The organism is Shewanella sp. GXUN23E (genome assembly GCF_050865035.1).
In the GTDB taxonomy this organism is placed as follows: domain Bacteria; phylum Pseudomonadota; class Gammaproteobacteria; order Enterobacterales; family Shewanellaceae; genus Shewanella.
This window is the reverse complement of record NZ_JBOZWP010000015.1, coordinates 57,672-111,843: the sequence shown is the minus strand read 5'-3', so window position 1 is coordinate 111,843 and position 54,172 is coordinate 57,672. Positions and strand designations below refer to the sequence as shown.

Genomic DNA, 54,172 nt, shown 5'->3' with positions numbered 1-54,172 from the left:
CACTGAAGGAGAGGATAAGTCTTTGTCGACCTCATCAACTACTGTGAATGTCCACACAGATTGTCTAGTAATAAATTGTTAAAGAACAACGCCTTTAAAAGGCAACCCGTTCGTTTTACCGAACCGGCTACGCGGTCATTTCAGCGTCTCAACGGAAGCGAATTATAGGCAAGCGAGATTTTCCTGCAAGTCCTTTTTGTGAAAAAAACCGTAAAACACCACCGATTGACGACTTTTCAAACAAACCAAAAGAGAATCGCCCATTTAGCAGACAATTCCATTAAAAAAACCACCTGCCGGTGGTTTTCATCTATTAAATGCTGCGTAGGTAAGCTGGCACATCGGCAATACTGTTAAGTACCACGTTTGCCTCAGCCTGCGCCTCTTCGGTCAAGGCCTTACCTGTTCTAACCAGAATATTCAGGCTGACACCAGCGGCCTTACCTGCCAGCATATCATCCCGCTTATCACCGACCATCACTGACTGTGCCAAATCGATTTTCAAAAACCGCGCCGCAGATTCAAGCATTCCAGGCTTGGGTTTGCGACAATCACAATCAACTTTGTAATCCCCAACCCCTTGCTCATTGTGATGAGGACAGTAGTAGATGCCATCCAGCTCTACGCCCTTATCGGCAAAGTTCCAATCCATCCACTCTGTCAGCGAGTGAAATTGCTCTTCACTGTACATGCCCCGGGCAATACCTGACTGATTGGTCACAACCACCAGTTTATATCCCATCTGCTTCAGCTCACGGCAGGCATCGAACACACCTTCGATATACTCAAAGTCATCTACCTGATGCACATAACCGTGATCGACATTAATCACCCCATCACGATCCAGAAATACCGCTTTTTTCACCGAAGTCTCCAACCTGTTTAAATCCGTCGTATTATTTCACCTAAGACCTATTGGCGACAATCAGCAATTCCACCAATAGCCGAGAATTTAAGTTATGCCGCAATCCAGCCTTTTGTGTCTCACCAACCTGCTTTATTTATATGCGCTGAGACGTTAACCTAACAGGATAAATATGATTCTTAATATAAAATAAGGCGTTTATGAGCCGGTCGATGCCCATCATTCATAAAACCAGAACCCAGGTCGTTGTCGAGGTGCTTCGGGAAAAAATCCTGTCCGGTGAAATTGCCGCCGGAGAGCCAATGCGTCAAAGCGCATTGGCTGAAGCCTTGAATGTCAGCAGAATTCCGGTGCGAGAAGCCTTACTGCAACTCGAAGCTGAAGGGCTGGTGAAGTTTGAAGCCCACAAAGGCGCTACTGCGACTGAACTGTCTATCGCTCAGGTCACCGAACTGTTTGAGCTCAGAGCAATGATAGAGTGCGAACTGCTTGCCAAAGCGATCCCCAATATGCAAGATGAGGACTTCGCCCGGGCAAAGCAGACGCTGTCCAGCCTGGAGCAGGCCTTTCGCAGGGAAGATGCCATCGCCAGCTGGGCATTGCTCAACACCGAATTTCACACCAGCTTGTATTTGGCAGCCAGACGCCCCCATACACTTGAAGTCGTCCAGGGACTGAATACCAACTGCGATCGCTATATTCGAATGCAATTACTGTTAACCGGCGGCGTTCCCAAGGCAGAACAAGATCACAAGGAACTGCTGAAGCTGTGTCAGGACCGAAATATCGAAGGCGCAGTCGCCTTCCTCAGACAACATATATTGAGCGCCGCTGACGATATCAAAGCATTGGTTGCCGACCAGCTCAATGGGTGACACTTAAGCTGGTAACTTTTTAAGCAGCCTGTATTTGCGGCTTTGCCGCGACAAAAAACGAGAGAAATCCATGCCGTATGCCACTATAACCGGATGGGGAAAATGTGTTCCCCCCGCTGTTTTGACCAATGATGATCTATCTACCTTTATTGAAACGTCAGATGAGTGGATCCGTCCGCGCACCGGGATCAAGCAGCGCCACATCAGCCACGTAGGCACTTCCGAACTGGCTTCTGTTGCCGCCAAGCGTGCGTTGGCTGCAGCCGGTCTGGAAGGTAAAGATATCGATATGATCATTCTGGCGACTGCCAGCCCGGATACCCTGATCCCGAATATCGCCTCCACAGTTCAGGCCAATATCGGCGCACACTGCGCTGCGTTTGACATCAATGCTGCCTGCAGTGGCTTTCTCTACGGCCTTGGCCTTGCCAGTGCCCAGATCCGCAGTGGTCAATGTCAGCGCGTATTGGTGATAGGTGCCGAACGCCTGACCTTCTATCTGGACTGGTCCCGCCGCGAAACTGCTGTGCTGTTTGGTGATGGCGCGGGCGCCGCCATTCTGGAAGCAACAGATAAAGAAGAAGGGGTATTGGCCTATGAGCTGAATAACGACCCTGCCGGGCGCGATATTCTGAAAACCAGTTTTGGTACCAGCATGGACAGATTCAGCGCGGATTCGCTGGACTTCTTCATCCAGTTCGATGGTCAGGAGATCTTCAAGCGTGCCATTGCCGGCATGGGTAAGCTCAGCAAGAAGGTGCTGGAGAAATGCAATCTGGATAAAGATGAAGTGGATCTGGTTATCCCCCACCAGGCGAACGAGCGAATTATCGTTACGCTGGTCAGTCGTATGAAGATCGATAAGGAAAAGGCCTTCGTCAATATTGCCAATTATGGCAACACCAGCGCAGCCACGATTCCGATTGCCATTTGTGATGCCATTGAGCAAGGCCGCATTCAACCCGGTCAAACAATTTTGTCCTGCGCATTTGGTGCTGGATTGACCTCTGCAGCAACTGTGATCAAGTGGGGTGAACGCGTCACACCGCTGGAGACCACAGATGCCGACCTGCCACCATGTGATCAGACCGGCCTGGAGTTGGTGAAGCGGGCCGCAGCTTACTTCTGTGAGCGTGCAGAGCACAGAGAATAACCGCGTCACAGCCTCAATAAAAAGGCCACCTTTCGGTGGCCTTTTTCAATCTTGCAGGTTAACTGCTGCAGACTTTTAGTCATCATTTGTGCCACAGCCAATAGCGTTACAAGTCCCGGCATTGGTCATTCATTCAGACGACTTCATCAGGTCCCAGTAGATCGCCTGACTGAACAGTGCAGCCAGTTTGATACTAAGCCCATCGAAGCTGCTGATCCTCGACTCATCACCGGTCAGACAATACCAGACAAACCTGTGGCAGTTGTTATCCAATAATTGATAGTCACGATAGGTAAACATACTCTCGCTGGCGCGCACAGCAGCCTGCTGACAGGCAAGTGCCCGATGATCATGACTGCAGGCCAGATAAATACAATCACCGCTTCGTCCTGCCAAAAAACGTTTGGCAGACACCGCCCTCACCAGTCCTGAACCATGCAGCTCAGCAATGCTGTTGTCACCCAGCCAGATACCGGTATGCTCAATCACGCCATAGACATGGCAGCATACTATACTGCCCACTTCCGGCGTTACCCGGGTGTTGCTGTTGAACAATATGCTGGGGGTCAACGCCGCGCCTTCTGCTGCTGTGGCGGCCTGCGGCTCTACCCGCCCCAGCCGTCTGTCGAGCGCCAATCTGTCCCTGCGAGCTTTTTCATCTGCCAATGCCAGCACACCGATGGCCGCGCCACCAAGCCAAATCAAGGGCCACACCATAGCTACTCCCGATAATATTGCCTGCCTTCACTCAAACAACTAAAGCACAATCGGGCAGAATGTCAGGAGCAAATTTGTAATAAGCTGTTGCCCGTCAAATCCGGTGGGGGGCGCAACAGTGTTAACAGCAGCGATTTTTAACAACGGCTGCCTTGTACGGACAATCAGCGCAGTAATTCAAGCACATTCGCAGGTTTCATCGCCGCACGCTGGGCCAGCAATAATTCGCCGCAACCGATGGCATCAATCAAGGCATTGTGGGCCGGATAGTTTGGCAGTCCATAACGTTCCCGGCACGCTCCCAGCCTCAGGACGCCATCACTCAGGGGGCGATTGGCCAGCTTCAGTCTGCGGTGTTCCAGCTGCATAGTGTCGATACCCGGTAACCATACCGGATCGCCAAACAGGCATTTGAGGTGATAACACAGAAAACTCAGATCCAAAGGTGCATGATGGGCCACCAGAAACCGACCACAGGCCAGAGTGAAAAATTGCTCCAGAGCGCTGGCCAGCGGCACGCCGGCTTTCAGGTCCCGATCGACAATACCGTGAATACAGGCGCTTTGCCCGACCCCGGTATTATTGGCCAGCAGACAATGCCACGCGCCGCTCAGCCGCAACGTCCGGCCATCAACTGGCACAGCACCAATACTGAGGATCTCGTCAATATGGGGCTGCAACCCGGTCATCTCCAAATCGAAAGCCAGCGCAGGCAGATGCTCTACATCCCCATCCAGCAACGGCAGCAGACTGCGCAGATACCCGGACAACCAGGGCTGACGACACTGCGCCGCCGCTTTATTGATCCTGCGGGTCAGCTGCCAGCGCGCCAGTGGATTCAGACCAAGACTCAGTAGCATCAGAATGCCCGCATAAAGCGCAGCCGCAGACCGGACTGGGCATCGTCCACCACCTTGAACGCTTCCTTGAGCTGGTATCGAACCAGTGATGAGACTTCACCGGGCTTGAGATAGTTGTTGGGTTTCAATCCCTGCTCTACCTGCCGGCCCTGATTGGCAAGTCGCATATGGGCAATAAACTCCTGAGCATCGGCCAGATTCAAGGCATCCTTACGGTTGATCACGCCCATTTCCACCAGCTGGCGAATACGTTTTGGCGTATTGATTTCCCGCACGCCCGCACTCAGGGCATACACCCGGGCAATATCATTGATGATGGCACTGCCTTTGTGTTTGAGATCTATGCCCTTCACCTCGGTGCCATCGCGCTCAAGCACAAATTGCCGGAAAAAGCCCAGCGGCGGACGGGTATCCAGCGCATTTCCGGTCAGCAGCGCCAGAAAGATATCTTTGTTATGACACAGGTTAAGCACACTGGTCTGCAGCTGATCAAACAATGGCTCATCGCCATAAACCGATCGCATATCGAAGAAAATACTGGCGTGCATCAATGCCTTGGGTTCAGGGCTGTCGATCCAGCCGGCAAAGCAGCGCTGCCAGCCTTTGAGGGATTTGCGCCATACCGGATTCATCGCCATGATCCCTCCCGGGCAATAAATATAGCCACAGGCATTGAGGCCATCACACACCAGGGTCGTGAGGGCTTCAAAATATGCAGCTTCCCCGGCGGAGGGTTCACGCGCCAGCAGTAAGCCATTATCCTGATCCGAACAGGCGACCTGATCCTGACGTCCCTGAGAGCCAAACGCCAGCCAGCAAAACGCCATGGGAGCATCTCCCAGCTGTGACTGGGCCAACACGATTAATCGCCGGGTCAGGGTGTCTGTGACCGATGTCAGAATGCGCCCGATCTCCTCGGCTCTGGCATCTGCGCTGATCAGATTCTGCAACAATAAAGGAATCCGTTTGCTGAGGTTGACCAGCCCTTCCACATCCTGCTGCCGGTCTATTTCCCCCATCATCAGCAGCGGCTGGGAGCTTTGACTGCGCAGCAAATCAGTACTGGTCACCATGCCTACCGGACGGCCATCTCTGGTCACCGGCAGATGATGTACATTGTGCTCGCCCATTAATACCATGGCTTCGAACACCAGGGTTTCCGGCTCGACGGTAAGGGGAGAAGCCGTCATCACATCGGCAATAGCCGTAAACGCATCCCGGTCCTTTGCCAGCACCCGGTTACGCAGATCCCTGTCGGTCAGAATGCCCGCCAGTTGTCCCTGATCCAGCACCAATACCGAGGACACCCGATGATGCGACATCAGGCGGGCCGCCGAGCCGACCGTGTCCCCCATATCCACGCAGACCGGATCGCCGGACATCAGGCTGTTTAGGCGACTGGTCGTCAGCATGTTCCGCGCTTTGAATCTGGCCTCATTACGCATGCGACGGGCATAAGCCCGGTTGAAAAAACGGCTGAATTCACGGTTGTGGCTGCAAAACTCGTTAAAGCAGCCTTCAGGCAACTGGTAAACCAGACCATCCTCCAATACCCGCACACTGTTGCTTATCTGTTCACCGGACAGCAGTGAGGGATAGCCGAAGAAGTCGCCGGCTCCCAGGCGGTCAACCAGCTCCCCGTCGGCATCTCGGATTTCAAATGCACCGCTGCGCACGATATACAGTCGCCGATCATCATCGCTCATGGGAACAATCCGCGATACGGCAGGGAAATATACTATCTCCAGCTGACGGGCAGCATAGGCCAGTTGCTCCGGCGACAATTGATTGAAGGGCACCAGAGTGACCAGAAAGTCGGTAATAGGTTGTAATTCGCTGGCATCCATAACGGGGTATCCAATTGAATATGCCCCCCAAAAGTAACCTGCCCTGCAACCGGCATACTATTCGACCAAAGGCTGACGCTGTCCTGAAGCCTTATCCCGCTTGGCAGATGAAATTAAGCTGACAGACTTTGCACAAACAAAAAGAGCGCCGAAGCGCTCTTTGTCAATCAAGGGAGACGATTAGTGGTCCTGGGCTTCACCGGCACCTTTGGGGAAGCGGATACCTTCCACCATAGCAACCACATCATCAGGTACCTTGGAGGTCATCTTGCTGATAATGATGGCCACCGCGAAGTTGATGATCATCCCTACCATCCCGATACCTTCCGGCGAGATGCCGAACAACCAGTTGTCCGGTACGTTAGCCGCAGGATTGATGAACTTGAAGTACACAATGTAGCCAGCAGTAAAGGTGATACCTGTCACCATACCGGCAATGGCACCTTCCTTGTTCATTGAGCGGGAGAAAATCCCCATCACAATGGCCGGGAACAGACTGGAAGCCGCCAGACCGAAGGCGAAGGCCACCACCGCTGCCACAAATCCAGGTGGATGAATACCGAAGTAACCGGCAATCACAATCCCCACACCGGCAGCCAGACGGGCGTAGAACAGTTCCTGTTTATCGGTAATATCCGGTCTTAAGGTTTTCTTCATCAAATCATGCGATACCGAGGTGGAGATCACCAGCAACAAACCGGCTGAGGTCGACAATGCCGCGGCCAGACCGCCCGCTGCCACCAGCGCAATCACCCACGCAGGCAGATTGGCGATTTCAGGGGTAGCCAGTACCATGATGTCACGGTCGATCTTCATTTCATTTTCAGCACCCTTGGCATAGTACATCTTGCCATCGCCGTTCTTGTCATCCCAGGCAATAAGACCGGTCTTTTCCCAGTTCTTAATCCAGCCAGGCGCCGCCTCATAGGCAACCCCCTGAGAATCAGGACCGTTAATGGTCTCAATCATATTCACGCGGGAGAATGCCGCCAGCGCTGGGATAGTGGTGTACATGATCGCGATGAACACCAGGGCCCAACCGGCACTGGAGCGGGCATCTTTTACCTTGGGCACAGTGAAGAAGCGCACGATAACGTGTGGCAGACCGGCCGTACCCACCATCAGGGCAGCGGTAATGGCAAACACGTCAATCATGGATTTCGAGCCTTCAGTGTACTGGGCGAAACCCAGCTCAGTAGACAGGCCATCGAGCTTATCCAGCAGATAGGTGCCAGTAGGATTACCCGCCGCATCCACCAGCTCAGAGCCGAAACCCACCTGTGGCAGGATGTGGCCGGTCATCATCACAGAGATAAAGATGGCCGGCACCATGAAGGCGAAGATCAGCACGCAGTACTGAGCAACCTGAGTGTAGGTAATCCCCTTCATGCCACCGAGCACAGCGTAGAAGAACACCACCGCCATACCGATATAAACGCCGGTATCCACGTCCACCTCCAGGAAGCGGGAGAACACCACGCCCACGCCGCGCATCTGACCGGCGATATAGGTAAAGCAGATGAAGATGGCACACACTACTGCCACGGTACGGGCCGCCTGAGAGTAATAACGGTCGCCGATAAAATCCGGCACAGTAAATTTACCGAACTTACGCAGGTACGGCGCCATACACAGGGCCAGCAATACGTAACCACCGGTCCAGCCCATCAGGTAGACGCTGCCGTCATAACCGACGAAGGAAACAATACCGGCCAGAGAGATAAATGAAGCTGCCGACATCCAGTCCGCTGCGGTTGCCATCCCGTTCATTACCGGGTGAACCCCACCACCGGCAACATAGAACTCTTTGGTTGAACCGGCCTTGGACCAGATGGCGATGCCGATATACAGGGCAAAGGTCAGCCCCACGATTAAATATGTCAGAGTTTGTACATCCATGACGCCGCTCCTCAGTCTTCGTGCACGTTATACTTTTTGTCCAGCGCATTGGCTTTTGCCGCGTAGACAAAAATCAGTGCAACGAACACGTACATGGCGCCCTGTTGTGCAAACCAGAACCCGAGTTTAAATCCGCCGAATTCAACCTGATTCAACACATCCACCAGTACGATGCCGCACATGTAGGACACGAAAAACCAGATTGCCAGCAACCCCAGCACCAAGCGGAGGTTTTCACGCCAATATCCCTTGGCCTTGTCTTCGTTTTCAAAAGCCATAGTCTGACTCCCCTGTATTTTTGTAGTAGTTCAGTCACAGTTCAATCTAACAAGGGGGGATACCCGGACAATCGCGACTTTGGTCTAAGCGCAGGTTGCAGCGCGCAACAAAATCAAAACAAAGCGATAACCAACAATAGGTTAACAACATGAGACAGCAAAAACATGAAACCAGTGCGCGGGGATGCATTAGACCAATGTCGAAACCCGCACAAAAACGGAAGGCGAAAAATCGGGGGAAATTAACCGGCCAGGCACAGATAGGTGCCTGACCTTACAGGAATAAGGGAGAAAGGCTCAGCAATCAGCCAGGGCAGACGCAAGCGTGGGGTAACGATATACGTAACCAAGCTGCCGGCAAATCCGCTGTGCCTGAATTTGCTTGTCAGCCATCTCAACATCATTAAATTGCGGCGCAGTTAATCCCAGTGCGCTGGCAGCCTCAGCGTAAAATGCCTGTTTACTGCGATGCTCCGGGATACACAGATTGTAAATGCCAGCAGCATCGGCGGCGGTCAGTAAACATCTTGTCGCCGCGATGCAGTCGACAAGATGCACCAGATTCACCGACTGCGCAGCACCGGGCACATCCTGTCGCCCAGCCAGAAATCGCCCGGGATGCCTGCCCGGACCAATCAGACCGGCAAATCTCAGCACACAAACCTGCCCCCCCGGCGCCAGCAGCTCAGGCGCTTCGGTAAACAGTGCCTCGGCCTTAAGTAATGTCGCAGCACTGTCGTTATCCGCGCGTGCATCTTCCTCACTCACCAGGCCCATATTGGGATACACGCCGGTAGTGGATATAAAGATAAGCCGGGCTAATCTGTTGGGCAGTAACAGGGATTTAAGCCGCGCCAGACGCTTGAGATAATCATTCTCTGCGCGCCTTAACCCGGGAGGAATGTTGATAATGAGCGCATCCACATCCACCAAAGGCAAACTCGGTGCAAGCAAAGCATCATCCAAATCCAGTTGCACGGCTTCAATACCGGCGTCGTTCAGCGCCCGGCACCCCGCCCCATCACGTTTGGAACCCACTACCTGATAGCCGCAAGCGGCCAATTCGCGGGCCAAAGGCATTCCGTACCAGCCACACCCCGTAATGCCTACCTTCATTCACTGACTCCTGCTGTTCAAAGTCTGCAAGCTCTCTGCAAAGAGCCTGCGCGGTTTGCCTGTATTGGTTGGTCCTGCGCAGTCACGCTGTTGCGCTCAACACCATATGCCGCAACAGGCTTGGCGGCAATAGCATCGACGACAATCCCCCTGTGCATCAGAGCGGACATGTGACGGCTGCGCTCATTGACCATCAGGCGCAGCTTCATCACACCTGTGTCTGAGTCAATGGCCGATTAGTCATATCGATCATGCTGTCCCACGCAAACAGATGCGTCACATGCTGCTCAGGGCGAGACAAAATAAAAGCTGATATTGGCTGAGGCCTGCAGCACGTTGGCTGCCTCGGGGGATAGCTCGTCGGTACCGGCGACATCAGTGACCCGCACCCGTTCCTGTTTCAGAAACCTCAGGCAGGGATTTTCCCCTTCAAGGGTGCAGGACCACACCTGCGGCTGGCGAACCTTGTCCGATGTGAGCATCACTTTACCGACGCAACCATCGGACAGATGTACCAGAGTGCCGGGTGGATAGATCCCCAGCACCCGCACCAACAGCTTAATCAACTCAGGATTATGCTTGCCTGCCCGCTTCTTGAAAATAAACCCCAGTGCCACCTGCGGAGAACGAACATCATCTCTGAGCAGCAGATGATCAAAGTCATTCACCAGCGACACTATCTGGGTAAGCAAAGGCAATTGGGTACCGGGCAACGCGTCCGGATAACCAGTGCCATCAATATACTCATGGTGATGACGCACAATATGCAGCACGGCTTCAGGAAACATACCACTGCGGCTCAACATCTCATGGCCGAAATTGGGGTGTGCTTTGAGGAAATTTCGCTCCGGTGGCGTCATCTCACCATTGATATTGTTGCGGATAGACTCTGGCACTTTGAGCTTGCCGATATCATGAAACAGCGCCCCCAGGCCTATGGTTCGCATCTCATCATCACTGAGCTTAAGCTCCTGCGCCACCATCATCGCCAAGACCATGACGGAGATGGAATGCTGAGTCACTCCCACCATAGACTCCCCACTGCTGACCAGCGCCAGATACACCCGTCTGCTCTCGCTCAAATGGCAGGCTAGTTCGTCCACCAGCTCTGTGGCCGCCTGCAGCGCTCCTTGTGGATCACTGAGCAATTTACCAAACACGGTGCGGCTGGCGTTGACTGAATTGAGAAATCGTTGCTGGCTGAGACGGATCGCGCGGCGGGTTTGCAGCTGCTGATCAACACTGGCAGGAGCGGCATCGGGCGTAATATTATCCTGACTGAGTGGCTGATCATCCACAGACTCGGGCGGCAACTCCCCATCCAGCAGATAGACGAACTCCACCCCCAGCTCTCTAATCATCTCGATTTGAGCAGGCTCTTCAATTTTGATGCGATTAATCCAGAATGGATGATCTTTCCAGGCCAGCGGCAACTTGACTGTATGCCCTACCCTGACACGATAAAGGGGTAACTGTACCTGCTCGGTCTTTGCCAACCGCGTTCCCTATCAGTCGAATATCGTTAACTAATAGCTTGAAATATAGAACATCTTTTTCGCTCTGAGAATCAGCTTTACCAGTCAATTCCGATATTTCAGCAAATTAGTGCCGAATTAATCACTTTGCACTCAGACGCTTTATCGGCAAAGTCCGCAAACAAACAGCGGCCGGTTAACCGGCCGCTGCGCTTGATGTTTTAACCTGTGCAGACGCTAGGCAGAAGGATCTGCCCGCCAGTCCTTGAAATACACCTGCAAATGACGGGACTTCACCAGATAGATTGCGCTCCAGAACAGCGCCAGCGCATCCAGTGCAACACCCCAGTGAAACAGGCCATCAGAATGCATAAAGCGCTGGCCCCAGACGACGGCTTCCGCCAGCAGCACCGCCATCAAAATCAGCCGCCCCTGATTAAACAGCGGCCTCGCCCACTGAGGGCTGCGGCGCCGCTCAGCCAGCACCAGCAAAAACATCAGCACAGCACCGGCGCCCACCAGCAACGCCTGCACAAAATCGGCCTGCATGGGATACAGGGTGCGCACCAGAGCCGCACGATCACTCGCCTGCGTCAGTGACATCACCCACACCACCCAGGCTTTGGCAAGAAACGCCAACAACAGATAAAGATAAGCCGGTGGCTTGATGTGCCCTTTGTCATCCAGCCAGTAAACATGCTCCAACTTCAAGGTATGCATCCAAATTCCAATTGAGTTCATTGAGATATGGCGATGTTATCGGGGAATTCAACCCTTGGGGGAAAGATGGCAATGCTTTAATGAGGATTTCATCATGCCCCGCCGCTTGGCCTTCGATTTTGTTTTTGGGATCACCACCTTTTCGCTCACCTTGAGTGATGTGGTTATCCACCCGGCTCACTGAAATTTTTCACGAAACAGCTCAATCAGCACTTTCACTTTCTCAGGAAGATAAAGTGCTGACGGGTAAATTAAGGTCAGGTGTTGTTTCGCGTGGATAAGGTGGGGCAACACTGCCACTAAGTTGCCCTCTTCCAGGGCGGGTTTGGAATGCACTTGCGGAATAAACGCAATCCCTTGCCCTGCTATCGCCATAGCGCGCAGCAAATGCAGATCGTCCGATTTCAGTGCCAGCGGCAAACTGGGATCCAGCAAGTCAGCATTGTAGCGGTTGGTCAGCAAGCGATGCTGGCGCAAATCTTCCAGACAATGAATCGCCGGATGCTTGGCCAAGTAAGCTTTCGAGGCCACCAAATGCGAGCGATAGGGCAGCAAACTAAACTGCACATAGCTGTCGTCACTGACCTTCGCCCCATCGGGCAAAAGCTGAAGATCGAACGCCTGACGTCGTAGATCAACACTTTGCTGATGATTTTCAATCTCCAGAGAGACCGAAGGAAAACGCTGGCTAAATTGACTGATGATGGCGTTAAACGCCGCCGAGGTCATCAAAGCCGAAGGGATCGCCAAGCGCACTTTACCGCCCGAAGGCTGATTGTACTCAGACATCACAGCCAACCCTTGTTGCAAATGCGTCATCGGCTGCCCCACCAGTTCAAGCAAGCGTTGGCCTTGTTCGGTCAATTCAATTGAGCGCGTGGTGCGGATCAACAACTGGCACCCCAGCGCCTTTTCCAGCTCCTGCAAACGGCGGCTGACTTTAGAGCGCTGCATTTTCTGCACGTTGGCCGCGGCACTGATGCCGCCATGCATCACTGTTTGGGTAAACAGGTAGAGATCATCGAGACTGATGTTCATTGTCCTATTTTTAGCTCATTAATGTCTTTTTTCTCATTCTACTGTACAACCTCACCCTTCTCTATAATCGCACCCTTTCTTTTTAAACTGATAGATTCTATGTCTGCAGAACATAAATTCCGCGTTTGGATGAGAAGCCTGATTGTCCTATTTATCGCTCTATTTTTCTACATCATCTTGGCTGACCAACACGCTCCAATCACCACCGAAGGGCGTGTTCAAGGTTATGTTGTGCAGGTCGCCCCTGAAGTTTCCGGCAAAGTAACCCAAGTGCAGATCCACAATAACCAGCACGTGCAACAGGGGGATGTGCTGTTTAGCATTGATGCGCGTAAATACCGCATTGCCTTGGAGCAGGCTAAGCTCTCGCTGCAATCTGCCCTGGAAAAAGAAGCGACGCTCTATTCTCAACGCGAAGCGGCGTTGGCGAATATTGCGCGAGCACAAGCGACTTATGACAACGCCCATCACGAGTATCTGCGCCTGCAAAAGCTCTCCACCCAACAAGTGATTTCCCGCTCAAGCCTCGATAACGCTTTTGCGCAAAACCAAGTGGCCAACGCCAACTTAAAAGCCGAGCAGCAAAGCCTCAAGGTGATTGAAGCGCAACTGGGCCAGGGAGAAGGACAAAGCACCGCAGTGCGCGTGGCGCAAAATGACATTGAAAAAGCTCAGTTGGATTTGACCAATACTCAGGTGCTCGCCCCCGGCGATGGGGTGGTGACCAACCTGCAACTGGAAGTGGGCAGCATGGCCAACGCCAACCAGCCCCTGCTGACTTTCATTCCAACCGGTTCACTGTGGGTGACGGGGGATTTTCGCGAAAAATCCGTCGCCAACGTGGATGACCACTATCATGCCATGGTGGCGTTTGATGCCTATCCGGGCCAGGTATTTGATTTCTCACTCTCCAGCCGAGATTACGGCGTTGCTGCCGCGCAGCAAAAGCCTAACGGCTCATTAACCAGCGTGGAAATCAACAACCGCTGGGTACGCGATGCGCAGAGAACACGCGTGAATCTCGCCACTGACGATGCCATGCCTGCGGCATTGTTTGTTGGCTCCCGCGCCACCATAGTGCTCTACCCTCCAAAGGAGACCTTCTGGCGTTGGATGGCCATCTGGCAAATCAAGCTCGCCAGCCTGTTCCACTACCTGTACTAGAGGGCGCGATGAAAACTCAGCGAATTTGGTTTGGCTGCGCCAGCGGCCTTGCCCTGAGCATGCTCTTTGGCTGGTCTTACGGTTTTTTCGCCATCATGCTGCCACTGTTTATTCTCAGCAGAACCGATAGCTTTGAGCTCTCACGGCTACTGATGGTGGTGTTTTCCGCCGTCTGGACCACAATACAAGCGACCTTGTTGTTGGAATATCTGCAGTTCCACCCCGTGCTCATGACGGTGGCAGTGGGGCTGTTTTTTCTAATCAAGTGCATTGCGATGATGAACCCCAGCACCTATCTGTTTGGCTATATGGGGCTGTTGGTTGGGTCGATCATACTGAACTTTGCCAGCTATGATTTCATCGATATTGAAGATTTTAACCTCAACTTGTGGGTCATCTCCCTCGCGAACATTGCCATCTGTGCGCTGGCATTTTGGCTCTTTCCCGAGCCCAAACGCGATGAGATTCAGGATGCCATGACGACGCCCGTCAAAAGCGATATGGACTACATCAGCCAAGTGGCGATGGGTTGGCTGGTCGCCATGGCCGCTTTTCTGCTGTTTCAATTTGCGGATCTTTACGACTCGCTCTCGGCGCAAGCGTCAATCATCATCATTCTGACGCCTATGACCTTGGCTGGCTCCATGGCGATGGCAAAAATCCGCGTCATTGGCACCGCGCTGGGTTGCCTGGCCGGCTTGGCGATTCAACTGGTGTTGGGCGGTTGGTATAGCAATGGCTTGCTGTTTTGGCTCGCGCTGACCATCGCCATGGGGCCATTTTGCTATTTATTCACCAAGGGGCCAGTCAAAGGTGCGATCGCATTTTCGGCGATGTCGGCACTGGCCGTGCCGCTGACGGCGATTGTCCCCGAAGGCAAAGACGCATTCTTCTCGATTTTGTACCGCTTTAGCTCAATCTTTGTGACCGTGGCCGCCACCGCCATGTTGATCTGGGTGGTGCACCATGGCATTCGCGCCTTATTATTGAAGCATCCCGAGTTTGTGAATGTATGAGGAAGAGAAAAAGCGGCTGGCAGGGTGCTCAAAAAGCTGCGCTGACAGTTAAGCAAAATAAGAACAACGAGCGGGCCGATTATCAGGGCGTTATCCGCAGTAACTCCCGTCCCCAAACGCAGTACTTATACCAACTTTATTAATAGTCTGATCAATTCAGAGCGTGTCAGGGATTCTGATTCAAGGCGCATTGATTGACTAGGGGTGGTGCCCTTTAAGAGCAATGCAACACAGGAGCAGGATGCCTGACACGCTCACGCAGTGCGGGTTTCAATGCACTTGATACTGTGTTGAGTCGCCTTGACATAGACCACTATGACTTCGCCGATTCGCCTTGTCTCAAGCGCATTGAACTCCCGCTGAAACAGATCAACTATTAAATGAAATTGGTATTATGATAAAAAGAACCCGGCATTGGCCGGGTTCTTGATTTCTGTCAGTCTCACCTCAGAGTCGGCTGCTATTGATTCAGCAGCGCCAGCAATTGATCTTCATCCCAGACTTCAACACCGAGTTCCTGGGCTTTAGCCAGTTTGGAGCCAGCAGCTTCACCGGCGACTACGCAGGTAGTGTTTTTGGAGACACTGCCAGCCACCTTGGCACCCAGTGCCTGCAATTGAGCCTTGGCATCGTTGCGATTCAGTTGGGTCAGAGTGCCGGTCAGTACCCAGGTCTGGCCCTTGAGCGGCTGTTCATCCTCTGCCACAGCCTCAATCGCAGGCCAGTTGATACCTGCGTCCAGCAGTTTATCTATGACCTCATTGTTGTGGGGCTGCTCGAAGAAGGACTTCACATGCTGCGCCACCACAGCGCCGACATCTTCCACTTCAACCAATTGCTCCACAGTCGCCTCACGCAGCGCGTCCAAAGTCTTGAAGTGATTGGCCAGGTTGGCGGCGGTCGCCTCACCCACTTCGCGAATGCCCAGGGCATACAAAAAGCGTGGCAAGGTGGTGGTTTTACTTTCCGCCAGCGCGGCCACCAGATTAGTGGCCGACTTCATGCCCATGCGCTCGAGCATAGTCAGCATGGAGGCGGTGAGCTTGAACAGGTCTGCAGGGCTGGCCACCAACTCCTTGTCGATAAGCTGCTCAACGATTTTGTCGCCCATGCCATCGATGTCCAGCGCCTTGCGCGATGCAAAGTGCTTAATCGCCTCTTTGCGCTGAGCTTCACAGAACAAACCGCCTGAGCAGCGGGCCACCGCCTCGCCTTCCAGCCTCTCCACCAGAGAGCCGCACACAGGGCAATCGTGAGGGAACAGAATATCTTCGGCGTTATCAGGGCGTTTGTCCGCCACCACGGCCACAATTTGCGGGATCACATCACCGGCGCGGCGCACAATGACGGTGTCGCCGACTTTCACCTGCAAACGGGCAATCTCATCGGCGTTATGCAGTGTGGCGTTGGATACTGTCACGCCGCCCACAAACACAGGTTTTAACCGGGCCACCGGCGTCACAGCGCCGGTGCGGCCCACCTGAAAATCCACGCCTTCGAGCACAGTCATTTCTTCCTGTGCCGGGAATTTATAGGCAATGGCCCAGCGCGGTGCCTTGGCCACAAATCCCAGAGTTTGCTGCTGGGCGATGTCGTTGACTTTAATCACCACACCGTCAATTTCGTAGGCAAGCTGACTGCGGCGATTCAGAATATCGGCATAGTAAGCAAAGACGTCGGCTACATCATTGGCGATTTTCACCTCTTGGCTGACAGGGAATCCCCAGGCTTTAAGCTGCATAAGCTGATCATAGTGAGCACTGGCCATAGGCGTTTGCTCACCTTCCACTACGCCCAAGGCATAGGCATAGAAGGCCAACTGGCGGGCGGCGGTGATTTTACTGTCGAGCTGACGCAGACTGCCTGCAGCCGCGTTGCGGGGGTTGACGAAGGTCTTGTCACCGGTTTTGATAGCGCGCTCATTCAAGGCATCAAAGGCCGCCTTGGGCATAAACACTTCGCCGCGTACTTCCAGCAGCTCAGGATATCCTTCTCCGCGCAGACGCAGCGGCACAGAGCGGATGGTACGCACATTTTCAGTGATCTCTTCGCCTGTGCTGCCATCACCGCGGGTCGCAGCACGCTCCAGCACACCGTTACGGTACAGCAGGGATACCGCCAGACCATCCAGCTTGGGCTCACAGCAGAATGCCACTGTGCCGGCACGGTCGGTAATGCGCTTGTAAAAGCCGTTAAAGTCATCTTCGTTGAAGGCGTTATCCAGGCTCAGCATGGGCTTGAGATGAGCGACCTGATTGAACTTATCCAGCGCCATCCCACCTACCCGCTGGGTTGGCGAGTCAGCAAGCGCAAACTGAGGATGCTCAGCTTCCAGTTGCTTGAGCTGCTGCATCAGGCGGTCGTACTGCACATCCGGGATGCTGGGATTGTCATCCACATAGTAGCGGATATTGTGTTGGTTCAGCTCATCGGTCAGAGCCTGCATTTGTGCTTGAATGTCTTGCATATCTTTGTTCCGAAATAAACAAGGCCGCGCTGGCGGCCTTGAGACGGGGCGGATCTGATGATTAAAGTCCGGCTGCCCGGATGCGCTCCAGATAAGCCTGTTTGGTTTCGCTCTGCCAGGGCTGGCGTCTGTCATCCAGCACTTCGGCACCCAGATCGTCGGCCAACTGGCACGCTGAGTTAAGCATGATAGAGAAGTTACGCAGCGCATCACCATGGCAGGGCAAGGTCATAAACAGGGCGACCCCCTGAGTGGTAAACTGCTCCATGCTGTCGGGATCAAATACCCCGGGCTTAACCATATTTGCCAGAGAGAACAACACCTTGCCTGTACCAGCATTGTCTTCGTGACGATGGAAGATATTCATCTCTCCAAATTTGAAGTTCAGTGTCAGCAAACAGGGCAACAACTCGGCACCGGCCAGCTCACCGCCCTCTTTGGCACACACATGCAGCACCAGCACATCCGTTGGATCCCCCAGAGGTTGCTCCTGCGGCTGTGATTGTTGCTGTGCGGCAGGTTCAATAATGTCTGCCTGCGCCATTTGTGGCTCAACATCATCTTCATCTGCCACCAGGCCTTGGGGCTCAAGTTCCTCTTCAGCAAACAAGCTGGTTTGCTCGCCCAGCGGCGTTTTGGGTGGCGTATTGATGACCTGAGGCTCATCCGCCGCATCCAGAATCGGCTCCTGACGGGCACTCATGACGGGTTCACGCTTGTTCACCTGAGTCTCAGGCACGTCGATACGGGGTTCATCTTTTCTGACGACCCGTACCTGACCTATGCCATCGGCATCGAAACCTTCCTTGTCGCGCATACCGCCGGAATCCTTACTGACCCTTGGCATGGCACCATCACGCAGGGGCTTGGGTTGCTGCTTTCTGATAGACCACAAACCATGCACTGCGACCGCCACAATGGCCAGTCCCCCCAACACTGACAATACCAGTTGAAAATTTTCCATTGGTTACCCTGTCGTTAACTCTAATTATCCGGCATCGGCCATGGCCACTGCTTCTTCCAAATCCACGGCAACGATGCGGGACACCCCGGGTTCATGCATCGTTACCCCAATCAGCTGATCCGCCATCTCCATGGTGATCTTGTTATGGCTGATATAAATAAATTGCACGCTTTGAGACATTTCCCTCAGCAAGCGGCAAAAACGCTCAACGTTGGCATCGTCCAGCGGCGCATCCACTTCGTCCAGCATACAGAAAGGTGCCGGATTGAGGCGGAAAATCGCAAACACCAATGATAAAGCGGTCAGCGCTTTTTCACCACCGGAGAGCAGATGAATCGTGCTGTTTTTCTTTCCCGGGGGCCTCGCCATAATAGTGACCCCGGTTTCCAGCAAATCATCATCGGTCAATGCCAGATAGGCACTGCCACCGCCGAACACCTTGGGAAACAGACTGCCAAGGTCATTATTGATCTGCTCAAAGGTCGCCTTGAAGCGACTGCGGGTCTCCCGATCGATTTTACGGATCGCTTCTTCAAGGCTCTCCAGCGCCCGGCTCAAGTCATCATTCTGGTCATCCAGATACTGCTTGCGCTCGCTCTGCTGATCGTATTCCTCAATGGCCGCCAGGTTAATGGGGCCAAGACGGGAAATTTTTGCCCGTAAGCTATCAAGCGTTTCCTGCCAGCACTCGGCATTGGCCCCCTCAGGCAAACTGCCACCGACTTCATCAAGGCGAATTTCGGCCTCAATTAACAGGCGCATCTGGCTGTCGGCCTGACCTTTGATGCCCTCGCGTTTCAGTTTGAGTTCCGCTATCACCTGGCTGACAGCCTCTATCTTGCCAACTTCCTGTTTTTGCATCAATAGTGACGCATCCAGCAGTTCCTGCCAGTGGACCTGTTCGGCGCGTATTTGTTCAACCTGGGCCTGCAGTTCACTGTGTTTGGCCATTTGTGTTTGCAACTCACGGTTGACACCATCCAGCTGCCCGGCGCCCTGCGGATCATGCTGACGACGCTGACTGTGCAGCTCAGCCTCAGCCTGCTCAAGCTCACCAAGACGCATTTGCACCTGCTGAATTTGCAGCCTGGTCAACGCCAGTTGAGTCTGTGATTCATTGCTGCGCCGCTCAAGCTGCTGCAGCACCTGCTGTTTGGCACTTAGCTGCGCTCTGAAATCCCGCACCTGCAGACCGGCCTGCGTCTGACGCTCTGTCAGCGCCTCAATCTCCTCGCTGGCATTGGGCTGATCTTCATCCAGCTGCGCCAGTTGCAACTCCAGCTCTGCGCGCTGCCCGCTCAGCAGCTCAATCTCCTGGCGCAGCTTAAGCGTTTTTTGCTCTGCCGCTTTAGCCTGCTCCCGGGCGCGGATCATCCGTTCCTGTTCGTGTTGCAGTTGCTGGGATGCCCGCGCCTGCGCCACGGTGCAATCTTCCAGTTTCAGCCGCGCCTCATCCAGTCGCAGCGCGAGCAGCTCGGCCTGCTCGGTCAGTTGTCTGACCGACAGTGTCAGCTCGCCGGATGCCTTAAGCAGAGGCTCGATAGCCTGCTGCACACTCTGCAACTCATTTTGCAGGGCAATGGCCGAATCCGCCGATGACCCACCGGCAAGTAAAAAACCCTTACCGACCAGATAACCATCGGCGGTGACAATCCGCTCATGGGATTGCAGTGCAGCCTGCCGAGCTCTGGCCTCGTCCAGCGACGACAACCAGCTAACACCCTGCAGCCAGGGCGCCAGATTGACCGGTGCTGAAAATCCCTCACAGCTTGTCACCTCGCCCTGACGCTGCCAGCCATTTGCAGAAAACGCAGTGGTCACGGGTTGATCCAGCAGGCCCTGCAGCAACAATGACACCGCATCTTCCCAGCCGGGTTTGACTTCCAGCACTTGCCACAGTTGCTGTTCATTCTGACTACTTTTGGCCTTATCCAGCCACTGGGCGATAACATCCCGCCGGGATTCATAGCCGCTGAGACTCTGATGCATACCATGCAGCTCAGCTTCCTGATGCTGACGTTGCTGCTGCAGCTGTGACTGACGGACTTTCAACGCTTCCAGCTCATCAAATGCCTGCTGCCGATTGACTGTCAGTTGCTCAAGCTCAAGTGCGAGTGATGTCAGGTCGCCTTCTTCCCCGGCCGACAACTGACCGGCAGAAATCTCCGCCAGTTGCTCCATCTTCATGGTCAGCAATTGAGTGGTCTGATTACATTGTCCCTGCACGCCCGCCAGTTTAAGCTGCTGCTCGGATTGCTGCTGCCGCGCGGCCTGCAGCCGGATATCCAGCTGCTCTTTATCTTCATCCAGCACCATCAGACGCTCGCTGAGCTCCTCGATGGTTTCCTCCAGCAGCGTCTTTTCATCGCTTACCGGAGCCAGCTGCTCATCCAGCCCGGTCACCTGACCGGTCAGCGTGGCCAGCTGTTCATGCAACATCTGGCGCTGCTGGCGGATTTTTTCCAGCGACTGCTGAAATCCGGCGTCCTGCTGCTCTTCATGCGCCAGTTGTTGCTCCAGCCTCGCAACCTGAGTGCCCACCTGAAAGTAGCTTTGCACCAGCGCCTGCTCCTGCCGCTCCAGCGCTTCAACTTTGAGGCGTTGAGTGGTGGCCTCGGTTTCTACCGCGGCTTTGGCGGCAAGTAATTTTTCCTGCTCCAGCAGCTTGAGGTTAATGTCTGCCGACAGTGATTCGGCCTTGCCCATCAACTCCTGATAACGCATCACCAACAACTGCGCCTGGGTTTCCCGTTCCTGCTGCTTATATTCACGATAGCGCTGGGCAGCCCTGGACTGAGTCGCCAGTTTTTCCAGCTGTTTGCCCAGCTCCTGCCGGATATCCCCCAGACGCTCAAGGTTTTCCCGGGTGTGACGGATACGGTTTTCGGTATCGCGCCGACGCTCCTTGTAGCGTGAGATCCCTGCCGCCTCCTCAATAAATACCCGCAATTCCTGCGGCTTGGATTCGATCAGGCGGGAAATCGTACCCTGCTCAATAATGGCGTAGCTGCGCGGCCCAAGGCCGGTGCCCATAAACAGATCGGTAATGTCTTTACGACGGCATTTCTGGCCATTGAGAAAGTAGGCGGATTCGGCATCGCGGTTAACCTGACGCTTGACCGAAATTTCCTGATAGCTGGCATACTGGCCGCCGAGGCGACCATCGAGGTTTTCAAACACCAGCTCAACCGAAGCGACTGACACGGGTTTGCGGGCGCTGGAGCCGTTGAAAATCACATCTGTCATGGCGTCACCGCGCAGATGTTTGGCACTGCTTTCCCCCAATACCCAGCGCACCGCATCAATGGTGTTGGACTTGCCACAACCATTGGGGCCGATAATGCCGGTCAGGGGTTTGAGAAATGGGATCTTGGTGGGATCGACAAACGACTTGAATCCAGCCAGTTTTATCTGTTTCAGTCTCATGTTTTGCGACGAGTGTCCTGGATAAGCCGTTAAAAAATAATCACTAAAGTCTATGACTCGTTGGGGGCAACTTTATCAAAGGGGGCAGCATTTTGTAACGCTTTTTCTCGCCAGGAAGCGCACCATCGCTTGTATTCACCGCGATGCCCGCTCACAATCGGCGCTAACAACTTGATTTTTTGATTAAGAGATTATGATTACCCAAGTCAAAGCGGCCAAAAGTGGCGTGAATTATTTTATGGATGGCTTTGCACTGATCCGCCGTCCCGGATTGCGCACCTTTGTGATTATCCCCTTGCTTATCAACGTTCTGCTGTTTTCAGCTGGCTTTTATGTCGGTTACGGCAAACTGCAGGAGCTGCTGGTGTGGGTCGAAGGCCAATTGCCGGAATACCTGCAATGGCTGAACTTTGTGCTGTGGCCACTGGCAGTACTCTCCATGATAGTGGTGATGGCTTTCGTGTTTTCGTCTGTGATGAACTGGCTGGCGGCACCATTCAACGGTCTGCTGGCAGAAAAGGCAGAGCAGCTGCTGACCGGCAAACCGGTCAATACCGGCGGCGCAATGGATACCGTCAAAGATATTCCGCGGATGCTGGGACGGGAGTGGATGAAGCTTAAATACTACCTGCCCCGGGCCATTTTATTTCTGCTGCTGTTTTGGGTGCCCTTCGTTGGTCAGACCCTGGCGCCAGTGCTCTGGTTTCTGTTCAGCGCCTGGATGATGGCAGTGCAGTACTGTGATTATCCGTTCGATAATCACAGGGTCGCCTTTGATGACATGAAATTTGCCCTGAAGCAAACCCGTGGCAGTGCCTTCAGTTTCGGGGCAACAGTCACTCTGTTTTCCATGATCCCTATAGTCAACTTTATCGTGATGCCGGTGGCGATTTGTGGTGCCACCGCCATGTGGGTCGATAAATACCGCGAAGCCTATCGCAATCCGGCCATCGCCCCTCAATAGGCGTCATGACTCACAAACGCAGCTCAGGCTGCGTTTTTTATGTCTGGAAGTGCACTCTCTGGCAATCGCCGTCATCGTTCTACGCTGTGATAGCAAACGTCTGATGCATTGCTAATAACAGCAAATAATTTTATAACCAATTGGAATAACGCATAGCAAACAATCACTTCAAAAAAACCAGTGAAGGCTTATGCTCTAGTAACGCAATAACAGGAGTTATCCCATGAGCAAGATTTTTGAAGACAATTCATTGACCATAGGCCATACCCCGCTGGTGCGACTCAAGCGCGTCAGCAACGGCAATGTGCTGGCCAAAGTTGAAGCACGCAACCCAAGCTTCAGCGTGAAGTGTCGTATTGGCGCCAATATGATCTGGGATGCGGAAAACAAAGGCCTGCTGACCGAAGGCAAAGAGCTGATTGAACCGACTTCCGGTAATACCGGTATCGCGCTGGCTTATGTGGCGGCTGCCAGAGGTTACAAACTGACGCTGACCATGCCCAACACCATGAGTCTGGAGCGCCGCAAGTTGCTCAAGGCTCTGGGCGCCAATCTGGTCCTGACTGACGGTGCCAAAGGGATGAAGGGTGCCATCGAGAAGGCCGAGGAAATCCGCGCTTCCGATCCTGACAAGTACGTATTGCTGCAGCAATTCAGTAATCCGGCCAATCCGCAGATCCACGAACAGACCACAGGACCTGAAATCTGGAATGATACCGACGGTGAAGTAGATGTGGTGGTAGCAGGTGTCGGAACCGGTGGCACTATTACCGGGATCAGCCGCTACATCAAGAACACTCAGGGCAAGCCGATTTTGTCGGTTGCCGTGGAGCCAGCCGATTCTCCTGTGATCAGCCAGACTCTGGCAGGTCAGCCGGTGCAGCCTGGACCTCACAAAATTCAGGGGATTGGCGCGGGCTTTATTCCCGGCAACCTGGATCTGGAGTTGCTGGACAGAGTCGAAACCGTCACCAATGACGAAGCCATCGACATGGCCCATCGTCTGATGAAAGAAGAAGGGATTCTGGTCGGTATTTCTTCCGGCGCGGCCGTTGTTGCAGCCAACCGTATCGCCGCCCTGCCCGAATACGCAGACAAAAATATCGTGGTGATTCTGCCCTCGGCAGCAGAGCGTTATCTGTCAACCGCTTTGTTCCTGGGTCACTTCGGGGACGAGGAAAACATACAGTAAATCAGTAAACTGCAGGCATCAGTGCAAGGCAGTTGCACCGCTGAATACGCTGAAAACCCCGATAACCCACAGGTCATCGGGGTTTTGTTTTTGGACGCCCTGTTGCTTGGTAACATGAGTTGACTGAGCCCACCACCTCTTGTGGCAGCCGTGGTTTGCAGCCACTCCCTGCCGAGATGGTTTGCAGCGGCGAGCATTTGGAGTAGCTTAAGTTATACCAACTTCATTAATAGTTTGATCAATTCAGAGCGGGTTTCAATGCACTTGATACTGCGCCCCGCCGTCTTGACATAGCACCACAATGACTTCGTCAGCTCGCCTTGTCTCAAGTGCATTGAACTCCCGCTGAAACAGATCAACTATTAAATGAAATTGGTATTACAGTCATCCATCCTTGTTACGGGGGAGTCATCATGCACAAGAGCAGATTAGCCGCACTGGTTATCGACAGTCTGGTTGAAGACATAGAGCAGGCCAACCACTTCTGGTCCAGGGCGCTGGGGATGCCGGTTATCCCTACCGATGAGGCCTGGGCTGATCGCTATGCCTGCCTGACGACCCCGGATAATCAGCCCAATGTGCTTATCCAGCGGGTTGATCATCCCAGCAGAATCCATCTGGATATAGAAACCGACGATATTGATGCTGAAGTAGCAAGGCTGATCGCCCTTGGCGCAAAAAAGGTGCAGCGATTCGAACGCTGGGTGGTGATGCAGGCTCCCACCGGTCACAATTTCTGTGTTGTTACACCACAGCGTCCTGACTTCGACAGCTCGGATGACGTTAATCACTGGGATTAATCCGGGCAGGTCATCCGGTTTCAGTGGCATGATACTTAATAGCCTTAGAAAAACCGCTCAACATGCCACTGAGTTTTTCATCGTTTGCTGATTGGAAGCCCATGCAGCCACTGCGCAGCCTATTACCTGCCGAGTCATCAAAACACGATTGTTATCGCCGGGGTGGCAAGCCTTCAAAGTCCCCTCAAAGCGCACTCAAAAACCCTGCGCCCTTCCTTGCCTGAGTCGTCCGGGGGATTCGAATTGTCCTGACAGCCTGGGAGAACTGACTGATGCTGCCCGCCTTGCTTTTCCCCAAAGGGATCGGCACATTGTTCAAAAAATAAATAACAAGCATAAGGATCCGACGTGCATAAACCCAAGGCGTTCTCCCCCCACGTATTGCTGACCGTTATCAGCATGTGTTTACCATTGGCCGCCAACGCCACCACTGCGCCCACGCCCGGCGTGGCAGCAGCCGACAGTCAGGCCATTTTCAGCTCCCTTGCCACTGCCCAGCCTGAATGGGCAGCCAATGGTATGGTCTCCAGTCAGGAAGCACTGGCTACGGCCGTCGGTGTCGATATGCTCAGACAGGGCGGCAACGCTGTGGATGCTGCGGTCGCAGTGGGCTTTGCTCTGGCCATCACCCTGCCACGGGCCGGGAATATTGGTGGTGGCGGCTTTATGCTGTATCACTCACCAAAGCAAAACCTCAGCACCGCCATCGACTACCGAGAAATGGCGCCCGCGAGGGCCCATAAAACCCTGTTTCAGGATGAACAGGGCAATGTTGACAGTAACTTATCCAAATATCATGGGCTGGCCGTCGGAGTCCCCGGAACAGTCGCCGGTTTTGAGATGGCACTTAACAAATATGGCACCATGACGTTGGCTCAGGTCATCGCCCCGGCCATCAAGCTGGCAGAAGAAGGCATCTTGGTCACGCCGGATCTGGCCAATTCATTGGCGGGACTCAAAGATCGAATGCAGCAGTGGCCCAGCACCGCGAGAATCTTTTACAAAGCCGATGGCAGCCCTTATCAGGCGGGCGATTTACTGGTGCAACCCGAATTAGCCGCGTCGCTTAAGCGTATCGCCAAACTGGGCAGCAAAGGCTTTTATGAAGGTGAAACCGCCGATAAACTGGTAGCTGCAGTGAATCAGGCTGGCGGTATCATGACGCCGGAGGATATGAAGAACTATCGTGCGGTCGAACGTAAACCGGTTGAAGGCAGCTATCGCGGTCACAGGGTGTTATCCATGCCTCCGCCCTCCTCCGGTGGCGTGCATATTATTGAGATGCTGAACGTGCTGGAGCATTTCCCCCTGCGCGACACCGGCTTCAACAGCGCCCAGACCCTGCATTTGATGGCGGAAACCATGAAGCTGGCATATGCCGATCGCAGTGAATACCTGGGCGACCCGGATTTTTATCCTGTGCCCGTCGCCCAACTGACAGATAAAAACTATGCCGCCAGACTGGCCGCCGCTATAGACCCAAACAAAGCCCGCGCCAGTGCCGAGATTAGACCGGGCGAGCTGCTGCACTATGAAAGCCCGCAAACCACCCACTACTCAGTGATTGACCGTTGGGGCAATGCGGTCTCCAACACCTACACCCTGAATTTCAGTTATGGCTCGGGACTGGTGGCCGAGGGCACGGGTATCCTGCTGAATAACGAAATGGATGATTTTTCTGCCAAGCCCGGCGTACCCAACGGTTTTGGCCTGGTCGGCGGCGATGCCAACTCAGTGGAAGGCGGCAAGCGCCCACTAAGCTCCATGAGCCCAACTATAGTGCTGGATGGCAATCAACCCTGGCTGGTTACTGGCAGTCCGGGAGGCTCGCGCATCATCAACACCACCTTACAGATGATTGTCAGTACCGTGGATTTTGGCCTGAATGTGGCGGAAGCCAGTGCCGCTCCCCGTATTCACCACCAATGGTTGCCGGATGAACTGCGGGTTGAGCGCAGCCTGAGCCCGGATACCATCGAGCTGCTGAAAGCCAAAGGCCACAATGTACAGATAAAAAATGCCATGGGCGCAACCCAAAGCATTATGAAAACAGACAGTGGTCTGTATGGCTCATCAGATCCCCGTCGCTCTGGCTCGTCAACTCAGGGATACTGACAGCGGGTTATTGAGTTCCTCCGGGGCCAGCAATGTCGGCCCCGTATTTTGTTACATTTCAGAAACAGTTATTGCACAATCGGGTTGGCAATTGTGTCGCCTTTCATGATAAACACATCAGGTTATATCAGGGATCGGTAACTTACCGGCCTTAGTCCAATGCGCTTTGGCGATTTGTCACTTTGGCGATTTATCGGCAGCCCCTGAGCATGGACTGCCGATATCAGGGACAAGACTGCCGGAGCATAATGCACAGCGCCGGATGCCACCGATGTCTGCACAGCACACCGGAAACTCAAGCAAGGGAGCAAAACAATGCAGGGAATAACCCTCAAACCTCTGGTTTCAGCCATCGCGCTGGCCCTCACCCTCAGTGCCTGCGGCAACGATGACCCAACCCAGATGGCGGCAGCGTCACAGACCAGCCAGCCTACGCAGGCACAGGCACAGGCACAGGCACAGGCACAGGCACAGCAGACTGAAATTGTGCAGATTAATGCTGCCAATCCATTTTTCAGTGACTATGACACGCCCCACGGTATCCCGGACTTTGCGGCCATCACCCCGGAACATTATTTGCCGGCATTCAAAGAAGGTATCAAACAGCAACAGGCAGAGATCCAGGCCATTGTCGATAATCCTGAGCCTCCGACCTTTGCCAACACCATTGAAGCCATGGAAAATTCAGGCGAGTTGCTGGGTAAAGTCTCCAGCGTATTTTTCAACCTGACCAGCGCCGACACCAATGACCAGTTGCAGGCCATTTCCAAAGAAGTCTCGCCCATGCTGTCATCTGCCAGAGATGACATCATGCTCAACGATCAGCTGTTTGCCCGGGTCAAAGCCGTTTATGACCAAAGGGAAGTGATGGATCTTAACACCGCTCAGGCCAAGCTGCTGGAAGACACTTATAAGCAATTCACTCGCGGCGGCGCCAACCTGAACGAACAGCAAAAGGCCAAGTTGCGTGAGCTTAACGAGCAGATTGGCAAACTCAGCCTGGAGTTTGGTGACAACCTGCTGGCGGAAACCAATGACTTTATGCTGGTTATCGACAAGCAGGAAGATCTGTCCGGTCTGCCGCAGGATGTGATTGACCAGGCCGCCACCACTGCGGCGAAAAATGGTCTGGAAGGCAAGTGGGTGTTCACCACGCATCGCCCCTCCATGACCCCTTTCCTGACCTATGCTGACAACCGTGCGCTGAGAGAACAGCTGTTTAACGGCTACATTGAGCGCGGCAACAATAACAATGCCAATGACAACAAAGTCATTCTCGCCAACATGGCAGCGCTGCGGGCAGAGCGGGCGGCGCTGATGGGCTACCCGACCCATGCTCATTTCGTGCTGGAAGAGCGCACCGCCAAAACTCCGGAAAATGTCTATGCCCTGCTGAACAAGGTGTGGCCGGCAGCGCTGGAGCAGGCCAAAGCGGAAGTCGCCGACATGCAGAAACTGATTGATGCGGAAGGCAAAGACTTCAAATTGCAGGCCTGGGACTGGTGGTACTACGCCGATAAAATCCGGGTCGCCAAGTATGCCTTCAACGAGCAGGATACCCGCCCTTACTTCTCGCTGGACAACACCATCCAGGGCGTGTTTTACACGGCCAACCGTTTGTTTGGCATCACCGCCAAAGAGCGCACCGATCTGCCCAAATACCATGAGGATGTGCGCACCTGGGAAATTTACGACAAAGATGGCAAGCTGATGGCCATTTTTATGGGTGACTACTTTGTACGCGACAGCAAACGTGGCGGCGCCTGGATGAACGACTATCGCTCTCAGGAAAAAGTGAACGGTCAGAATGTCATCCCTGTGGTGGTCAATGTGCTGAACTACACCAAGGCACCGGACGGTGAGCCAACCCTGCTGACCTTTGATGAAGCCAGCACCCTGTTCCATGAATTTGGTCATGCCCTGCACGGCATGCTGTCTGACGTGACCTATGCCTCTCAGTCCGGCACCTCGGTACCGAGAGACTATGTGGAGTTTCCTTCACAGGTGATGGAAAACTGGATGACTGAGCCGGAAGTGCTGGCGCAGTTTGCCCGCCATTACCAGAGCGGCGAGGTGATCCCACAGGCGCTGGTCGATAAAATTCAGGCCGCCAGCAAGTTCAATCAGGGCTTTGCCACAGTCGAATACCTGGCCGCCACCAAGCTGGATCTGGACTGGCACACCCTGACCGACACCCGGCCACAGGATGCAGCAAAGTTTGAGGCAGAGTCGCTGGCCAATATGGGGCTGATCGAAGAGATCGCGCCGCGTTATCGTTCCACCTACTTTGCCCATATCTTCTCGGGTGGCTACTCAGCCGGTTACTACAGCTATATCTGGTCGGAAATTCTCGGCGCCGATGCCTATGAGGCGTTCAAAGAGAAAGGCATCTTTGATCCGGCGACCGCCAATGCCTTCCGCGCCACTGTGTTGTCTCAGGGCGGCAGTCAGGACCCTATGCTGCTTTACAAACAGTTCCGCGGTAAAGAAGCCGGCATCGAGCCGCTGCTGCGTGCCAAGGGTCTGCTGAAAGACTAATTGGACTCAGTTCAATCAAAAAGCCGGCATTCGTTGCCGGCTTTTTCGTGTCATCCATCACAAAACCAACGGATATCAGTTGCACAGACTTTCACCACAATCGCAATATCAGGCTCACTTGAAAGGAAGCCAAGACAATGAAATTATTCAGGATATTGACAATTATACTGTTGGGTTTTAGTCAGTTGCCCAGCATGGCGCTGGCGACGCCACAACGCTGTTTCACCATGCCTGCTGAGCCGGTCAACACTCTCATCTCTTTTGCCAATCAGGATGATAAAGGCGCGTGTATCCTGCTTAAAGACGCCATGAAATACCGCGTTTATGTGGCGTATGTTCCACTACCAAACGATCTGCAGGATGCAGCCAAACTAAAATACACGGCGGGAAAGCACTGGTCAGAAATTGTGCCACTAACACGGGAAAACTCCCTGCTCTCGATTACCGATGAGATCGGCAATGTCGAACAACTGACGTTAATCCTCTATCCAGATGAACAACAGGTCGCCAAACATATTCAAGTGCTCGCTGGTTATGACCCAACTGAGGAGTTGTTTGTATTGTCATTATCCATGTGGACCAGTCGCCCGGAAGATCCCAAAGCGCCCTTTGCCTTGTAGTGTCACAGATACACAAAAAGAGAAGCCCAGCATGCGCCGGGCTTATCATATTGAGTTCTTTCACATCCACGCCCGCAGGACCGCGGGCTTGTGTGGCTGCTTAGTTGGCCTTGGCTTTATCGGCCTTGTCTTTTTCGGCCAGTGCGGTCTTCATTGAAGGCACCACAGAGGTCGGGTCAAGTCGCATCTGATACCAGTTGATGCGCCAGTCCAGATGTGGCCCGGTGGAGCGGCCGGTACTGCCAACCTCTGCCACTTCCTGGCCCTGCTTCACTTCACTGCCAACCGGCACCAGCAATTTGCTCAGGTGCAGAAAGCTGGAACTGACGCCATGGCCATGATCAATAACCATGGTGCCACCGGAATAGAACATGTCCGGCACTGCCAGGGTGATGACACCATCGGCTGGAGCTACCACTTTAGTGCCTGTGGGCGCTGCCACATCCACGCCAAAATGCGGCCGTCCGGGTTCCCCGTTATACACCCGCTGACTGCCGTACACCCCGCTGATGCGGCCGGTCAGCGGCCAGATAAAGTCCTGACTGAAATCCTGACGGGCAGAGTCGGTGGCGCGGGCAGCAGACACCTGAGCAGAATCCTGTTTGGCGCGCTCAACGTCTTTGGGATCCGGCTGCATGATTTTTTTGGCAATGCCTTTGACCTGCTGAATGCGATATTGCTGCGGCGCAATGGCCAGCTCACGGGTGATCACCTTGCCATCGGGATAGGTCACCGTCAGCGTCTGACTTGCCGGTGCATCCCGGTCAAAGCCAAACGCCAGTTTACCGGTTGGGCTGACCTTCACCGGTTTACCCTCCAGGGTTACCCGGCTGCCCACGGGCACACTAGCGCGGATCAGCGCGCCCTGACGCAGCTCACCCTGCAATTGGATCTCATCTGCCATCACCGCAGCACTGGCGGCTGACATCTGGCACAGTGTCAGGCTGCCAAAAGCCAGCAAAACCGGCAGCGACCATTTCATTTTCATCTGACCTTCCTGTCTGTTTATCAATTCAAAAATCTGATCCGGGTGATGAGACTGGGAGGCATCGCCCGGACATACATTAGATTTGGGCGCTGGCAATCGCCCCTTTACCCACCCCTTCATAGGCGATGACCTTGAACTGACAGCCCGGCTGCTGGCTGGCAAGTTCATTGGCTATGTAGGCTGCCAGCAACTCGACCGTGGTGTCGTGAGGGATCATCTCAGTCACGGCTTTGGGGATCGCCAGCTGGAACTGCCCCTGAGGCGCCATATAGTCAAATCCCCAGTGGCTGTCATCGCTCACAGTGTCATTAAAAGGCAAGTCCTCCACCGGCACTTTGTCTTCTTCAGTGCCCAGATAAATGTCCTGCCAGCGCTTGGCCCAACTGGCTTCAAGGTCTGGCGCCGGCACGCCATCGCGGAATATTTTAATGGGACTGCGATGGCCATGGGCGATACGCTGGCAATTGCCATCGTGTTTCTTCAGGCCGTGACTGTAGTGATAATAGGGACTTTCGAGCTGCTCGTTGCGCAGTGTCAGGCTGATATGCTCAACATTGCCCGGCAGCACATCTCTGAGGGCCTGCAGTAGAAACTGATTCACACTATCAAAATCAATTACTTCGGTATCAATCAGGGCAAAGGCCTGCGCCGGACAGCAAAGGTGCATGCTGCCAACCCGGGAGTCAAAATCGATACGCAAGCGCTCGCCACACTGGCTTTGGTTAACTGCCGGATGAGCGGTGGGGATCAACAGGCGGTGGTCACACACGGCATCGATAGTCTGTTTGATGGTGCGTTTCACTTTGGCGAAATCCAGCACCATGTTCTGGTCGTCCAGCCCACCGTCAAGCAGCACATCCACTATCCAGCTTTCTCCGACCATGCCCCGCAGCGGACACAGGTAAGAGAAGTCGATCACAGTTAAATCATTGACAAATAGTTGCATTATTACTCCTGTGCAGAGAAACAGTCTGCAGCATTCAAACGAAGATCCCGGGGCCGGCAGTTTTCCGGTGGGATGGATTTATTGCCCGCCATTCTAAATCAAGTTTCCCGGCCGGGCGACTTTGACAACCCAAAAGCCGCCGGTTTTACTGTCTTTGAGTAAATTTGCAGCGCCAACGGATAAATCCCGCCACCGTCGCAGCAAATTCATGACCCGCGCAAGGATTCAGGCTATGCTGTTGACGCTTATCGAATTACCGGGAAACACACTCGTGACCAAACCTTTTAAAGCTGAACCGAGGCACTGGCTGCTGATCTTCGCGCTGTGCGTCGCCGCCTACGCCTGTTACCTGCTTGTTGCTCCCTATCTGGGTTCCATCGTACTGGGATTTATTGTGTCCTTGCTGTTTATGCCGGTGCACAACCGCATCCAGCAACATATGCCAGACAGCCCCAATACTGCGGCCTTGCTGTCCTGTACGCTGCTGACCTTTATCGTACTCATTCCGCTGATGGTGGTGTTTGTTGCCATAGGTAATCAGGGTCTGACCTTCTTCAATGGTGCCTATCACTGGCTGGTGAGCGGCGAAGCCAAAGAAGTGCTGCATCATCCCTGGGTGCAGAGCCTGCTGACCTTTGTCGACAAATGGCTGCCCTTTGACAGCATCAAACCTCAGGAGCTTATCCAGAAAGCCGCCACCGCCGCCACCAATGTCAGTACGGAACTGGTGGGCCTGAGCACTCAGTTTCTTGGCGACATTACCAGCATTTTTGTGGATTTCTCACTCATGCTGTTCGTGCTATTTTTCTTCCTGCGGGATAACGACAAACTGATCGATGCGTTGCGTCACGTCATTCCGCTGTCCCGCAGTCAGGAAGATCAGATATTCCACGAGATTGAACAGGTCGCCAAATCTGCGGTACTGGGCTCATTCCTGACCGCCATCGCCCAGGGGGTTGCCGGTGGTATCGCCATGGCACTGGCCGGATTCCCCGGCCTGTTCTGGGGCTCGATGATGGCCTTTGCGTCTTTCATTCCGTTTGTGGGTACGGCGCTGATTTGGATGCCAGCAGCAGCTTATCTGGCGCTCACCGGTGATTGGGGCTGGGCAATTTTTCTGGTGGTCTGGGGCATAGTGGTAGTGGGCTCTATCGATAACTTCCTGCGGCCACTGCTTATGCAGGGCGACTCAGGAATGAATACCCTGATGCTGTTCTTCTCACTGCTGGGCGGTCTGCAGCTGTTTGGTCTGATTGGCCTGATTTACGGCCCCATCATCTTTGCCGTGACTCTGGTGCTGTTTCATCTGTATGAAGCTGAGTTTAAAGACTTTCTTGAGCAGCAGGATAAACAGTAGCCAGCCTATTGGACAACACGCAAACAAGCCCGGCATTGCCGGGCTTGTTGGTTATTTGGGGCGCATTGCACCGCCTTGACGTATTGTGGTTAAAGTTCCCGTGCGTATATCACCAGCTCGGCTTCAAACAAGGGATCTGTCACCAGATCTTTGCGTACAAATACCATCCCCAGTTTGGTCATAATCCGGGTGGAAGCCAGATTCTCCTCCTCCGCGATGGCGCACAGTTCGGTGACATCAGGTTGTTTGATAAGCTCTGCCACCACCGCCTGCGCCGCTTCGGTGGCGATACCCAGCCCCCAGCAGCTGCGTTTGAATCGCCAACCCAGCTCCAGCCGGTGAAATTCCGGGGCATCGGAAAAAAATCCCCAGGGCCGGACTAAAATCCAGCCAACAAACTCACCACTGTCAGTCAAACTGACCTGCCAAATGCCCCAACCCCGCTGCGGGTTTCGATAGCAGGCAATCCTTGGCAGCATCACAGTATCAATAAACTCCATGGTAGAAATCTTACCGCCGGTGACATAACGCATCACCTCTGGGTCCTGATCCAGCTCCCAGAGGTGCTGGCGATGAACCGGATTGACCTCCGGCTCCATCAGCTCGAAGCTGAGCCTGGCGGAATCGGGAATTCGGATTTCAGGAACAGAATTATCAGTGCCAAAGCAAGCGCCAGCAGATGGGTTGCCATGCTGGCATGGGCTGATTTTCGCCTCTTTTCGCTCCAGAGGGCTGGAGACATCCTGTGGGTTAAAGCTATCCGGGCTTTTCATACTGGCTCCCTGTGACCAAACGATAAAATTGACTACCTGAAAGAACGGAATGGACTATCCAAAACCACTCCAAATTGATAAAAAACCATATCCGCTTAATACAAAAAAGCCGCTGAGATCAGCGGCTTTAGATTGAATATAACGTTAACTTATTCGCCTTTCAGGCGTCTGTCCAACTGATCTTTCAGGTTGGCAGGCACGCCCTTGATCAGCAGAGTGTCAGACACAGGATCATAAATCACCCGTTCACCCAGGTGACCGCCATCGAAGCTGATGGTCACACCACCGCCCGTGCCGGAGAACTTCTTCAGTTGGCGCAAGGTTGATTTGTCAGCCGGGAACTCTTCATCCAACTCATAATCGCCACCGGTAGCAAAGTCATAAAATGAATCCATGCCGGAATCAGCCAGTTCATCGGCCAGATCTTTAAGCTGAATATCATTGCCTGAATCAAACTGCTCCACGCAGAACTCAAACACTTTGTCGCGACACTGCTGACGCTCTTCTTTGGTCAGCTCGCTGCCGGAAACAAAATCTTCCACCGCGTTCATCAGGCTCTTGTTCTGCGCCTTGGGATTCACCCCTTCCACGCAGCCCATAAAGTCCAGAAAGAAATCCGCCACCTTGCGCCCGGCGCGGCCACGGATAAACGAAATATATTTGCGCGATGCTTTATCCTGCTGCCATTCGGTCAAATCAATGCGGGCGGCCAGCTGCATATTGGACAGATCCAGCGAGTTCACCTGGGTCAGCTCCATATCATCCAATACCGTCATGGAGGATTTTGCGTTCAGCAGGGCCACAAACAGATAGTCTGATGCCAGCGCGGTGTAACTGGCCAGCAGCAAAAATCCGCCCTGACTGAAGTCATATTTACCCAGCTCTTCCTGCAGTAACTTACCGGCCTCGGCAGAAAACTCCACGAATCCCATCTCGTTATTGCGGTAGCGGCTCAGTGCCTCGGAAAATGCCGGATTGGCTTCACCGTCATCACCGTTAATGCCAAAGAATCCAAACCCTTTGCCACTCTTGCTGGTGTAAGTGGTGTGCAGTTCTTCCAGCATGGCTTCCACGGCAGACCCGTTCAGCAGAGGCTGAGGACGCAAACGGCAGGTCAACTGGCCGTCGTTGTTTTGTGCAATTTCGTGAATAATCGCCTGGTCGATCTGAATACTCATAAGCCCTGATAGTGATACGGTAGGAAATCCGCTATTATATGCCGCTAATCCTTTCCTTTGTGAATCATTTTTTATATGGCTATCCAATCAAAATACACCAACACCCAAGTTGAATCCCTGATCGCTGAGTTATTGATGGTACTGGAAAAACACCAGGCGCCGACCGATCTGAGTCTGATGGTTCTGGGCAACTGTGTATCCCATTTGCTGCAGACCAAAGTCAGTGATAAATCCCGTGGTGAAGTGGCCGCTCAGTTTGCCCGCGCACTGGAGCAATCTGTTAAAAACTGAGCCTTCTCTGTATAACAGGGAAGAATAAACGTAAGATACACAGGAACTTCGGGACACAACGCGACAATATGGTAGAGCGACAAAAACAGATGAGCCGGGACAAGGTTTCCCGCCTGGTCAACTGGGGCCACTGGTTTGCCTTCTTCAATGGCATTCTCGCCATGATAGTGGGTACCCGTTATTTGGATACCATAGGCTATCCGGACACCATCATTGGATGGGGCTATCTGGCCATCAGTACCATAGGCCACTTCAGTTTTCTGGCCTTTATGGTTTATCTGGTGCTGCTGTTTCCCATCAGTACCCTGCTGCCCTATTCCAAGATCCTGCGGGGTTATGCCGCGATTATCGCCACGGCCAGCCTGTGTATCTTACTGTATGACACCATAGTGTATGACGACTATGGTATGCACCTGAGTCCCTTCGCCTTTGATCTCGCCTGGGCAGATTTAGGCACTTTGCTGCACGGCACGTCTTATATCGCGACGCCCATTGCCATTCTGGCCATTGAGCTTACTGCCGCCAATTTCCTGTGGAAACGTATCGACCGAATTCAGAAAAAACACTGGGGCCCCAAGGTCGTGGTGTTTGTTGGCCTGTGTTTTGTTTCCAGCCATATCATCCACATCTGGGCTGACGCCAAGGATATTACCCAGATCACCCGTTTTGATGACACCTATCCGCTGTCTTATCCGGCAACCGCGCGCACCTTTATTGCCCGGCATGGTCTGGATGGTGAAAAAGAAACCCATCAGCCGGCTGATCTGGTCACGCTGCACTATCCATCTTCACCACTGCAGTGTCATGCTGAGACCAAGCAAAACGTCCTGCTGATCACCATCGACAGCCTCAGATATGACATGGTGACGCCGGATACCATGCCGTTTCTCAGTGAATACGCCAGACAAAACCAGCTGTTTACCAAACATCTGAGCGGTGGCAATCAATTCGCCTCCGGCATGTTTTCGCTGCTTTATGGTCTGCAGGGCAGCTATCAGGATGCGGTCGACTTCAGCGTAACCTCCCCATTGCTGACTCAGACCTTTAAACAGGCGGGATATCAGATGGGACTGTTTATCAGTCAGTCAGACATGAAAGAAGTCACGCCCGAAGCCATGATGCAGGACTTCTCGCCTACTGTAGCCGATGATACCGACAGCAATGCCCGCGCCGATATTCAGCTGACTGAAGCGTTTGAGCAATGGCGACATGGACAGCAGGGCCCCTGGTTTGCACTGCTCGATTTGAAATCACCGGAAAACTACGATACCCCCATAGGTTTTCTCGGCGTGGAAACCATCAAAGCCCCGGCAGGTATGAAACCGGCAGAGCGGGTGCTGTTCAATCAGTACCGTCAGTCACTGCACTTTATCGACAAGCTGCTGGCCAACGCCCTGGATAAGCTTCCAAAAGATACTCTGGTAGTGATCACAGGTATCAAAGGCAAGGTATTTACCAGTAACAGCTCTGATGCCCGTCAGGACTTATCGCCTTCCAACGTGCATGTGCCTCTGATCATTCACTGGCCTGAGGGAAAACCTGCCAACATTCAGTATCGCACCACCCATGCCGGGCTGGTACCTACACTGATGACCCAGGTGCTGGGCTGTACCAATCCGGCCACCGATTACAGCGCTGGCCGCCAGCTGCTGCACCCGGACGAGCAAAAGTGGAACTATGTTGGTGACAACAAGGTATTCGCTATCTACCAGCCGGATGAGATCACGGTGATCAACCGTCACGGCCAGTACTATATCTATGATGTGGACTATCAACGGCAATTGCCGAAAAAGCTCAGCGCGCCGGAACTGATCCAGGTGATGCGAGAGAGTCGCCGGTTGTACAAGGATTGATGCGACTGGCTGAAATTTAACTGACACGATTAGAAACTAATCAAACAGTTAACTTTATCTATCACAGCACTTGCCATGCCCCGCTGAGCTTGATAAAGTTCGCCACATCGGAACAGCAACCAAGTTGCTGACCGGTTTGTCTCGGTATGTAGCGCAGCCCGGTAGCGCACTGTCATGGGGTGTCAGGGGTCGGAGGTTCGAATCCTCTCATACCGACCAAATTCAACGAAAAGGCCTAATCGCAAGATTAGGCCTTTTTGTTTTCCCCGACAGAAAGACTGTAGCGCGCCACACAGTTTGACAAAAGTATTCGCTTATTTTGACAAAAAGTTCAGACGCTATCGGCCGCCAGGCTCCATCGTTTTAGCCCCATGATATACAGTCAAAAAATCCCCTGACATTTGGATGACGTTTGGCCGCGCCGTATGCTTATTTGATGAGGAGCCATCGGACTCGCTGGCTAAGTGGTAAACGTGCAGACCTGCTTCAAAGGTTCAATCACTCTTCGATTACTCGTCAGTCATTCCACTCCTTCGCCTCATCCGGCATTGAGATATTGCAGAAGTACCCGGCAACATGCCTTTTATGGACATTAGAGATAAATGGGCCTGACAGCACTTGGACATTGCCCTGTCTTTGGTAGTTTTGGGATTTATTGGCCGATAAGGCTGGAGAACTCAATCTTCTTCGCACCAACGCCATCAATAAGAAAAACTTAATCAAAAGATAATTAATTTTATGTTTTCTTAATTAAATCCAACTCCTACACTAGCGACATTCAAACTGTTGATCTATTTAACAGTCAGTGATTCAGGAGCTTCCCCATGACAACTCTCACCTCTTCCTGGAAAGCCAAACTCGCTTCCATCCCCAGTCCAATGGCGGGTCTGGCCCTTGCCATCGGAAGCCTGGGCTGGACCTGGGAAAATCTGGCGACCGATCTTCACGGTGCCGGTCAACTGATAGGCGCCGCCATTGCCGCAATGATGTTGCTGGCGTTAGTGGCTAAATTCGTGATTCATCCTAAAGTGCTGTGGCAGGAGCTGACGCACCCGGTAGTGGGCAGCGTGATCCCAACATTTGCCATGGCACTGATGGTTATCTCCAAAGCCGTTGGCATGTTCCTGCCGGCTATCGGATTAAGCCTGTGGCTGGTTGCCATCGGTATTCACATCGTATTTCTGTTTGCCTTTGTGTATTACCGCGCTATCGATTTCAAACTGGATCACATGGTTCCCAGCTGGTTTGTGCCCCCTATCGGTATCATAGTAGCGGCGGTGAGCTTCCCGGGTCAGGGATATAACTGGCTGGCCGACGGTATTCTGATCTTCGGTATGCTGGCGTATCTCATCATGTTGCCTGTGATGCTGTATCGCCTGATCTTCTGTGAGCCTGTACCTCAGGCAGCCAAGCCAACCATTGCCATTTTGGCCGCGCCGGCAAGTCTGTCACTGGCAGGGTATCTCACCGTGGTTCAGCAGCCTTCTATCGTGTTGGTCGGGCTGTTGCTGTCGGTGGCAGTGCTGATGACTGCGGTGATTTATCTGGCTTTCTTCCATCTGTTGAAGCTGCCATTTTCACCAGGTTATGCCGCATTCACCTTCCCAATGGTAATCGGCGCCACAGCGCTGTTTAAAAGCGCTGTCTGGGCAAGTCACTTTGCCGGTATGGCTGACTTTGCTCACTGGCTGCATACACTGGCGGTAGTCGAGCTGGCGATTGCGACTCTGGTGGTTGCCTACGTAGCCTTCCGTTATGTGCTGCATTATCTGCCTGGCGTCAAAGACAACTGGTCACAGGCAGCGGTTCGCTGACAGGACAGATATTCAGGGCGCTCACTGCGCCCTGAATGCTTTACCGTCCCCTCACATTGCAACTCGATTTCCCCCTTCGTTTTACTCTGGCTGCCGACGCATTTATTCCTTTACAGCAATCCCATCTTCCGGCTGCCCCCTTAAGCTGGCTATATTGACTGGGTTAACTTTACTGAGCCGTTGATTGCTCCCGCCCCCAATAAAATTGAATACCCATATCAATCAGAATGATATCACCTTGTTCTGTAAGTACTTTTATCGTCGCACCAGGAGACCGCTGGCAGCAATCCGGCATAAACATGAAACCGATCTAATTTATTGAAGGCTTTTTTGAGTAATACCATTCAACTCCCTATCATGGCCGCCATACCCGCCCGTCCCACACAGGGAATTCTCTGCACGATATGAAATACTCGCTGAAACAAATTGCCGTTTTCGATGCCATCGCCTCAGAAGAGAGCGTCAGCGCCGCCGCGCGCAAACTGTCCATGACTCAATCCGCCGTCAGCATGTCTTTGTCTCAGTTGGAATCCCTGCTTGGCCGGCCGCTGTTTACCCGCCAAGGTAACCGACTGGTGTTGTCCCACTGGGGTCACTGGCTGAGACCCCGTGCCCGCAAGCTGCTGCAGGATGCCAAGCAGATTGAATTCGGTCTGCATGATCAGCATTTACTGAGCGGCAAACTGGGACTGGGCGCCAGCCAGACGGTGGCGGAACATCTGCTGCCAAATCTTATCGCCGCGCTGGATCAGCATTTTCCGGAGCTCAGGCTGTCATTGATGGTACAAAACAGCGATCAGGTGATTCAGGGGTTACTGTCGTATGAGTATGATCTGGGTATTATTGAAGGACGCTGTGATGACAGCCGCATGACCCACCTGCCCTGGCTGGAAGATCATCTGGTGGTCATCGCCGGTCCCCATCATCCCTATTGTCGCAGCAGCGAAGTGACCCCCTGCCAACTGCAGCAGGCGCAGTGGGTAATGCGTGAGCAGGGAGCGGGCACCCGCCGGGTGTTTGATGCCGCGGTGCATGGGGTTATCGACAAAGTGAATGTGTGGAAAGAATACAGTCAGGTAAACGTGCTCAAAGCGCTGGTGAAACGGGGCGGCTATCTGTCGGCCCTGCCCTGGCTGGATGTCGAGCGCGAAGTGCAAAGCGGCGAGCTGGTAGTGTTGCCCACACCATCACTGCAGTTGAAGCGCAGACTGGCTTTTGTCTGGCGCCAGGACGCTCCGGAAAATCCACTGCGTGATGTCGTGGTTAACGAAGCCAAACGGCTTGCACGCTGATTACCGCGAGCCCCTGAGTGCTGCTCCAATTAACAGCCATCAAACACCGCTCAGGCAACCTTAACAGACAGTTAAGGTTATGCTGAAACCCACCTTCTGATGATGAAAAAAAGGATAGCCATCGCTATCCTTTTTTTATCCTTGCAGCCCTGTTTTTAAACAGGATCAGCCGAGTTGAGCCGCTACCCAGTTGCTCACCTGCTGGCGACTGAGCACGCCCAATACCCTATCGCGCTCCATCACAGGCAACAGTTCAGGCAACGGGCTGGCGGCTTTGCGCAGGCGCTCTTCATAACTCAGATACCCGGAGCAAATGAGGCTGCCCATATCATTGACCGGAAACAGCTTATCCCGATCCACCACCCAGCTTTCAAGCAGATGGCCGAGGGATTCCTGCGCCGAGACCGTAGTCAGCTCGGTTTGCATCAGAGCATCAACTGTCGGCTGGTTATCGGCATCAAACTCACAGGACCACAGCCCCCGAAGCAAATCCTGGGTGCGGATATAGCCAAGCAGCCGCTCGCCATCCATCACCAGCGCCTGAGTGCAATCCGCTTCAGCCATGGCACGCAACGCCTGTGTCAGTGTTTGCTCCGGTTTAAGGGCAAATTCGTTACCCTGCATCAAGTCAGTCACCCGGGTATTTTTCAGTTTTTTCAGCATAGGATTGGCCTCTTCTCAGTGTGAAGCTTTTTCAGTGGAGGTTTGATTTTCGATGACCCAGTAACCCAGACCGACAATGACACCGCCGCCGATGATATTGCCCAGAGTCACGGGGATAAGATTGTTGAAGATGAAGTTCATTAACGTCAGATCCGCAAATTGCTCGCGGCTTACCGCCAGCGTGCTGAAAAATTCAGGTCCGGCGAACTGACTGATGGCAATGCCAAGTGGCACCATAAACATGTTGGCAATACTGTGCTCAAAGCCGCTGGAGACGAACATCGCAACCGGCAGCATCAGTAACATGGCGCGGGTCATGGCATCTTTGCCGGCAAAGGTCATCCACACCCCCAGGCACACCAACATGTTACACAGCACGCCCAGCACCATGGCCTGTATCCAGGAATGATGGATTTTATGCTGGGCGATATTGAGCGCATTGAGTCCCCAGTTGCCGCCATCGAGCTCATGCATGCCGGCCGTCATAATCAGCACCAGCATGATCAGTGCGCCAATCAGGTTACCCAGGTAAACCCTCACCCAACATCCCAGCATTTGCGCGGTAGTGATGCGCCTTTGTGCTCGTGCCAGAGTGCTCAGCACTGTGCTGGTAAACAACTCGGCACCGCAGATCACGACCAACATTAAGCCGAGACTGAATGCCAGCCCGCCAACCAGCCGCACCATGCCCCAGGGGGCATCACCGGCGCCGGTGGTAACGTTGACATAAAACACAAAGGCCAGCGCGATAAATGCACCGGCAAACACAGCCAGGCCAAAGGATTGCCAGGGCGACTTAACGACTTTGGAGTAACCATAATGCTCAGCCTGCTGGCACAGGTTAAGTACTGAAGATTGAAGCGCGGCTGTCATGACAGCCCTCCACCAAAGAAGGTGATATCAGCCTGTTGCTGCATGTCAGGAATATCCTTGAATCAAATTTAATGAATGACAGCGTTAGGATAGCCATCGACAGGCAGGAAAAATAATGGGAAGTTTTGAACGGGAAATTCAGGCGGAATGAAGCTTTTAGTGTGATCCGGCCAGCGAAATGGCGGTTGTTTGCCACGTCCTGGATAACACGCGATGTCCTGTGACAAAGCGCAAAACAGGACTCAGTTCACATCCAAATCGATGACAAGCTAATACATGTGTCACTGAATATTAACCAGAGACTGATGCCACAAGGGTTTTTGTTAGCCACTAGCAAATCCTGTACCTCAGTCAATTCTTATTTAGCAACCACTTCAATACTTGCTAGCCAGATCTCAATTCCGTTGTTAACCTACTTCAAGAAAACTGATAGTCGATGAGTCGTGTTATCAGACATGGTAAGATCTTGAAAGGTAAATTGGTCTTACCAATTTATTACATTGAAATGGAACTCTTCTGCAAGGCGTTGCAGGTCATACTCTGCCAGCAGTTTATGCTGAATCTCCCGCCTGAAGCAGCCAAGTTAACCTGTTTTCGATACAGGCAATTTGCCTGAAAACCGCGTTAACCCTCAGGGACTCAAAAGCAAAAAACAACTTTAACCATAGCTATTACGCTGTTGTTTCGGAGTAATGAGAGACTATGTCTGACTCAGTAAACAAGCCACAGGCGGCCAACGAGGAAGCGTCCTACCAGGAGCTCCACCGCCCGGCATCAGAGTTCAAATCCCGCAGTGATTATCTGGATCACGAACTGACCATCATGAAGCCACGTCGCTGGCGTCTGAACCTTCCCGGCCGTGACTTCCGCTTTGAGTGGGAAGATCTGGTACCTGCACTGGCAGGCACTATCGGTATTACCGTGATGTACAGTGCGGTGATGTCCTCATACGCTTCTGCCTTCGGTCTGGACGCCGACTTCATCATCGAAAACGTGCGCGTGGAGATGTGGGTTTCCGCCCTGCTGTTCTGTATTTTCGTATCCGGTTTCATGAACCCACGTGCCAACCTGGCGGGTAACCACGGTCCGATGATCCCGATGATCGGTATGATTGCCCTGTCCGGTGGTCACCCACTGGCACTGGCGATTCTGATCTTCATTTTCGGCCTGGCACTGAGTCTGGTCAAAGGGGGGTCGAGGCTGGTAAACCTCACCAGTGAAGGGGTCGCCGGCGGTCTGTTGGTGTATCTGGGTATCATGGGTGCCCAGGGCCAGATCAACAATCTGCTGGACTGGTCCACTGAACTGAACATGGGTTATATCGGCTTTACCGTACTGTTCCTCAACGTAGTGCTGTATGCCTTCCTGGCCAAAGTCGGTAAACGCTGGCTGGCCATTCCGGCCTGCAGCGCGTTGGCCGTGGTAGTCGCACTGGCTATGGGCGCGCCATTCCACTTCAGCACTGAACCTGGTCTGCCAAACCTGAATCCTGCTTACTGGTGGGGTTCTACTGAGACTGGCTGGAAGCTGGGTATGCCAACCGTCAGCCACTTTATTGCCTCCTTGCCGTTTGCCATTCTGGCGGTAGCCATGTGGTCTCCGGACTTCCTGGGTCACCGTATTTTCCAGGAGCTGAACTATCCAAAAGGCAGCGACAAAGTGCTGATGGACGTGGACGACACTATGGCTGGCTGCTCTGTACGTCAGTTCGTGGGCACTGCTTTTGGTGGCGGTAACGTGACCTCCAGCTGGGGCACTTATATGATCCCGGCGGCTATTGCCAAACGCCCGATCCCTGCCGGCGGCATTCTGCTGGGTATTCTGTGTATCATCGTTGCAACAGTGGGATATCCGATGGATATTGCGGTATGGGCACCTGTGATGAGCATCGCACTTTTGGTGGGGGTGTTCCTGCCTCTGCTGGAAGCGGGCATGCAAATGGTGAAATCTGCTGCATCATCCCAAACTGCCGGTATTTGTATCTTTGCCTCTATGGTCGTCAACCCTGTGTTCGGTTGGGCGCTGACCATGTTGCTGGATAACAACGGTCTGATTGGCGACAAAGAGCGTCCCAAGTCCCTGTCCTTCGCGGATCGTATCGTGATCCCTGGACTGGCATTTGTGGTCTGTTTGCTGGCCATGCTGGCTGTGGGCATGATCAAAGGTATCCCTGCCCTGCTTTGATATCTCTGTCAAATTGGTAAAGCCCGTTACAGTGCGCTGTAACGGGCTTTTTTATGTCCACGCGATGAATCTTTGATCACCTTGCTTGAAATAACACCTTATTCTGCTGCATTTTTCTGTTTTTCCTGTGAGCAATAATCCCGCCAGATCTACTCAAAATGGGCATAGATCACACTTTTCATCAGGTGCACAATAGAATTTTGCTACTCACTTAGCAAAACCGAAGGAATTTAGGTGTTATGGACAGTGTTTCAGGTGCGACAGTATGGCGGTTGTGCTAATATAATCACGGTTAATTGGTCTTACCAATTTGCGACAGTCCCCGGACATGATGTCGGTTACAGGGTTGACTGTCAGCGGAATAGATTTTTTAACGATTTTTGTGTGTGACACCGAGTTGAACCGGCCATGCCGATACTCAGTATCAACGCAGGATCACCATATTGACCCGGGGCGCAAATCCCACGGTTAAGGATACCCCCAAGGTCAATCACCTTTATCTCAACAAGAAGGTATGAGTACGATGACTGACAAAACTGATCTGTTTGCAAGTGCCTGGGAGGGTTTCACCTCCGGCGATTGGAAAACTGAGGTCAATGTACGTGACTTTATCCAGACTAACTACACTCCTTATGAAGGCGACGAGTCTTTCCTGGCTGACGCCACCGAAGCCACAGTAAAACTGTGGGACAAGGTAATGGAAGGCATCAAGATCGAAAACAGCACTCACGCACCGCTGGATTTCGATACTGACAAAGTATCCACCATTACTTCTCACGCTGCCGGTTACATTGAGAAAGATCTGGAGACCATCGTAGGTCTGCAGACTGACGCTCCGCTGAAGCGCGCGCTGATCCCTAACGGCGGTATCCGCATGATCGAAGGTTCCTGTAAAGCCTACGATCGTGAACTGGACGCTGACATCAAGTACATCTACTCTGAGCTGCGTAAGACTCACAACGCCGGTGTATTCGATATCTACACTCCAGAAATTCTGGCTTGCCGTAAATCCGGTGTACTGACCGGTCTGCCTGATGCATACGGCCGTGGTCGTATCATCGGTGACTACCGTCGTGTTGCCCTGTACGGTATCGACTTCCTGATGAAGGACAAGCAAGCTCAGTTCGCTTCTCTGCAGCCTCGTTTCGAAGCCGGTGAAGATCTGTCTGCTACCATGCAGCTGCGCGAAGAAATCGCCGAGCAGCACCGTGCTCTGGGCCAGATGAAGAAGATGGCTGCCAGCTACGGCTATGACATCTCTGGTCCTGCCAAGAACGCCAACGAAGCTATCCAGTGGACCTACTTCGGTTACCTGGCTGCGATCAAGAGCCAGAACGGCGCGGCTATGTCTCTGGGTCGTACCGCGACTTTCCTGGACATCTACATCGAACGCGACCTGAAGAACGGCGTGATCACTGAGCAACAGGCTCAGGAGATGATGGACCACTTCATCATGAAACTGCGTATGGTTCGCTTCCTGCGTACCCCTGAATACGATGAGCTGTTCTCCGGCGACCCAATCTGGGCAACCGAGTCTATCGCGGGTATGGGTCTGGACGGTCGTACTCTGGTTTCCAAGAACTCTTTCCGTGTTCTGCGTACTCTGTACAACATGGGCCCAAGCCCAGAGCCAAACATCACTGTACTGTGGTCTGAGCAGCTGCCTCAGGGCTTTAAAGAGTACTGTGCCAAGGTTTCTATCGACACCAGCTCTATCCAGTACGAAAACGACGACCTGATGCGTCCTGACATGAACAGCGATGACTATGCTATCGCCTGTTGTGTGAGCCCAATGGTTGTTGGTAAGCAAATGCAGTTCTTCGGTGCCCGTGCCAACCTGGCCAAGACCATGCTGTATGCAATCAACGGCGGTGTTGACGAGAAGTCCGGTGCTCAGGTAGGCCCTAAAGCTGATCCTATCACCACTGAATACCTGGATTACGATGACGTAATGGCTCGCCTGGATCCGCTGATGGACTGGCTGGCAACTCAATACGTGTCTGCACTGAACTGCATCCACTACATGCATGACAAGTACAGCTACGAAGCGGCTCTGATGGCGCTGCATGACCGTGATGTACGTCGTACCATGGCTTGCGGTATCGCTGGTCTGTCTATCGCTGCTGACTCTCTGTCGGCCATTAAGTACGGCAAGGTTAAGCCTATCCGTAACGAAAATGGTATCGCAGTTGACTTCGAAATCTCCGGTGACTATCCGAAGTTCGGTAACAACGATGCCCGCGTTGATGACATCGCCTGTGAACTGGTTGAGACCTTCATGAACAAGATCCGTTCACTGAAGACTTACCGTGATGCCATCCCAACTCAGTCCATTCTGACCATTACCTCTAACGTGGTATATGGTAAGAAGACAGGTACCACTCCAGATGGTCGTCCAGCCGGCGCGCCATTTGCTCCAGGTGCCAACCCAATGCACGGCCGTGACGAAAACGGTGCGGTAGCGTCTCTGACTTCTGTGGCTAAACTGCCGTTTGCCCACGCTCAGGACGGTATCTCTTACACCTTCTCTATCGTGCCTAACGCACTGGGTAAAGACGATGGTTCTCGCCGCACCAACCTGGCTGCACTGATGGATGGTTACTTCCACCACGATGCAAACCATGAAGGTGGTCAGCACCTGAACGTTAACGTACTGAACCGTGAAACTCTGGAAGATGCCGTAAATCACCCAGAGAAGTACCCACAGCTGACCATTCGTGTGTCTGGCTATGCAGTACGCTTTAACTCGCTGACTCCAGATCAGCAGCGTGACGTGATTACCCGTACTTTCACCAAGTCTCTGTAATCACTGATTGAAATCAAGGTTGTACCGACATTGTCGGTACAACCTGCTTTCGACCCATTGCATCAGCTTTTTCCTGGCAGAGAGTTAATGCAATAGGTTTAATACTGTGGCATCGATATCCCCTTTAATAAGGTAAAGATGTCGGTAACCACAGCCAGGATTCACTCCGGATGGTTTGACTGTTTTGCCGGGACGCTGCATTTCTTCCCCGTCACCCATCCAGGATTTCTACAGATTTTCAGGCTCCAACCTCAGTCAGGTTGTTGTCTTGTGCTTGGGAGCCAGTATGACGATTAAAGGCCGTATTCATTCCATCGAATCCTTCGGTACCGTAGACGGTCCGGGTATTCGTTTTATCGCCTTTATGCAGGGCTGTCTGATGCGCTGCCTGTACTGTCATAACCGTGACACCTGGGATACCCATGATGGCAAGGAAACCACAGTCGAAGATCTGATGAAACAGGTCAGAGCTTACCGCGGTTTTTATGCCAATGGCGGTGGCGTGACCGCTTCCGGCGGTGAAGCCATGCTGCAGGCCGAGTTTGTGGCTGAGTGGTTCAAGGCCTGTAAGGCTGAAGGCATCCATACTTGTCTGGATACCAATGGCATGGTGCGCAAACACACTCCTGTAATCGACGAATTACTGGACAACACAGATCTGGTGATGCTCGACATCAAGCACATGAATGATGACAAGCACATTATCCTGACCAAAGTCAGCAATCACAGAACATTGCAGTTTGCCGAATATCTGGCGAAGCGCAACCAGAAAACCTGGATCCGTTATGTGGTAGTAGGTGGCTTCACTGACGATATCGAATCAGCGCAAAAGCTGGCTGACTTTATCAAGCCGATGAAGAATGTGGAGAAAGTTGAGCTGCTTCCCTATCACGAACTGGGCAAACACAAGTGGGAAACCCTGGGTGATACCTACCAGCTCGACCATGTGTCACCTCCAAGCCGGGAGACCATGGAGCAGATTAAAGCCGTGTTTACCGACATGGGTATCAATGCTATTTATTGATCCAGACAGAGCACAGGATGCTACAGCTCTTCCCAGTAGCTGGCATCCAGTCGTTCGAATGCGATTTTAAGCAGATGCGCCATATCCAGATAACAGGCTTTGGCGCCCAGGGGATGACAACTGACGCCCATGGCCATGAGCTTGGCAGTAAGTTGGTTACCCCAATCCAGCAAGGATAACGGCAACGGGTGGTTCGCACGCCATCCCAGCCACATCAGTCCCTGCAACGGCAGGCTGATAAAGAATAAGGCCAAGGTAAGCGCCTGGGGCAAAAACGCCCAACCATGCAGGTATAGCTGACTTACTGCGGCCAAAACGGCGAGTCCCGGCATCAACCGGGAGGCCAGTTGAGTCGCGCGGATAACGCGATACTCGGGGAAATACAATCCCAATTGTCTGACCATGGGCCAGGTCTTCATATAGCGTTGACCCAGGTTAATGGTATTGAGAAGTTGTTTGCTCAAGAAAGACACCAAGAAATTTGAACTGCTGTCGTTAACATAGCACAGGCCGGGGAACGTCCCCAAGCATTGCGCAATGTCCACTTCCGCAGTTCACCGCCCTCAGGGCTTTTGTACAGCGCTTTCCACTCCCGGAAAGCCAAGTTAATGAGTGTCAACACTCGCACAATGGCGAAAGGTTTTAAACATGTCCAACAATCTGGTTTTGGTACTTAACTGCGGTAGTTCATCGCTGAAATTCGCAATCATGGATGCTGCCACCGGCGAAGACCATATCTCTGGTCTGGCTGAGTGCTTCGGTTTGGAAGACTCCCGTATTAAATGGAAAGCAAACGGTCAGAAGAGCGAAGCTGCCCTGGGTGCTTTCACTGCTCACCGTGAAGCGGTTGAGTTCATCGTAGACAAAATCCTGGCCGCTCATCCTGAACTGGCCAGCAAGCTGCAAGCCGTTGGTCACCGTATCGTTCACGGTGGCGAGAAGTACACCCAATCTGTTGTTATCGACGAATCTGTATTGGCCGGTATCGAAGAAAGCGCAATCTTCGCACCGCTGCACAACCCAGCTCACCTGATCGGTATCCGTGCTGCCATGGCCTCTTTCCCTGAGCTGCCACAGGTTGCCGTATTTGACACCGCATTCCATCAGAGCATGCCAGAAAAGGCATACATCTATGCGCTGCCATACAAGCTGTACCGCGAGCACGGCATCCGTCGTTACGGTGCCCACGGCACCAGTCACCTGTTCGTCAGCCGTGAAGCTGCCAAGGCGCTGAACAAAGATCTGAACGACACCAACGTGATCACCTGTCACCTGGGTAACGGTGCGTCTGTGACTGCCGTTAAAGGTGGTAAGTCAGTAGATACTTCTATGGGTCTGACTCCACTGGAAGGTCTGGTAATGGGTACCCGTTGTGGTGACATGGATCCATCCATCGTTTATCACCTGATCCACCAGCTGGGTTACACCGCTGATGAAGTTAACAACCTGATGAACAAGCAATCCGGTCTGCTGGGTATTTCCGAGCTGACCAACGATTGCCGTGGCATCGAAGAAGGTTATGCTGAAGGTCACAAAGGTGCCACCCTGGCACTGGATATCTTCTGCTACCGTCTGGCCAAGTATGTGGCTTCTTACACCGTAGCTCTGGGTCGTCTGGACGCAGTTATCTTTACCGGTGGTATCGGTGAAAACTCTGATCTGATCCGCGAAAAAGTATTGAACCTGCTGGAAATCTTCAAGTTTGAAGTAGACGCAGAGCGCAATGCTGCAGCCCGCTTCGGTAATGGCGGCGTGATCACCAAAGATGGCAGCCCGGTTGCCATGGTGATCCCAACCAACGAAGAGTGGGTGATTGCTGAAGACTCTATCCGTCTGATCAGCAAGTAATCTGCACTGGCCGCTTTGGCGGCCTTTCATGCAGGCTAAATTGTTACAGCAGCCTGATGGCTGCTGTCGCTATTGAAACCAAGAGGTTTTCTATGCCACGCAAAATTATGTTAGTCCCTATCGGTACCGGCGTTGGCCTGACGTCAGTCAGTCTGGGGATGGTACGCGCGCTGGAACGTCACGGCGTAAAAGTCCAATTCTTCAAGCCTATCAGCCAACTGCGTCCACACGACACAGGTCCTGAGCGCTCCACCACTATCCTGAGCAAATCTCCTACTGTTAATCCACTGGAACCTCTGCAGATGGATCACGCTGAAGCACTGATCCGCGCTGAGCAGGAAGATGTGCTGATGGAGCAGATTATTGCCCGCGCCTCTGAGTGTGCTGACAATACCGAGACCCTGATTGTTGAAGCGCTGGTACAGACCCGCAGCCATCCTTTTGCCGATGACGTAAACTATGCCATCGCCAAAGCGCTGGACGCCGACGTGATTTTCGTTGCCACACCCGGCAATGATTCTCCGACTGCGCTGATGAACCGTCTGGAAATCGCTTACAACTCCTGGGGTGGCAGCGAGAACAAGCGTCTGATCGGTGCCATCATCAACAAGATTGGCGCACCGGTTGACGACGAAGGCCGCACCCGTCCTGATCTGACTGATATGTTCGATCGTGAAGCGCCAGCCCGTCTGGATTCCGCTTCCATGTTCCAGCTGCCAGGTCAAAGCCCGCTGCGTATTCTGGGCAGCGTGCCATACAACCTGGAGATGATCTCTCCTCGTGCATCTGATCTGGCCAAGCACCTGCGTGCCCGTATCGTTAATGCCGGTGAGATGAACACCCGTCGTCTGCGTAACGTGACTTTCTGCGCCCGCAGCATTCCGAACATGATCTCTCACTTCAAGCCTGATTCATTGCTGGTTACCTCAGGTGATCGCTCTGATGTGATCGTGTCTGCCTGTCTGGCAGCCATGAACGGCATGAAGATTGGCGCCCTGCTGCTGACCGGCTCTTACGAACCAGAGCCAGAAGTCATGGCACTGTGTGAGCAAGCCTTCGAAACCGGTCTGCCTGTGTTCCTGATCGACACCAACACCTGGCAAACCTCGCTGAACATTCAGCGTTTCGACCACGAAGTTCCGGTTGACGATGCCGTGCGCATCGAGCTGGTACAGGACTATGTAGCCGGTCATATTGATCAGAGCTGGATAGAAAGCGTGACTCAGAACTCGCCTCGCGAGCACCGTCTGTCGCCACCAGCCTTCCGCTACAAGCTGACCGAACTGGCCCGCGCAGCCAAGAAGACCATCGTACTGCCTGAAGGTGACGAGCCCCGCACCATCAAGGCCGCCGCTATCTGTGCTGACCGTGGCATTGCCCGCTGTGTACTGCTGGGTAACCCGGATGAAATCCGTCGTATCGCCGAGCAGCAGAACGTCACTCTGGGCGATGGCATTGAGCTGGTTGACCCTGAGCTGGTGCGTGAGCGTTATGTCGCGCCACTTGTTGAACTGCGTCGCAACAAAGGCATGACCGAAGTGGTAGCCCGCGAGCAGCTGGAAGACAACATGGTACTGGGTACCATGATGCTGGCCCAGAACGAAGTTGACGGTATCGTGTCCGGTGCGGTGAACACCACTGCCAACACCATTCGTCCACCACTGCAGCTGATCAAGACGGCGCCTGGCTCCAGCCTGGTGTCTTCTATCTTCTTCATGCTGATGCCGGATCAGGTACTGGTTTATGGTGACTGCGCCATCAACCCAGACCCAACTGCTGAGCAGCTGGCTGATATCGCCATTCAGTCTGCAGAATCTGCAGCGGCCTTCGGTATTGAGCCTCGCGTGGCCATGATCAGTTACTCAACCGGTAACTCAGGTCAGGGCAGCGACGTAGATAAGGTGCGTGAAGCGACCCGTATCGCCAAAGAGAAGCGCCCGGATCTGGCTATCGATGGCCCACTGCAGTACGACGCAGCAGTGATGCCAAACGTTGCCCGCTCCAAGGCTCCTGGCAGCCCGGTTGCCGGTCAGGCTACCGTATTCGTGTTCCCTGATCTGAACACCGGTAACACCACCTACAAAGCAGTTCAGCGCTCTGCCGATCTGATCTCTATTGGTCCTATGCTGCAGGGTATGCGTAAGCCTGTGAACGACCTGTCACGCGGCGCACTGGTTGACGATATCGTCTACACCATCGCACTGACAGCCATTCAGGCTACTCAGAACTAAGCTGTTGGCTAATGTTAAAAACCGGTCCCTGTGACCGGTTTTTTTATACCAGCTGAATCCCGCCCGAGAAGGTCCGGTGCCATACCGACTTCATTAATAGTTTGATCAATTCAAAGCGTGTCAGGGATTCTGACTCAAGACACATTGCTTGACGAAGGATGGCTCCCTTTAAGAGCAATGCAACACTGGAGCAGGATGCTTGACACGCTCACACATAAATACCAATCCGGATAGAAGTTTGATCTCATCAGAGCCATCTCTGCATTCAAGTACAAGCCAGATGGTAGCGACATTGTGGTTCTGTGACCAAACAATGTGCAGCAGAATCCTATGGCCAGACTCCCGAACAACGAGTTGAAAAGGCATATGCACTGCCTTGTCACCAATTTATAACGTTGTACTCGGTCAGATTCATGCAAGCCATCCAACGGCCAGGGCGATACTGTAGGTTCAGAGCATCAGATTGATATTGGAGGACATTTTTCGATCAGATCAAACATTTTGATCCCGCTCAAAAAAGCATCTTAGGAGTAAAAAAAACGAAGTGAAGCAAAAATAAACAGATAAAAAATCTCTTTATTTTCAATATGTTTATAGACTCCAGTAGAGTCGTCAACATAGTTGTCCACAGATTTTGTGGATAACAATCAAGGGGATGGCCTTTCAGAATCCTGTTACTGCTGTGTTTTGTCAAGTGCTAATGATCAATATGCGATCTCCCGCACAACGGGTTCTGGCAGGTGACTTGATCAATCATCTGTGACTCGTAATACTTGGGACACGGGATGAATTTATAACTCATGGAAAATTATGCGTATTATTCTGATTTTGAGCACTTTGCTCGCGGCCCTGCTCACCTCCGGTTGCTCTGATGATATTCAGGGGCCTCCCAGTACCCCGGAACTTACCACCAGAGGCTTTTTTGAGGCTATCTATGTAGAGCGCGACGTCAGTAAAGCCGAGCAATATGTTGACCCGTCGATTGCTGAGCTGCTGCAACACTATCGTATCGCTTCATCGGTTCAGCGCCATATGCTCAATCTTCCCATGACCAATGTGTCAATTGAGATCCTTGAAGTCGATCTGGATTTTTTCCGCAAGTTCAGTGACACTACCACTGTGGTGGCCAAGCTCACTGGACTGAGAAATGGTCAGAAATGGAAAGATGACCGCACCCTGAGGCTGGAAAAACGTAAGGGGATTTGGGTGATCACTGAAATTGTGCCGGAAAAAATGCGCTGATCTCTATACGAATCAAGTATCTCGGCCAATAAAAAACAGCAGCTCCAAGGCTGCTGTTTTTTTGCTTGTTCTGTTGGGTCCACACAGATCCAGCTGGCTCAGTGAGCCTGGGTCATCAGGATTTAATCCAGAAATGCTTCTTCGTCCATTTCCAGCGGCAAAGACTCGATCACTTCATCCTGCACCTGGTAATAGGCGTTTTCATACTCTTGAATTTCCATCACAACTCCATACTTCGTCGGGAACAGAGGCGCACCTATTGTTTGCTGGCACTTTGCCCTGTTAATTCACACCAATATCTATCAGCGCAAAACAGTCTATCACTGCACCCCAACGAATTACAGAAAACTTTCAGTTTTGGTATACAAACAATCAAAAATAAGTCGTAACCAATTGATGTTACTTACGCACCCAAACAAAATCATGAAAGTCTTTCAACTTTACAAGACAGATTTTACTCTGTCGCTGGCTTGCGATATCTCAGAACCTTGAGCGAGCGCTCCTCATCAATATCCGCAAATACCGGGGGATTGGCCAAGCGCTGCAAATATTCAAGCTCAGGAGCCGCATTGGTCACCTGCTCCTGCAGAAACTGAGTAGAGAGCTCAGGGGCATTGAGACACAGCAGCAGTTCACCTTCCGAAGTCAGTAATTCAGGCAGTTTGCGCAGTAAACGCACATAGTCCTTGGTGGCCACGAA

General features: G+C 53.0%; 42 protein-coding genes and 1 tRNA gene (1 of these 43 running past the window's edge). 22 read left to right on the top strand and 21 right to left on the bottom strand.

Going from position 1 to position 54,172, the window contains the following annotated elements; genetic code table 11:
* Positions 1–313: 313 nt before the first annotated feature.
* Complete coding sequence (gmhB, locus tag ACRRUX_RS13765; protein WP_432531264.1) at positions 314–865, bottom strand: D-glycero-beta-D-manno-heptose 1,7-bisphosphate 7-phosphatase; 552 nt, start codon at positions 863–865, stop codon at positions 314–316.
* A gap of 200 nt (positions 866–1,065) precedes the next feature.
* On the opposite strand from gmhB, the gene ACRRUX_RS13760 reads away from it, so the two are divergent.
* Together ACRRUX_RS13760 and ACRRUX_RS13755 are read left to right on the top strand one after the other, a co-directional pair.
* Entirely contained in the window at positions 1,066–1,740 is a 675-nt protein-coding gene (locus tag ACRRUX_RS13760) for a GntR family transcriptional regulator (protein ID WP_432531262.1), read from the top strand.
* Between the two features lie 70 nt (positions 1,741–1,810).
* Entirely contained in the window at positions 1,811–2,893 is a 1,083-nt protein-coding gene (locus ACRRUX_RS13755; RefSeq protein WP_432531260.1) for a ketoacyl-ACP synthase III, read from the top strand.
* A 129-nt stretch (positions 2,894–3,022) separates the two neighbouring features.
* Here ACRRUX_RS13755 and ACRRUX_RS13750 read toward each other — a convergent pair whose 3' ends face one another.
* From ACRRUX_RS13750 to ACRRUX_RS13710, 9 genes are all read right to left on the bottom strand, one after another.
* Positions 3,023–3,610, bottom strand: coding sequence for a hypothetical protein (locus tag ACRRUX_RS13750; RefSeq protein WP_432531259.1), 588 nt, complete (start codon positions 3,608–3,610; stop codon positions 3,023–3,025).
* Positions 3,611–3,774: 164 nt separating this feature from the next.
* On the bottom strand, positions 3,775–4,470 hold the full coding sequence (locus ACRRUX_RS13745; RefSeq protein ID WP_432531258.1) for an exonuclease domain-containing protein: 696 nt from the start codon (positions 4,468–4,470) through the stop codon (positions 3,775–3,777).
* The gene (locus ACRRUX_RS13740) at positions 4,470–6,317 is read right to left on the bottom strand and encodes a DUF294 nucleotidyltransferase-like domain-containing protein (RefSeq protein WP_432531257.1); all 1,848 of its coding nucleotides are present in this window, start codon (positions 6,315–6,317) and stop codon (positions 4,470–4,472) included. The genes ACRRUX_RS13745 and ACRRUX_RS13740 overlap by 1 nt, the downstream gene beginning before the upstream one ends.
* 180 nt (positions 6,318–6,497) lie before the next feature.
* Positions 6,498–8,216, bottom strand: a complete 1,719-nt coding sequence (locus ACRRUX_RS13735; protein WP_432531255.1) for a sodium:solute symporter family protein — start codon at positions 8,214–8,216, stop codon at positions 6,498–6,500.
* Between the two features lie 11 nt (positions 8,217–8,227).
* Positions 8,228–8,494, bottom strand: a complete 267-nt coding sequence (locus tag ACRRUX_RS13730) for a DUF4212 domain-containing protein (protein ID WP_432531253.1) — start codon at positions 8,492–8,494, stop codon at positions 8,228–8,230.
* Positions 8,495–8,791: 297 nt separating this feature from the next.
* Entirely contained in the window at positions 8,792–9,610 is an 819-nt protein-coding gene (locus ACRRUX_RS13725; RefSeq protein WP_432531251.1) for an SDR family NAD(P)-dependent oxidoreductase, read from the bottom strand.
* Positions 9,611–9,897: 287 nt separating this feature from the next.
* Entirely contained in the window at positions 9,898–11,106 is a 1,209-nt protein-coding gene (locus ACRRUX_RS13720; RefSeq protein ID WP_432531249.1) for an HD-GYP domain-containing protein, read from the bottom strand.
* Positions 11,107–11,322: 216 nt separating this feature from the next.
* Positions 11,323–11,796 carry a DUF2919 domain-containing protein gene (locus ACRRUX_RS13715; RefSeq protein ID WP_432531279.1) on the bottom strand — a complete coding sequence of 158 codons (474 nt, stop codon included), beginning with the start codon at positions 11,794–11,796 and terminating at the stop codon, positions 11,323–11,325.
* Positions 11,797–11,982: 186 nt separating this feature from the next.
* A complete protein-coding gene (locus tag ACRRUX_RS13710) occupies positions 11,983–12,843 on the bottom strand; it encodes a LysR family transcriptional regulator (protein ID WP_432531247.1) in 861 nt (286 codons plus the stop codon).
* Between the two features lie 99 nt (positions 12,844–12,942).
* On the opposite strand from ACRRUX_RS13710, the gene ACRRUX_RS13705 reads away from it, so the two are divergent.
* Positions 12,943–14,007, top strand: coding sequence for an HlyD family secretion protein (locus ACRRUX_RS13705; protein ID WP_432531245.1), 1,065 nt, complete (start codon positions 12,943–12,945; stop codon positions 14,005–14,007).
* Entirely contained in the window at positions 13,953–15,023 is a 1,071-nt protein-coding gene (locus tag ACRRUX_RS13700) for a DUF2955 domain-containing protein (RefSeq protein WP_432531243.1), read from the top strand. The genes ACRRUX_RS13705 and ACRRUX_RS13700 overlap by 55 nt, the downstream gene beginning before the upstream one ends.
* A 460-nt stretch (positions 15,024–15,483) precedes the next feature.
* Here the strand turns inward: ACRRUX_RS13700 and ligA are convergent, their stop codons facing one another.
* From ligA to ACRRUX_RS13685, 3 genes are all read right to left on the bottom strand, one after another.
* Positions 15,484–17,490 (bottom strand): NAD-dependent DNA ligase LigA, encoded by a 2,007-nt coding sequence (gene ligA, locus ACRRUX_RS13695; RefSeq protein WP_432531241.1) that lies wholly within the window; start codon positions 17,488–17,490, stop codon positions 15,484–15,486.
* Positions 17,491–17,551: 61 nt separating this feature from the next.
* Positions 17,552–18,454: a cell division protein ZipA gene (zipA, locus tag ACRRUX_RS13690; RefSeq protein ID WP_432531239.1), complete on the bottom strand. Its 903-nt coding sequence runs from the start codon at positions 18,452–18,454 to the stop codon at positions 17,552–17,554.
* A gap of 24 nt (positions 18,455–18,478) precedes the next feature.
* The gene (locus tag ACRRUX_RS13685; RefSeq protein WP_432531237.1) at positions 18,479–21,880 is read right to left on the bottom strand and encodes a chromosome segregation protein SMC; all 3,402 of its coding nucleotides are present in this window, start codon (positions 21,878–21,880) and stop codon (positions 18,479–18,481) included.
* Positions 21,881–22,073: 193 nt separating this feature from the next.
* Here ACRRUX_RS13685 and cysZ point away from each other — a divergent pair, with 193 nt between their 5' ends.
* The 6 genes from cysZ (at position 22,074) to ACRRUX_RS13655 (ending at position 30,109) form a co-directional block, all read left to right on the top strand.
* Positions 22,074–22,844: a sulfate transporter CysZ gene (cysZ, locus tag ACRRUX_RS13680; protein WP_432531235.1), complete on the top strand. Its 771-nt coding sequence runs from the start codon at positions 22,074–22,076 to the stop codon at positions 22,842–22,844.
* A gap of 223 nt (positions 22,845–23,067) precedes the next feature.
* Positions 23,068–24,036, top strand: coding sequence for a cysteine synthase A (cysK, locus tag ACRRUX_RS13675; RefSeq protein ID WP_432531233.1), 969 nt, complete (start codon positions 23,068–23,070; stop codon positions 24,034–24,036).
* A 413-nt stretch (positions 24,037–24,449) separates the two neighbouring features.
* Positions 24,450–24,836: a VOC family protein gene (locus tag ACRRUX_RS13670; RefSeq protein ID WP_432531231.1), complete on the top strand. Its 387-nt coding sequence runs from the start codon at positions 24,450–24,452 to the stop codon at positions 24,834–24,836.
* A gap of 348 nt (positions 24,837–25,184) precedes the next feature.
* Positions 25,185–26,951 carry a gamma-glutamyltransferase gene (ggt, locus tag ACRRUX_RS13665; protein WP_432531229.1) on the top strand — a complete coding sequence of 589 codons (1,767 nt, stop codon included), beginning with the start codon at positions 25,185–25,187 and terminating at the stop codon, positions 26,949–26,951.
* A gap of 315 nt (positions 26,952–27,266) precedes the next feature.
* Positions 27,267–29,489, top strand: a complete 2,223-nt coding sequence (locus tag ACRRUX_RS13660) for a M3 family metallopeptidase (RefSeq protein ID WP_432531227.1) — start codon at positions 27,267–27,269, stop codon at positions 29,487–29,489.
* 137 nt (positions 29,490–29,626) lie between these two features.
* The gene (locus ACRRUX_RS13655; RefSeq protein WP_432531225.1) at positions 29,627–30,109 is read left to right on the top strand and encodes a hypothetical protein; all 483 of its coding nucleotides are present in this window, start codon (positions 29,627–29,629) and stop codon (positions 30,107–30,109) included.
* A gap of 100 nt (positions 30,110–30,209) precedes the next feature.
* Here the strand turns inward: ACRRUX_RS13655 and ACRRUX_RS13650 are convergent, their stop codons facing one another.
* Both ACRRUX_RS13650 and ACRRUX_RS13645 read right to left on the bottom strand, forming a co-directional pair.
* Positions 30,210–31,037: a M23 family metallopeptidase gene (locus tag ACRRUX_RS13650; RefSeq protein ID WP_432531277.1), complete on the bottom strand. Its 828-nt coding sequence runs from the start codon at positions 31,035–31,037 to the stop codon at positions 30,210–30,212.
* A 136-nt stretch (positions 31,038–31,173) separates the two neighbouring features.
* On the bottom strand, positions 31,174–32,043 hold the full coding sequence (locus tag ACRRUX_RS13645; RefSeq protein WP_432531223.1) for a 6-carboxytetrahydropterin synthase: 870 nt from the start codon (positions 32,041–32,043) through the stop codon (positions 31,174–31,176).
* Between the two features lie 208 nt (positions 32,044–32,251).
* On the opposite strand from ACRRUX_RS13645, the gene ACRRUX_RS13640 reads away from it, so the two are divergent.
* A complete protein-coding gene (locus tag ACRRUX_RS13640; protein WP_432531221.1) occupies positions 32,252–33,400 on the top strand; it encodes an AI-2E family transporter in 1,149 nt (382 codons plus the stop codon).
* Positions 33,401–33,489: 89 nt separating this feature from the next.
* On the opposite strand, the gene ACRRUX_RS13635 is transcribed toward ACRRUX_RS13640, so the two are convergent.
* Positions 33,490–34,173: a GNAT family N-acetyltransferase gene (locus ACRRUX_RS13635; protein ID WP_432531218.1), complete on the bottom strand. Its 684-nt coding sequence runs from the start codon at positions 34,171–34,173 to the stop codon at positions 33,490–33,492.
* 149 nt (positions 34,174–34,322) lie between these two features.
* Positions 34,323–35,351, bottom strand: coding sequence for a nucleoid-associated protein YejK (gene yejK, locus ACRRUX_RS13630; protein WP_432531216.1), 1,029 nt, complete (start codon positions 35,349–35,351; stop codon positions 34,323–34,325).
* Positions 35,352–35,426: 75 nt separating this feature from the next.
* On the opposite strand from yejK, the gene ACRRUX_RS13625 reads away from it, so the two are divergent.
* From ACRRUX_RS13625 to ACRRUX_RS13605, 5 genes are all read left to right on the top strand, one after another.
* Positions 35,427–35,642 (top strand): YejL family protein, encoded by a 216-nt coding sequence (locus tag ACRRUX_RS13625; RefSeq protein WP_432531214.1) that lies wholly within the window; start codon positions 35,427–35,429, stop codon positions 35,640–35,642.
* 68 nt (positions 35,643–35,710) lie between these two features.
* A complete protein-coding gene (locus tag ACRRUX_RS13620) occupies positions 35,711–37,495 on the top strand; it encodes a DUF3413 domain-containing protein (protein WP_432531212.1) in 1,785 nt (594 codons plus the stop codon).
* A gap of 142 nt (positions 37,496–37,637) precedes the next feature.
* Positions 37,638–37,714 (top strand) — tRNA-Pro (locus ACRRUX_RS13615).
* Between the two features lie 605 nt (positions 37,715–38,319).
* The gene (locus ACRRUX_RS13610; protein WP_432531210.1) at positions 38,320–39,309 is read left to right on the top strand and encodes a TDT family transporter; all 990 of its coding nucleotides are present in this window, start codon (positions 38,320–38,322) and stop codon (positions 39,307–39,309) included.
* 404 nt (positions 39,310–39,713) lie between these two features.
* Positions 39,714–40,601: a LysR family transcriptional regulator gene (locus ACRRUX_RS13605; RefSeq protein ID WP_432531208.1), complete on the top strand. Its 888-nt coding sequence runs from the start codon at positions 39,714–39,716 to the stop codon at positions 40,599–40,601.
* 165 nt (positions 40,602–40,766) lie between these two features.
* Here ACRRUX_RS13605 and ACRRUX_RS13600 read toward each other — a convergent pair whose 3' ends face one another.
* Positions 40,767–41,264, bottom strand: a complete 498-nt coding sequence (locus ACRRUX_RS13600; protein ID WP_432531206.1) for a CBS domain-containing protein — start codon at positions 41,262–41,264, stop codon at positions 40,767–40,769.
* A 15-nt stretch (positions 41,265–41,279) separates the two neighbouring features.
* Entirely contained in the window at positions 41,280–42,137 is an 858-nt protein-coding gene (focA, locus tag ACRRUX_RS13595; protein ID WP_432531204.1) for a formate transporter FocA, read from the bottom strand.
* Positions 42,138–42,839: 702 nt separating this feature from the next.
* Here focA and ACRRUX_RS13590 point away from each other — a divergent pair.
* The 3 genes from ACRRUX_RS13590 (at position 42,840) to pflA (ending at position 48,151) form a co-directional block, all read left to right on the top strand.
* Positions 42,840–44,321, top strand: a complete 1,482-nt coding sequence (locus ACRRUX_RS13590; RefSeq protein WP_432531202.1) for a DUF3360 family protein — start codon at positions 42,840–42,842, stop codon at positions 44,319–44,321.
* A gap of 523 nt (positions 44,322–44,844) precedes the next feature.
* A complete protein-coding gene (gene pflB, locus ACRRUX_RS13585) occupies positions 44,845–47,127 on the top strand; it encodes a formate C-acetyltransferase (RefSeq protein ID WP_432531200.1) in 2,283 nt (760 codons plus the stop codon).
* Positions 47,128–47,413: 286 nt separating this feature from the next.
* Positions 47,414–48,151 carry a pyruvate formate lyase 1-activating protein gene (pflA, locus tag ACRRUX_RS13580; protein WP_432531198.1) on the top strand — a complete coding sequence of 246 codons (738 nt, stop codon included), beginning with the start codon at positions 47,414–47,416 and terminating at the stop codon, positions 48,149–48,151.
* Positions 48,152–48,171: 20 nt separating this feature from the next.
* On the opposite strand, the gene yfbV is transcribed toward pflA, so the two are convergent.
* Complete coding sequence (gene yfbV, locus ACRRUX_RS13575; protein ID WP_432531196.1) at positions 48,172–48,615, bottom strand: terminus macrodomain insulation protein YfbV; 444 nt, start codon at positions 48,613–48,615, stop codon at positions 48,172–48,174.
* A gap of 184 nt (positions 48,616–48,799) precedes the next feature.
* Between yfbV and ackA the strand changes: the two genes are divergently transcribed.
* The 3 genes from ackA to ACRRUX_RS13560 all read left to right on the top strand — a co-directional run bounded on the left by ackA (position 48,800) and on the right by ACRRUX_RS13560 (position 53,472).
* Complete coding sequence (gene ackA, locus ACRRUX_RS13570) at positions 48,800–49,999, top strand: acetate kinase (protein WP_432531194.1); 1,200 nt, start codon at positions 48,800–48,802, stop codon at positions 49,997–49,999.
* A 92-nt stretch (positions 50,000–50,091) separates the two neighbouring features.
* Positions 50,092–52,230 (top strand): phosphate acetyltransferase, encoded by a 2,139-nt coding sequence (gene pta, locus ACRRUX_RS13565; RefSeq protein WP_432531192.1) that lies wholly within the window; start codon positions 50,092–50,094, stop codon positions 52,228–52,230.
* An 810-nt stretch (positions 52,231–53,040) separates the two neighbouring features.
* Entirely contained in the window at positions 53,041–53,472 is a 432-nt protein-coding gene (locus ACRRUX_RS13560; RefSeq protein WP_432531190.1) for a hypothetical protein, read from the top strand.
* A 454-nt stretch (positions 53,473–53,926) separates the two neighbouring features.
* Here the strand turns inward: ACRRUX_RS13560 and ACRRUX_RS13555 are convergent, their stop codons facing one another.
* Positions 53,927–54,172 carry the end of a class I SAM-dependent methyltransferase gene (locus tag ACRRUX_RS13555; RefSeq protein WP_432531188.1) on the bottom strand. 672 nt of this gene lie beyond the right edge of the window, so the window shows 246 of its 918 coding nt (coding positions 673–918); its start codon lies off the right edge, out of view; it ends in the stop codon at positions 53,927–53,929.

Bases quoted from the DNA above. Each gene is read 5' to 3' on its own strand.
- ACRRUX_RS13670 (WP_432531231.1), top strand. From the start codon at position 24,450: ATGCACAAGAGCAGATTAGCCGCACTGGTTATCGACAGTCTGGTTGAA.
- ACRRUX_RS13650 (WP_432531277.1), bottom strand. From the start codon at position 31,037: ATGTCAGCCGCCAGTGCTGCGGTGATGGCAGATGAGATCCAATTGCAG.
- ACRRUX_RS13755 (WP_432531260.1), top strand. From the start codon at position 1,811: ATGCCGTATGCCACTATAACCGGATGGGGAAAATGTGTTCCCCCCGCT.
- pflA (WP_432531198.1), top strand. From the start codon at position 47,414: ATGACGATTAAAGGCCGTATTCATTCCATCGAATCCTTCGGTACCGTA.
- ACRRUX_RS13605 (WP_432531208.1), top strand. From the start codon at position 39,714: ATGAAATACTCGCTGAAACAAATTGCCGTTTTCGATGCCATCGCCTCA.
- ACRRUX_RS13635 (WP_432531218.1), bottom strand. From the start codon at position 34,173: ATGAAAAGCCCGGATAGCTTTAACCCACAGGATGTCTCCAGCCCTCTG.
- ACRRUX_RS13640 (WP_432531221.1), top strand. From the start codon at position 32,252: ATGACCCGCGCAAGGATTCAGGCTATGCTGTTGACGCTTATCGAATTA.
- ligA (WP_432531241.1), bottom strand. From the start codon at position 17,490: ATGCAAGACATTCAAGCACAAATGCAGGCTCTGACCGATGAGCTGAAC.
- ACRRUX_RS13685 (WP_432531237.1), bottom strand. From the start codon at position 21,880: ATGAGACTGAAACAGATAAAACTGGCTGGATTCAAGTCGTTTGTCGAT.
- ACRRUX_RS13745 (WP_432531258.1), bottom strand. From the start codon at position 4,470: ATGCTACTGAGTCTTGGTCTGAATCCACTGGCGCGCTGGCAGCTGACC.
- ACRRUX_RS13725 (WP_432531251.1), bottom strand. From the start codon at position 9,610: ATGAAGGTAGGCATTACGGGGTGTGGCTGGTACGGAATGCCTTTGGCC.
- ackA (WP_432531194.1), top strand. From the start codon at position 48,800: ATGTCCAACAATCTGGTTTTGGTACTTAACTGCGGTAGTTCATCGCTG.
- ACRRUX_RS13600 (WP_432531206.1), bottom strand. From the start codon at position 41,264: ATGCTGAAAAAACTGAAAAATACCCGGGTGACTGACTTGATGCAGGGT.
- ACRRUX_RS13750 (WP_432531259.1), bottom strand. From the start codon at position 3,610: ATGGTGTGGCCCTTGATTTGGCTTGGTGGCGCGGCCATCGGTGTGCTG.
- ACRRUX_RS13625 (WP_432531214.1), top strand. From the start codon at position 35,427: ATGGCTATCCAATCAAAATACACCAACACCCAAGTTGAATCCCTGATC.
- ACRRUX_RS13645 (WP_432531223.1), bottom strand. From the start codon at position 32,043: ATGCAACTATTTGTCAATGATTTAACTGTGATCGACTTCTCTTACCTG.
- ACRRUX_RS13705 (WP_432531245.1), top strand. From the start codon at position 12,943: ATGTCTGCAGAACATAAATTCCGCGTTTGGATGAGAAGCCTGATTGTC.
- ACRRUX_RS13655 (WP_432531225.1), top strand. From the start codon at position 29,627: ATGAAATTATTCAGGATATTGACAATTATACTGTTGGGTTTTAGTCAG.
- ACRRUX_RS13740 (WP_432531257.1), bottom strand. From the start codon at position 6,317: ATGGATGCCAGCGAATTACAACCTATTACCGACTTTCTGGTCACTCTG.
- ACRRUX_RS13610 (WP_432531210.1), top strand. From the start codon at position 38,320: ATGACAACTCTCACCTCTTCCTGGAAAGCCAAACTCGCTTCCATCCCC.
- focA (WP_432531204.1), bottom strand. From the start codon at position 42,137: ATGACAGCCGCGCTTCAATCTTCAGTACTTAACCTGTGCCAGCAGGCT.
- ACRRUX_RS13760 (WP_432531262.1), top strand. From the start codon at position 1,066: ATGAGCCGGTCGATGCCCATCATTCATAAAACCAGAACCCAGGTCGTT.
- ACRRUX_RS13620 (WP_432531212.1), top strand. From the start codon at position 35,711: ATGGTAGAGCGACAAAAACAGATGAGCCGGGACAAGGTTTCCCGCCTG.
- yejK (WP_432531216.1), bottom strand. From the start codon at position 35,351: ATGAGTATTCAGATCGACCAGGCGATTATTCACGAAATTGCACAAAAC.
- pta (WP_432531192.1), top strand. From the start codon at position 50,092: ATGCCACGCAAAATTATGTTAGTCCCTATCGGTACCGGCGTTGGCCTG.
- ACRRUX_RS13560 (WP_432531190.1), top strand. From the start codon at position 53,041: ATGCGTATTATTCTGATTTTGAGCACTTTGCTCGCGGCCCTGCTCACC.
- cysZ (WP_432531235.1), top strand. From the start codon at position 22,074: ATGATTACCCAAGTCAAAGCGGCCAAAAGTGGCGTGAATTATTTTATG.
- cysK (WP_432531233.1), top strand. From the start codon at position 23,068: ATGAGCAAGATTTTTGAAGACAATTCATTGACCATAGGCCATACCCCG.
- ACRRUX_RS13590 (WP_432531202.1), top strand. From the start codon at position 42,840: ATGTCTGACTCAGTAAACAAGCCACAGGCGGCCAACGAGGAAGCGTCC.
- pflB (WP_432531200.1), top strand. From the start codon at position 44,845: ATGACTGACAAAACTGATCTGTTTGCAAGTGCCTGGGAGGGTTTCACC.
- ACRRUX_RS13730 (WP_432531253.1), bottom strand. From the start codon at position 8,494: ATGGCTTTTGAAAACGAAGACAAGGCCAAGGGATATTGGCGTGAAAAC.
- ACRRUX_RS13710 (WP_432531247.1), bottom strand. From the start codon at position 12,843: ATGAACATCAGTCTCGATGATCTCTACCTGTTTACCCAAACAGTGATG.
- zipA (WP_432531239.1), bottom strand. From the start codon at position 18,454: ATGGAAAATTTTCAACTGGTATTGTCAGTGTTGGGGGGACTGGCCATT.
- ACRRUX_RS13735 (WP_432531255.1), bottom strand. From the start codon at position 8,216: ATGGATGTACAAACTCTGACATATTTAATCGTGGGGCTGACCTTTGCC.
- ACRRUX_RS13660 (WP_432531227.1), top strand. From the start codon at position 27,267: ATGCAGGGAATAACCCTCAAACCTCTGGTTTCAGCCATCGCGCTGGCC.